The 56,743-nt window shown below is 65.3% G+C and carries 51 protein-coding genes and 2 pseudogenes (1 of these 53 cut by a window edge); 34 read left to right on the top strand and 19 right to left on the bottom strand.

Features of this window, described 5'->3' with window-relative positions; genetic code table 11:
• Positions 1–95 carry the 5' portion of a LysR family transcriptional regulator gene (locus AC3WRI_RS03010; protein WP_011617376.1) on the bottom strand. 841 nt of this gene lie to the left of the window's left edge, so 95 of the gene's 936 nt are visible here — the first part of the coding sequence; it begins with the start codon at positions 93–95; its stop codon lies beyond the left edge, outside the window.
• A 187-nt stretch (positions 96–282) separates the two neighbouring features.
• On the opposite strand from AC3WRI_RS03010, the gene AC3WRI_RS03005 reads away from it, so the two are divergent.
• Positions 283–1,251, top strand: a complete 969-nt coding sequence (locus AC3WRI_RS03005; protein WP_010810155.1) for a 3-hydroxyacyl-CoA dehydrogenase family protein — start codon at positions 283–285, stop codon at positions 1,249–1,251.
• Positions 1,248–2,129 carry a beta-keto acid cleavage family enzyme gene (locus AC3WRI_RS03000; RefSeq protein ID WP_439669169.1) on the top strand — a complete coding sequence of 294 codons (882 nt, stop codon included), beginning with the start codon at positions 1,248–1,250 and terminating at the stop codon, positions 2,127–2,129. Before AC3WRI_RS03005 ends, AC3WRI_RS03000 begins: the two co-directional genes overlap by 4 nt.
• A gap of 22 nt (positions 2,130–2,151) precedes the next feature.
• On the opposite strand, the gene AC3WRI_RS02995 is transcribed toward AC3WRI_RS03000, so the two are convergent.
• Positions 2,152–2,385 (bottom strand): hypothetical protein, encoded by a 234-nt coding sequence (locus AC3WRI_RS02995; RefSeq protein WP_010810153.1) that lies wholly within the window; start codon positions 2,383–2,385, stop codon positions 2,152–2,154.
• A 273-nt stretch (positions 2,386–2,658) separates the two neighbouring features.
• On the opposite strand from AC3WRI_RS02995, the gene AC3WRI_RS02990 reads away from it, so the two are divergent.
• Positions 2,659–2,979: an H-NS family nucleoid-associated regulatory protein gene (locus AC3WRI_RS02990; RefSeq protein ID WP_010810152.1), complete on the top strand. Its 321-nt coding sequence runs from the start codon at positions 2,659–2,661 to the stop codon at positions 2,977–2,979.
• A gap of 113 nt (positions 2,980–3,092) precedes the next feature.
• Here AC3WRI_RS02990 and AC3WRI_RS02985 read toward each other — a convergent pair whose 3' ends face one another.
• Positions 3,093–3,536: a hypothetical protein gene (locus tag AC3WRI_RS02985; RefSeq protein WP_492292555.1), complete on the bottom strand. Its 444-nt coding sequence runs from the start codon at positions 3,534–3,536 to the stop codon at positions 3,093–3,095.
• A 199-nt stretch (positions 3,537–3,735) separates the two neighbouring features.
• Between AC3WRI_RS02985 and AC3WRI_RS02980 the strand changes: the two genes are divergently transcribed.
• From AC3WRI_RS02980 to AC3WRI_RS02965, 4 genes are all read left to right on the top strand, one after another.
• Positions 3,736–4,425, top strand: a complete 690-nt coding sequence (locus tag AC3WRI_RS02980) for a heavy metal response regulator transcription factor (RefSeq protein WP_010810150.1) — start codon at positions 3,736–3,738, stop codon at positions 4,423–4,425.
• Positions 4,422–5,879: a heavy metal sensor histidine kinase gene (locus AC3WRI_RS02975; RefSeq protein ID WP_492292554.1), complete on the top strand. Its 1,458-nt coding sequence runs from the start codon at positions 4,422–4,424 to the stop codon at positions 5,877–5,879. The genes AC3WRI_RS02980 and AC3WRI_RS02975 overlap by 4 nt, the downstream gene beginning before the upstream one ends.
• 102 nt (positions 5,880–5,981) lie before the next feature.
• Entirely contained in the window at positions 5,982–6,392 is a 411-nt protein-coding gene (locus AC3WRI_RS02970) for a VOC family protein (RefSeq protein WP_010810148.1), read from the top strand.
• 104 nt (positions 6,393–6,496) lie between these two features.
• The gene (locus tag AC3WRI_RS02965) at positions 6,497–8,872 is read left to right on the top strand and encodes a heavy metal translocating P-type ATPase (RefSeq protein WP_492292553.1); all 2,376 of its coding nucleotides are present in this window, start codon (positions 6,497–6,499) and stop codon (positions 8,870–8,872) included.
• A gap of 29 nt (positions 8,873–8,901) precedes the next feature.
• Here AC3WRI_RS02965 and AC3WRI_RS02960 read toward each other — a convergent pair whose 3' ends face one another.
• The 7 genes from AC3WRI_RS02960 to AC3WRI_RS02930 are packed head-to-tail and all read right to left on the bottom strand — an operon-like array spanning position 8,902 to position 16,145.
• The gene (locus AC3WRI_RS02960; protein ID WP_011617369.1) at positions 8,902–9,798 is read right to left on the bottom strand and encodes a polysaccharide deacetylase family protein; all 897 of its coding nucleotides are present in this window, start codon (positions 9,796–9,798) and stop codon (positions 8,902–8,904) included.
• A gap of 13 nt (positions 9,799–9,811) precedes the next feature.
• A complete protein-coding gene (locus AC3WRI_RS02955) occupies positions 9,812–10,864 on the bottom strand; it encodes a bifunctional UDP-4-keto-pentose/UDP-xylose synthase (protein ID WP_011617368.1) in 1,053 nt (350 codons plus the stop codon).
• Entirely contained in the window at positions 10,861–11,802 is a 942-nt protein-coding gene (locus tag AC3WRI_RS02950; protein WP_492292582.1) for a formyltransferase, read from the bottom strand. The genes AC3WRI_RS02955 and AC3WRI_RS02950 overlap by 4 nt, the downstream gene beginning before the upstream one ends.
• Positions 11,802–12,791: a glycosyltransferase gene (locus tag AC3WRI_RS02945; RefSeq protein WP_041688130.1), complete on the bottom strand. Its 990-nt coding sequence runs from the start codon at positions 12,789–12,791 to the stop codon at positions 11,802–11,804. The genes AC3WRI_RS02950 and AC3WRI_RS02945 overlap by 1 nt, the downstream gene beginning before the upstream one ends.
• On the bottom strand, positions 12,770–13,942 hold the full coding sequence (locus AC3WRI_RS02940; RefSeq protein ID WP_492292552.1) for a DegT/DnrJ/EryC1/StrS family aminotransferase: 1,173 nt from the start codon (positions 13,940–13,942) through the stop codon (positions 12,770–12,772). The genes AC3WRI_RS02945 and AC3WRI_RS02940 overlap by 22 nt, the downstream gene beginning before the upstream one ends.
• A gap of 55 nt (positions 13,943–13,997) precedes the next feature.
• Positions 13,998–14,369: an EamA family transporter gene (locus tag AC3WRI_RS02935; protein WP_011617364.1), complete on the bottom strand. Its 372-nt coding sequence runs from the start codon at positions 14,367–14,369 to the stop codon at positions 13,998–14,000.
• Between the two features lie 36 nt (positions 14,370–14,405).
• Entirely contained in the window at positions 14,406–16,145 is a 1,740-nt protein-coding gene (locus tag AC3WRI_RS02930; RefSeq protein WP_492292551.1) for a glycosyltransferase family 39 protein, read from the bottom strand.
• Between the two features lie 435 nt (positions 16,146–16,580).
• Here AC3WRI_RS02930 and AC3WRI_RS02925 point away from each other — a divergent pair, with 435 nt between their 5' ends.
• On the top strand, positions 16,581–17,474 hold the full coding sequence (locus AC3WRI_RS02925; protein WP_011617362.1) for a hypothetical protein: 894 nt from the start codon (positions 16,581–16,583) through the stop codon (positions 17,472–17,474).
• A 69-nt stretch (positions 17,475–17,543) separates the two neighbouring features.
• Here the strand turns inward: AC3WRI_RS02925 and AC3WRI_RS02920 are convergent, their stop codons facing one another.
• Complete coding sequence (locus tag AC3WRI_RS02920; RefSeq protein WP_011617361.1) at positions 17,544–17,855, bottom strand: hypothetical protein; 312 nt, start codon at positions 17,853–17,855, stop codon at positions 17,544–17,546.
• 193 nt (positions 17,856–18,048) lie between these two features.
• Positions 18,049–19,003 (bottom strand): annotated as a pseudogene (locus tag AC3WRI_RS02915) (amino acid ABC transporter substrate-binding protein).
• Positions 19,004–19,250: 247 nt separating this feature from the next.
• Between AC3WRI_RS02915 and AC3WRI_RS02910 the strand changes: the two are divergent.
• Positions 19,251–19,331, top strand: a pseudogene (locus tag AC3WRI_RS02910) (hypothetical protein); the annotation flags it as partial.
• Between the two features lie 75 nt (positions 19,332–19,406).
• On the opposite strand, the gene AC3WRI_RS02905 reads toward AC3WRI_RS02910, so the two are convergent.
• Complete coding sequence (locus AC3WRI_RS02905) at positions 19,407–19,928, bottom strand: hypothetical protein (protein ID WP_011617359.1); 522 nt, start codon at positions 19,926–19,928, stop codon at positions 19,407–19,409.
• Between the two features lie 244 nt (positions 19,929–20,172).
• Between AC3WRI_RS02905 and AC3WRI_RS02900 the strand changes: the two genes are divergently transcribed.
• From AC3WRI_RS02900 to fabI, 4 genes are all read left to right on the top strand, one after another.
• Positions 20,173–22,494, top strand: a complete 2,322-nt coding sequence (locus tag AC3WRI_RS02900; RefSeq protein ID WP_492292550.1) for a DUF3141 domain-containing protein — start codon at positions 20,173–20,175, stop codon at positions 22,492–22,494.
• Between the two features lie 65 nt (positions 22,495–22,559).
• Positions 22,560–23,498, top strand: coding sequence for a phosphate acetyltransferase (locus AC3WRI_RS02895; protein ID WP_011617357.1), 939 nt, complete (start codon positions 22,560–22,562; stop codon positions 23,496–23,498).
• Between the two features lie 4 nt (positions 23,499–23,502).
• Positions 23,503–24,693: an acetate/propionate family kinase gene (locus tag AC3WRI_RS02890; RefSeq protein WP_492292549.1), complete on the top strand. Its 1,191-nt coding sequence runs from the start codon at positions 23,503–23,505 to the stop codon at positions 24,691–24,693.
• Positions 24,694–24,769: 76 nt separating this feature from the next.
• Complete coding sequence (gene fabI, locus AC3WRI_RS02885; protein ID WP_011617355.1) at positions 24,770–25,552, top strand: enoyl-ACP reductase FabI; 783 nt, start codon at positions 24,770–24,772, stop codon at positions 25,550–25,552.
• A 240-nt stretch (positions 25,553–25,792) separates the two neighbouring features.
• Here fabI and AC3WRI_RS02880 read toward each other — a convergent pair whose 3' ends face one another.
• Positions 25,793–26,155, bottom strand: coding sequence for a CREC-EF hand family protein (locus AC3WRI_RS02880; RefSeq protein WP_011617354.1), 363 nt, complete (start codon positions 26,153–26,155; stop codon positions 25,793–25,795).
• A gap of 287 nt (positions 26,156–26,442) precedes the next feature.
• On the opposite strand from AC3WRI_RS02880, the gene AC3WRI_RS02875 reads away from it, so the two are divergent.
• The gene (locus AC3WRI_RS02875; protein ID WP_011617353.1) at positions 26,443–26,979 is read left to right on the top strand and encodes a GNAT family N-acetyltransferase; all 537 of its coding nucleotides are present in this window, start codon (positions 26,443–26,445) and stop codon (positions 26,977–26,979) included.
• Between the two features lie 238 nt (positions 26,980–27,217).
• On the top strand, positions 27,218–27,523 hold the full coding sequence (locus AC3WRI_RS02870; RefSeq protein ID WP_492292547.1) for a helix-turn-helix domain-containing protein: 306 nt from the start codon (positions 27,218–27,220) through the stop codon (positions 27,521–27,523).
• Between the two features lie 162 nt (positions 27,524–27,685).
• Here AC3WRI_RS02870 and AC3WRI_RS02865 read toward each other — a convergent pair whose 3' ends face one another.
• The 5 genes from AC3WRI_RS02865 to AC3WRI_RS02845 form a co-directional block, all read right to left on the bottom strand.
• Positions 27,686–28,879 carry an adenylate/guanylate cyclase domain-containing protein gene (locus AC3WRI_RS02865; protein WP_492292545.1) on the bottom strand — a complete coding sequence of 398 codons (1,194 nt, stop codon included), beginning with the start codon at positions 28,877–28,879 and terminating at the stop codon, positions 27,686–27,688.
• A gap of 26 nt (positions 28,880–28,905) precedes the next feature.
• Positions 28,906–30,498 (bottom strand): PAS domain-containing hybrid sensor histidine kinase/response regulator, encoded by a 1,593-nt coding sequence (locus AC3WRI_RS02860; RefSeq protein WP_439669165.1) that lies wholly within the window; start codon positions 30,496–30,498, stop codon positions 28,906–28,908.
• A 172-nt stretch (positions 30,499–30,670) separates the two neighbouring features.
• Positions 30,671–31,987 (bottom strand): peptidoglycan DD-metalloendopeptidase family protein, encoded by a 1,317-nt coding sequence (locus AC3WRI_RS02855; protein ID WP_439669164.1) that lies wholly within the window; start codon positions 31,985–31,987, stop codon positions 30,671–30,673.
• Between the two features lie 59 nt (positions 31,988–32,046).
• A complete protein-coding gene (locus AC3WRI_RS02850; RefSeq protein ID WP_058698867.1) occupies positions 32,047–32,721 on the bottom strand; it encodes a c-type cytochrome in 675 nt (224 codons plus the stop codon).
• On the bottom strand, positions 32,722–34,272 hold the full coding sequence (locus tag AC3WRI_RS02845; protein WP_234788305.1) for a flavin monoamine oxidase family protein: 1,551 nt from the start codon (positions 34,270–34,272) through the stop codon (positions 32,722–32,724).
• A 262-nt stretch (positions 34,273–34,534) separates the two neighbouring features.
• Between AC3WRI_RS02845 and AC3WRI_RS02840 the strand changes: the two genes are divergently transcribed.
• The 19 genes from AC3WRI_RS02840 to AC3WRI_RS02750 all read left to right on the top strand — a co-directional run.
• A complete protein-coding gene (locus tag AC3WRI_RS02840; protein ID WP_058698868.1) occupies positions 34,535–35,368 on the top strand; it encodes a phytanoyl-CoA dioxygenase family protein in 834 nt (277 codons plus the stop codon).
• Between the two features lie 17 nt (positions 35,369–35,385).
• Complete coding sequence (locus AC3WRI_RS02835; RefSeq protein ID WP_041687650.1) at positions 35,386–35,802, top strand: RidA family protein; 417 nt, start codon at positions 35,386–35,388, stop codon at positions 35,800–35,802.
• Positions 35,803–36,238: 436 nt separating this feature from the next.
• Positions 36,239–37,603: a DUF1329 domain-containing protein gene (locus AC3WRI_RS02830; RefSeq protein ID WP_492292544.1), complete on the top strand. Its 1,365-nt coding sequence runs from the start codon at positions 36,239–36,241 to the stop codon at positions 37,601–37,603.
• Positions 37,604–37,633: 30 nt separating this feature from the next.
• Entirely contained in the window at positions 37,634–39,580 is a 1,947-nt protein-coding gene (locus tag AC3WRI_RS02825; RefSeq protein WP_492292542.1) for a DUF1302 domain-containing protein, read from the top strand.
• A complete protein-coding gene (locus AC3WRI_RS02820; protein ID WP_492292540.1) occupies positions 39,580–41,958 on the top strand; it encodes an efflux RND transporter permease subunit in 2,379 nt (792 codons plus the stop codon). The genes AC3WRI_RS02825 and AC3WRI_RS02820 overlap by 1 nt, the downstream gene beginning before the upstream one ends.
• 24 nt (positions 41,959–41,982) lie before the next feature.
• Positions 41,983–42,963 carry a WD40/YVTN/BNR-like repeat-containing protein gene (locus AC3WRI_RS02815; RefSeq protein ID WP_492292538.1) on the top strand — a complete coding sequence of 327 codons (981 nt, stop codon included), beginning with the start codon at positions 41,983–41,985 and terminating at the stop codon, positions 42,961–42,963.
• 91 nt (positions 42,964–43,054) lie between these two features.
• Positions 43,055–44,188 carry a saccharopine dehydrogenase family protein gene (locus AC3WRI_RS02810; RefSeq protein ID WP_492292537.1) on the top strand — a complete coding sequence of 378 codons (1,134 nt, stop codon included), beginning with the start codon at positions 43,055–43,057 and terminating at the stop codon, positions 44,186–44,188.
• Positions 44,189–44,259: 71 nt separating this feature from the next.
• The gene (locus AC3WRI_RS02805; RefSeq protein WP_492292536.1) at positions 44,260–45,816 is read left to right on the top strand and encodes a class I adenylate-forming enzyme family protein; all 1,557 of its coding nucleotides are present in this window, start codon (positions 44,260–44,262) and stop codon (positions 45,814–45,816) included.
• A 23-nt stretch (positions 45,817–45,839) separates the two neighbouring features.
• Positions 45,840–47,081, top strand: a complete 1,242-nt coding sequence (locus AC3WRI_RS02800) for a thiolase family protein (RefSeq protein ID WP_492292535.1) — start codon at positions 45,840–45,842, stop codon at positions 47,079–47,081.
• A gap of 11 nt (positions 47,082–47,092) precedes the next feature.
• Positions 47,093–48,442 (top strand): NAD(P)/FAD-dependent oxidoreductase, encoded by a 1,350-nt coding sequence (locus AC3WRI_RS02795; RefSeq protein WP_058698876.1) that lies wholly within the window; start codon positions 47,093–47,095, stop codon positions 48,440–48,442.
• Positions 48,443–48,623: 181 nt separating this feature from the next.
• A complete protein-coding gene (locus tag AC3WRI_RS02790) occupies positions 48,624–49,295 on the top strand; it encodes a TetR/AcrR family transcriptional regulator (protein ID WP_081050390.1) in 672 nt (223 codons plus the stop codon).
• A 183-nt stretch (positions 49,296–49,478) separates the two neighbouring features.
• On the top strand, positions 49,479–50,768 hold the full coding sequence (locus tag AC3WRI_RS02785; RefSeq protein WP_492292533.1) for an acyl-CoA dehydrogenase family protein: 1,290 nt from the start codon (positions 49,479–49,481) through the stop codon (positions 50,766–50,768).
• 186 nt (positions 50,769–50,954) lie between these two features.
• Positions 50,955–51,224, top strand: coding sequence for a hypothetical protein (locus AC3WRI_RS02780; protein WP_231881388.1), 270 nt, complete (start codon positions 50,955–50,957; stop codon positions 51,222–51,224).
• A 24-nt stretch (positions 51,225–51,248) separates the two neighbouring features.
• Complete coding sequence (locus AC3WRI_RS02775; RefSeq protein ID WP_492292531.1) at positions 51,249–52,724, top strand: flavin monoamine oxidase family protein; 1,476 nt, start codon at positions 51,249–51,251, stop codon at positions 52,722–52,724.
• 9 nt (positions 52,725–52,733) lie between these two features.
• Positions 52,734–53,393 carry a c-type cytochrome gene (locus AC3WRI_RS02770; RefSeq protein ID WP_058698880.1) on the top strand — a complete coding sequence of 220 codons (660 nt, stop codon included), beginning with the start codon at positions 52,734–52,736 and terminating at the stop codon, positions 53,391–53,393.
• Positions 53,394–53,430: 37 nt separating this feature from the next.
• On the top strand, positions 53,431–54,102 hold the full coding sequence (locus AC3WRI_RS02765) for a hypothetical protein (RefSeq protein WP_492292529.1): 672 nt from the start codon (positions 53,431–53,433) through the stop codon (positions 54,100–54,102).
• 13 nt (positions 54,103–54,115) lie between these two features.
• The gene (locus tag AC3WRI_RS02760) at positions 54,116–55,192 is read left to right on the top strand and encodes a phosphotransferase (protein ID WP_492292528.1); all 1,077 of its coding nucleotides are present in this window, start codon (positions 54,116–54,118) and stop codon (positions 55,190–55,192) included.
• A gap of 156 nt (positions 55,193–55,348) precedes the next feature.
• Positions 55,349–56,125 (top strand): SDR family oxidoreductase, encoded by a 777-nt coding sequence (locus AC3WRI_RS02755; RefSeq protein ID WP_051398462.1) that lies wholly within the window; start codon positions 55,349–55,351, stop codon positions 56,123–56,125.
• Positions 56,126–56,234: 109 nt separating this feature from the next.
• The coding region (locus tag AC3WRI_RS02750) for a Rossmann-fold NAD(P)-binding domain-containing protein (RefSeq protein WP_492292526.1) at positions 56,235–56,743 on the top strand (509 nt) is incomplete at its 3' end.

The following is a 56,743-nucleotide window of genomic DNA, read 5'->3' as shown; positions in this document are numbered from 1 at the left end:
GACACGTGCAGCTGGCTGGCGGCCTGGCGGAAGTTGAGCGTGCGGCCAAGCACCAGCGTGGTTTCGATGTCGCGCATCGACAGGTTGATTTTCATCTGCGGCAGCGGGCCGGCGGCGTCCGCCGGCCGAATCACACGATTGATCTGATTTGTGGATCATTCTATCCATAGAATCGACTTCTTCAATCAAAGCAAGTTCTCTACACTGCCGGGATTCGTCGCCCCGCCATCAGGATTTGTAGCGATGGCGAGTGCGCGCCACGTCGCATCCCTGGGAGAACCTATGCCGAACCCGACCGCACCGGTCATCCTGAGCCGCCCCGGCGCCGCGCATGCGGTGGTGGTGGGCGGCGGCACCATGGGCGCCGATGTTGCCGTGGTGCTGACCCGCGCGCTGTGCCGTACCACCGTGGTCGAGCCCGATGCCGGCCGCGCCGGCGCCATGCCCGGGCGCGTGCGCGGCAACCTGGCCGCGATCGGCCGTGAACAAGGCGCGGAGCGCCTGGCGGTGGCCGCGACGCTGGATGCGGTGGACTGGTCCACCGTGGACCTGGTGATCGAGTGCATCCCGGAACAGCTGGACCTGAAGCAGGCACTCTTTGCCGAGCTGGTGCGGCGCGCGCGGCCCGATACGGTGCTGGCCAGCAACAGCTCCAGCTTCCCGATCAGCGCCATCGGCGCGGGACTCGACTCGCGTGCGCGCATGCTCGGCCTGCACTTCTTCATGCCGGCGCACCTGGTGCCGCTGGTGGAAGTGGTGATGGGCGATGACAGCGACGAGGCCTGTGCCGACGCGCTGATCGCCTTCATGCGCCGCTGCGCGATGGTGCCGGTCAAGGTGCGCAAGGACCTGCCGGGCTTTCTTGCCAACCGGCTGCAGCATGCGCTGTCGCGCGAGGCATTCAGCCTGATCGACCGCGGCATTGCCTCGCCCGAGGATGTCGATGCGGCGGTGCGCTTCGGCTTTGGCTTTCGCTTCCTGGCGGCCGGGCCGGTGCTGCAGCGTGACCACGCGGGCATCGACGTGCACGCGGCCGCCGGCGCCACCATGTACCCGACCTTCTGCAACGACGACCATCCGGCGCGCTGCCTGTCCGAGCGCGCCGCCGACGGCCGCCACGGCATGAAGCGCGGCGAAGGCTTCTACCAGTGGACCCCCGAAACCATTGCCGCCGAGCGCGCACGCTATGACAGCCTGCTGCGCGCCGGCCTGGCGCTGATCGCGCCTGAACTGCCCGAGATCGAGCCATGACCCGGACCCCTTCCCAAGCCCCCGTAGCCGCGGCCCGCGTGCCGCTGGCCGATGCGCCGCTGATCGTCACCGTGGCGCCCAACGGCGCCTACAAGCGCGCCAGCGACCATCCGGCGGTGCCGCTGACCGCCGCCGCACTGGCCGCTGAAGCGCGCGCCTGCCTGGATGCCGGCGCGGCCATGATGCACATGCATGTGCGCGATGCCGAAGGCCGCCACTCGCTCGACGTGCAGGCCTACCGCGACGCGCTGGCCGCGGTGAAGCAGGCCGTGGGCGAAGCGTTGCTGGTGCAGGTGACGAGCGAGGCCGCGGGCGTCTACCAGGCCGCGGAGCAGATGGCGATGGTGCGTGAGCTGCGGCCCGAAGCCGTTTCGGTGGGCCTGCGCGAAGTCGCCGTGCCGGACATCCCGGACAGCGAACTGGCGGCGTTCTTCGCCTGGCTGGCGCGTGAGCGCGTGATGACGCAGGTGATCCTGTATGACGTGGCCGATGTGCGGCGCTGGCAGTCGATGCGCGAGCGCGGCATGGTGCCGCCGGGCGCATGGTCGGTGCTGTACGTGCTGGGGCGCTATGCCGCCGGGCAGGTGTCGTCGCCGCACGACCTGCTGCCGTTCCTGCAGGCCGCGGGCGAGTCCGGCGACGCGTTGCCGTGGGCGATCTGCGCCTTCGGCCGCGAAGAGAATGCCTGCGTGACCGCGGCCGCCGCATTTGGCGGCCATGTGCGGGTGGGATTCGAGAACAACCTGCTGCTGCGCGACGGCAGCCGCGCACCCGGCAACCATGCGCTGGTGGCGCAGGCGGTGCAAGGCGGCCTGACGCTGGGCCGGCCGATTGCCGACGCCGCCGATGCGCGCCGCATCTACGGCGAGGTGCGCTGAGGCGCTGCCCGGCCGGCTACCGTCACGCGCCGTCGCTGAAGCTGTCGCGCGGGCCGTTGGGGTTATGCGCGCCGTCGGTAAAGGTGCTGCGCGGGCCCGTTGCGGCGTTCGCACCGTCCGTGAACGCGCTGCGGGTGCCGGTGGCGCTGTGCGCCCCGTCGCTGAACGGATCGGCACTGCGCGGTGCAGCCTGCGCAGTGCCGACCACGGCAGCAATAAGGGCGGTGGCCACAAAGACTTGCCTGAGTGCTTGCATGAGTCGCTTCTCCGTAAGGGTGCCGGCCCGAAATGGGCGGCGGTGAAGCAAGTCTAGACAGCGCGTGCCCACACGAGCATGACCGGCACATGACATTGCTGTCACTCGGCAGCGGACGAGCGCGGCAAGCGCACGGCAATTGGCCGCGCGCCCACGACGGAAACGCAGCAGCGCCGGGCAAAGGCTGTAGAATCACGGCTATCCGACTGGCCTGCGGTTCCATCGCCGGTTTTTCATTGCCCGCGGAAATGCAGCGGGCCTCTCACGAGAGTCATGTCCGAGTCTGATTCAGCCAAACTCGCTGCGGTGGCGTGGATCCGCGAGCAAATGGACCGTCATGCCCTGACGTTCGACGATCTTGTCGCCGCCGGGTGCTTTGATCATGTTGCCATCGACGCCGGGCCTGAGCCGGCGCCTGACGCCGCGCCAGCCGTGGCCCAGCTTATCCCGCAGGCCGCCCCCAAGGCTGCCGCTGCGCGCCCGCTATACCGCAATGCGCTCGGCCAGAGCTGGGACGGGCAGGGCGAGTATCCGGACTGGCTGCAGCGGGCCGTGAACGCCGGGCAGTCGATCGAATTCTTCCGCGTCGAATAAAACGCGCAGGCTAAGACGCGCAGGCGGGACAATCCGCCGCGCCTTGCCGGCGCCAGGGGTATTCCGCAAAACGGAAGGGAAGCGATGCGGGCGCTGTGCCCGCTACGACGCGCTCAGCAGCGTGCGGGCAGCAGGCGTTCCAGCGGCTGGGTGCCGGTGAACACCGCCGGCGTGGCCATTGGTGCCGCGTGCGCCCAATGCACCAGCACCTCCGCAGGCAGTTCGCGCAGCACGCCGGACGCGGCCGATGGCTGCGTCTCCAGCGGCGTGGCGCCGTGGTCGGTCGCCTGCGGCGCATCGGAATCGTGCAGCTGCAGCGGATGGCCGCTGCCGGAAGGCTCGGCCATCACCTGGACCGCGCTGCCGCGGCAGGTGCCCGGGCCGGTGCCGTCCAGTGCCGCTTCCGCCTCCATTTTTGCGGCCGCATGCCGTTCCGGCAGCGACAGCCCGGCTGCCTGTACCGCGCTGCATACCGTGGCCGTTGCCGCTGCAGCGCCGGAGACGGGCAGCGCAAGCATGGCGAGGGACAGCAGCAGGCAATTCGGCAGGCGTTTCATCGGCGGGGGGCGGGCAGAATGGGGGAAAGGGTGGCGCAAACCGGCACGACGCCGGTGATGATCGCGCATTTTACCGGGGTTTTCGCCTGCATTGCCCTGGCATGGCGATGACATTTGTGAAATCTTTGCCCATTGGCGCTCATCCTCGGCTAGCGTTACGCCATGGCGGCGCTGGTGCCGCCCGGAAAGTGATCGAATCATGCGTATCCTGATTGTCGAGGACGAACCCAAGGCGGGCGACTACCTGCACAAGGGCCTGACCGAATCCGGCTTCGTGGTGGACCTGGCGCGCGACGGCGCGGATGGCCTGGCCCATGCGCGCGAGCATCCCTATGACCTGATCGTGCTGGACGTGATGCTGCCCGGCCTGGATGGCTGGCAGGTGCTGCGCGAGCTGCGCCGCGAGCGCGATACCCCGGTGCTGTTCCTGACCGCGCGCGACGAGCTGTCCGACCGCCTCAAGGGGCTGGAGCTCGGCGCCGACGACTATATGGTCAAGCCCTTTGCCTTTGCCGAGCTGGTGCTGCGCATCCGCACCATCCTGCGGCGCGGCCCGCTGCGCGAGAGCGAGTTCATCGAAGTGGCCGACCTGCAGATCGACGCCATCCGCCGCCGCGTGGTGCGCGCCGGCCAGAAGATCGACCTGACCTCCAAGGAGTTCGCACTGCTGTACCTGCTCGCGCGCCGGCGCGGCGAGGTGCTGTCGCGCTCGCTGATCGCCTCGCAGGTGTGGGACGTCAACTTCGACAGCAATACCAATGTGGTCGATGTCTCGATCCGGCGCCTGCGCGCCAAGGTCGACGATCCCTTCCCGCATAAGCTGATCCACACGCGGCGCGGCATGGGCTACGTGCTGGACGACAGCGAGGACCGGGACCAGGACGCATGATGCGGCTGCCGTCTTCGCTTACCACGCGGCTGGCGCTGGCGTACGGGCTGGCCACGGCGGTGATTCTCGCCAGCGTGGCGGCCTACCTGTCCGGGGCGCTGTCGGCGCAGCTGGAGGGGCGCGATGAAAGCGAGCTGGTCGGCGAGGTGCTGCTGGTGCGCCACCTGCTGCGCGAGGTGCGCAGCGAGGCCGAGATACGCGCCGATACCCACCGTTTTGCCGATATTGCGATGGGCCACGAGGGGCTGATCCTGGTGGTGCGCTCACGCCAGGGCGAGCCGCTGGTCACGCTCAATCCGCGCAATGAATCGGTGCCGCCGCTGCGCGTGCTGCCCGCCACCACGCAGCCAGAGAAGAGCATGTTGCAGACCTGGTACCCCAAGAATGGCGTGCCCTCGCGCGGCATTGCGGCGTTGGGCCAGCTGGGGGATTCGGACAAGGCCGTGGAGATCGTGGTGCTGCGCGATGCCGGCTACCGCGTGGCGCTGAGCCGCGACTACCGCCACCAGGTCCTGTGGGCCACCCTGTGCGGCGCTGCCGTGGCGGCGGGCCTGGGCTTCGTGCTGGCGCGGCGCGGGCTGCGGCCGTTGCGGCGCATGGCCGCCGATGCCGCCGCGGTCACCACCAGTCGCCTTGCCACGCGGCTTGACGTGGGCAGCGCGCCGGCCGAGCTGCGCGAGCTGGCGGCGGCCCTCAACGACATGCTGGCGCGGCTGCAGGACAGTTTCTCGCGGCTGTCCGAGTTCTCGGCGGACCTGGCGCATGATTTCCGCACGCCGATCAGCAACCTGATCGGCCAGACCCAGGTCACGCTGGCGCAGAGCCGCGGCGTGGCCGAGTATGAGGCGCTGCTCGAATCCAACCTGGAAGAGTACGAGCGCCTGGCGCGCATGATCGAGAACATGCTGTTCCTGGCGCGCGCCGACCATGCGCAGGTGGCGCTGGGCATCCGCACGCTGGACGCGCGCGAAGAACTGGACAAGATGGCCGAGTACTTCGAGGCCGTGGCCGCCGACCGCGAGGTCGCGCTGACGGTGACCGGTACGGCAATGGTGCAGGCCGACCAGACGCTGCTGCGCCGCGCGGTCACCAACCTGCTCGACAATGCGCTGCGCCATGCGCCGGCGGGCAGCACGGTGCGGCTCGACGTGGAGCGCGCCCCGGCCCCGGTCAGCGGCACGGCCTGCATCCGCGTGACCAATGCCGGGCCGGCGATCCCGCCCGAGACCTTGCCGCATATCTTCGGGCGCTTCTACCGGGCCGATCCGTCGCGCCGCAACTCGGCGGCGTCGACCGGGCTGGGGCTGGCCATCGTCGACACCATCATGCGGCTGCATGGCGGCAGCGTGACGGTGCGCAGCGTTGAAGGCGAAACGATGTTCTCGCTGCAATTTCCCGCCGAGGCATTGGCCACTGCCGCGCCGCCCGCGCCGGCCCCCGCCGCGGTCTCCTGAATCCGGCTGGGCGCTTGCACCGGACCGGCACGCGCGCATAATGGCGCGCGGGCGAACAGCCAATGCCATGCAGCCCGATCGACCATTCACAAGGAGAGCGATATGCAGGTGCAACCCTATCTGGATTTTGGCGGCCGTTTCGATGAGGCCGTGGCCTTCTACGGCAAGGTGCTGGGCGCGCAGGTCACGTTCGCGATGCGCTACAAGGATGCCCCGCCTAGCCCCGGCATGGAGGTTCCCGATGACTGGAAGGACAAGGTGATGCACGCCAATATCCAGTTCGGCGAGAACCAGGTGATGGCGTCCGACGGCCGGCGCGGGGAGCGCCCGGCGTTCAGCGGCTTCAGCCTGTCGGTGGGGGCGGTCAGCAAGGACGAGGGCCAGCGCATCTTCGACGGCCTGAGCGAAGACGGCCAGGTGGTGGTGCCGTACCAGAAGACCTTCTGGGCCGAAGGCTTCGGCATGCTGGTGGACCGCTTCGGCATGTCCTGGATGGTCAACTGCGAGCACTGACGTGCCGCTGCGGCATGGTGCGCAGTCGCTGCCATGCCGCTTGACTCTGTAGTCGCTACAGGGTCTTCAATGTCATCAGGTTAAACCAGCGGGAACAACAAGATATGGCTCGCACGTCACCTGAGGACGCACTCCCTCAAGATCACGCTGCCCACGCGCATGATGGCGCCGCCCACCGGCATGGCGGGCATGATCACGACCATCGCCACGACCACGATCATGACCATCATGGGCATGGCCATGCCGAGGCCCGGCAGGCACCGGCGGCTTCCGCCTGCTGCGGCGGCGGCTGCTCGTCCACGGTTGCGCTGACGCCCGCCGCACCGGTCGACATCCCCGCCGGCGCGCAGACCGCTGCGTGGCGCATCGACGCGATGGACTGCCCGACCGAGGAAACGCTGATCCGCAACAAGCTGGGCGGCATGGCCGGCGTGGCGGCGCTGGAGTTCAACCTGATCCAGCGGGTGCTGACGGTGCATCACACCTTGCCGTCGGCGGAGCCGGTGGCCAGGGCGATCGAGAGCCTGGGCATGCAGCCGGTGCCGCTGAGCACCGAGGCCGCGCAGCAAGTCTTGCCGCAAACCACGGCAAGCAAGCCCTGGTGGCCGCTGGCGCTGGCCGGCGTGGCCGCCTTGGGTGCCGAAGCGGCGGAGTGGCTGGGCCTGGGCTTGCCGTGGCTGCCCGCCGTGCTGGCGCTGGCGGCGGTGGCGCTGGGCGGGCTGACCACCTACCGCAAGGGCTGGATCGCGCTGCGCAATGGCAACCTGAACATCAATGCGCTGATGAGCATTGCCGTCACCGGCGCACTGCTGTTGCGCCAGTGGCCGGAAGCGGCCATGGTGATGGTGCTGTTCGCGCTGGCCGAGCGCATCGAGGCAGCCTCGCTGGACCGGGCGCGCAATGCGATCCGCGGCTTGATGGCGATGGCGCCGGAACAGGCCACGGTGCAGCGCGCCGATGGCAGCTGGGAGACCGTGCCTGCCGCCGGCGTCGCCGTGGGCGCGCTGGTGCGGCTGCGGCCAGGCGAGCGCGTCGCGCTCGACGGCAAGGTCGTGCGCGGCCAGTCGGCGCTGGACCAGGCGCCCATCACCGGCGAAAGCGTGCCGGTCGACAAGGCCGAGGGCGATGCGCTGTTCGCCGGCTCGATCAACCAGTCCGGCGAGCTGGAGTACACCGTGACGGCGCCCGCCAGCGATTCCACGCTGGCCCGCATCATCCACGCGGTCGAGGCTGCGCAGGGCAGCCGTGCGCCCACGCAGCGCTTTGTCGACCAGTTCGCGCGCATCTACACGCCCACGGTGTTCGCGATTGCGCTGGCGGTTGCGGTGGTGCCGCCGCTGGTCATGGGCGGCGCCTGGGTCGACTGGATCTACAAGGCGCTGGTGCTGCTGGTGATCGCCTGCCCCTGCGCGCTGGTAATCTCCACGCCGGTGACCATCGTCAGCGGGCTGGCCGCGGCCGCGCGCCGCGGCATCCTGGTCAAGGGCGGGGTGTACCTGGAGCAGGGCCGGCACCTGGCCTGGGTGGCGCTGGACAAGACCGGCACGATCACGCACGGCAAGCCCGCGCAGACCAACCATGCGCTGCTGGCCGAGGACGCGCCGCAGGCGCGCGCCATTGCCGCCAGCCTGGCGGCGCGCTCGGACCACCCGGTTTCGCGGGCGGTGGCCACGGCGGCCGCGGCCGACGGGATCGGCACGCTGCCGGTGGACGACTTCGAGGCGCTGGCGGGGCGCGGCACGCGCGGCAAGGTGCAGGGCGTGGCGTACTGCCTGGGCAACCATCGCCTGGTGCATGAGATGGGCGCCTGCTCGCCGGCGCTGGAGGCGCGGCTCGAAGCGCTTGAGCGCGAGGGCAAGACCGTGGTGCTGCTGGCGCGCGTCGACGGCCACGGCGCCGCCACGGCGCTGGCGCTGTTCGCGGTGGCGGATACCGTGCGCGACACCAGCCGGCAGGCGATTGCCGAACTGCATGAACTGGGCGTCAGGACGCTGATGCTGTCGGGCGACAATCCACACACGGCGCAAGCCATTGCGGCGCAGGTCGGCATCGATGAGGCGCGCGGCAACCAGTTGCCGCAGGACAAGGCCGACGGCATCGCGGCGCTTGCCGGCGCCGCCCACGCGCGCGGCGGCCGCATCGGCATGGTGGGCGACGGCATTAACGACGCGCCGGCGCTGGCGCGTGCCGATATCGGCTTCGCCATGGGCGCAGCCGGCACCGACACCGCAATCGAGACCGCCGACGTGGCGCTGATGGACGATGACCTGCGCAAGATCCCGGCCTTTGTGCGCCTGTCGCGCCGCACCTCAGGCATCCTCACGCAGAACATCGCGCTGGCGCTCGGCATCAAGGCCGTGTTCCTGGTGCTGACGGTGCTGGGGATGGGGACGATGTGGATGGCGGTGTTCGCCGATATGGGCGCGAGCCTGCTGGTGGTGTTCAACGGGCTGCGCGTGGGGGCGGAGCGGCGCGGCTAGCGCTTGCCGGCAAACGAGAAGTCACGCGGTCAGCCCTGCGGCTGCACGATCAACTCCCCGCTGCGCCCCGGGATCTCTCCCCACGTTACCGGCAACTCCGGCAATCCCTGCCGATTCAGCCCGCGATACCACGTCGCCATCGACACCAGCTCGTGCCCCTGCGCACGCCATCCGGCCAGCAGCCGCTCGAACACCGGCGCCAGCTTGCCGCCTTCCAGCTCGGTATGCAGCGTGAAGACATGGTCGCGCGTGCCTTCGGTCAGCTTCAGCAGCGCGGTGTGGACGTTGTCTTCGGTCAGGTCGTCGGTGCCGATCAGTTCATCCAGCGTGGGCAGCGTGGTCGGCATCTGCACGTGCCGGCAGGGCACGCCGTCGATCGTCGGAACATAAGGCGCGGTGCCGCGTCCATCCGACGCGTACGCCATGCCCCAGTCATCGATCTGGCGGAACGCATCCTCGTTCATCTGCCAGCCGGCTGCGCCGTGCGTGGCCGGCGCTTCGCCGAAGATCTCGGTGTAGCGCGCGAACGCCTGCTGCATCTGCCGGCGCGTCCAGGCAGCATCGCGCTCGCGCACGTTGTCCTGCCAGTAGACGTGGTCCCAGGTGTGGATGCCACACTCATGGCCGGCAGCGCGCGCCGCGCGCATCTCGGCGGCGCCCTTGCGGCCGATGTCCGGCCCCGGCAGCAGCACGCCATACATCAGCGTGCGCAGGCCATAGTTGGACACCACCGAGGTGCGCGACACCTTCTTCAGGAAGCCGGGCCGGAATACGCGCCGCAGCGCCCAGCCGGTATGGTCGGGGCCGAGGCTGAACAGGAAGGTTGCCTGCGCTTGCGCAGCCGCCAGCATCGACAGCAGCTTCGGCACGCCTTCGCGCGTGCCGCGCAGCGTGTCGACGTCGACCTTCAGGGCAATGCGTGCCATTTGCGTTGCGCGCTCAGTTGGCCGAATCGACCAGCGTGCGGGCCTCGACCACCTTGCCGCGGTACGCCTCGAAGATGCGGCGCAGCGCCGCTTCCATGCTGATCCCGGGCTTCCAGCCCAGCTCTTCGATGGTGTTGTCGATCCTGGGCACGCGATGCTGCACGTCCTGGTAGCCCTTGCCGTAGAAGTCGCCCGAGGAGGTCTCGATGATCTGCGTCTTGCGCGCTTCCTCCGCGTATTCCGGATAGTCCGCCGCCATCTTCAGCATCATCTCGGCCAGCTCGCGCACCGAGTGGATATTGCCCGGGTTGCCGATGTTGTAGATCTTGCCGCTGGCCACGCCGTTTGGATTCTCGATGATGCGCATCAGCGCGTCGATGCCGTCGGCGATATCGGCAAAGGCGCGCTGCTGGGCGCCGCCGTCGACCAGCTTGATCGGCTCGCCGCGCACGATATGGCCGAGGAACTGCGTCACCACGCGCGACGAGCCTTCCTTCGATTCGAAGATCGAATCCAGCCCCGCGCCAATCCAGTTGAATGGACGGAACAGGGTGTAGTTCAGGCCTTGCTCCATGCCGTAGGCGTGGATCACGCGGTCCATCAGCTGCTTGGAGCAGGCATAGATCCAGCGCGGCTTGTTGATCGGGCCGTAGACCAGCGGCGAGGCCTCGGGGTCGAACTCTTCATCGCTGCACATACCGTAGACCTCGGAGGTCGACGGGAACACCAGGTGCTTGCCGTACTTGACCGCGGCGCGCACGATCGGCAGGTTGGCCTCGAAGTCCAGCTCGAACACGCGCAGCGGCTGGCGCACGTAGGTGGCCGGGGTGGCGATGGCCACCAGCGGCAGCACCACATCGCACTTGCGGATGTTGTACTCGATCCACTCCTTGTTGATGGTGATGTCACCCTCGAAGAAGTGCATGCGCGGGTGGTCGACGAGGTCGCCGAGGCGGTCCGACGACATGTCCATGCCGTAGACCTCCCACGGCGTGGTTTCCAGGATGCGGCGCGTCAGGTGATGGCCGATGAAGCCGTTGACGCCAAGAATCAGGACCTTTTTCATCGGCTTTCCTCGTTGGATGATTCGGTATGGATAAGTTTGGCGAAGGCTTGCGGCGTGAGTGCCGAGCCATCCTGTGCCAGCAATCGGGTGACCATGACCAGGCCGCCGTCGCCGCACAGGCCGATGATCTGGCCGTCATGCACATGCAGGCCGGGCGCCGTGCCGGCGGGCAGCGCCAGCGCAAGCTCCGGCAGCGGCCGGCGCGCCTGCGCCACAATGAAGCGGTGCCCGGCAAGGTCGGTAAAGGCGCCGGGATAGGGCGGCGCGACGGCGCGCACGAGGTTGTAGACCTCGGCGGCCGGGCGGCTCCAGTCGATGCGGCCGTCTTCCGGCTTGCGCCCGGAGAAGTAGCTGCCCTCGGCCAGCCGGTTGGGGTGTTGCGGCGCGTGCCCGGCGATCATCGCGGGCAGGACGCGCCACAACGTCTGTTCGGCGGCGACGGTGACTTTCTCGAAGACTTCGCCCGCAGTGTCGTCCGGCAGGATCGGCACCGCGGTCTGGTCGACGATATAGCCCGCGTCAGGCCTGGCTTCCATGGCGTGCAGCGTGGCGCCGGTCTCGGTCTCGCCGTGCAGTACCGCCCAGTTCACCGGCACTCGGCCGCGGTACTTGGGCAGCAGCGAGCCGTGCATGTTGAAGGCGCCGCCGGGGGCCAGCGCCAGCACGCCCGCCGGGATCATGGCGCGGTAGTAGAACGAGAAGATGACGTCCGGGTGAGCGTCGCGCACGGCCTGGGCGATCGCGGGATCGGCAGGGTCCTCGCCATAGACGAAGGGGATGCCCAGCTCGGCGGCGGTGTCGGCCACGCGGCGGAACCAGATGTTCTCGTCGGGGCGGTCGCGGTGCGTGATCACCAGCGCGACCTCCACGCCGCGCGCATGCAGCACGCGCAGGCAGCGGTCGCCGACATTGTGGTAGCCGAAGACGACGGCGCGCATCATTGCTCCGCGCCAGCGGCAGCCGGCGTGACACGCCGGTCCGCTTCCAGCACGGCCTTGATGCGGTAGCGCGGGCGGTCCCGCACTTCCTGGTGGATGCGGCCGACGTACTCGCCCAGCAGGCCCACGCCGAACAGCAGGATGCCGATCAGGAAGAAGTTCATTGCGAACAGCGTGAACACACCCTGGACTTCCGAGCCGAGCACGAAGCGCCGCACCAGCAGCACCACGAACAGCACGCCCGAGAGCAGCGACAGGATCGTGCCGATCGCCGAGAACCACTGCAGCGGCACGATCGAAAAGCCGGTCACCAAGTCGAAGTTCAGGCGGATCAGCTGGTACAGCGAATACTTGGATTCGCCTGCGTGGCGCTGTTCGTGACCGACTTCGATTTCGACCGGATTGGAAGCAAAGGTGTAGGCCAGCGCGGGGATGAAGGTATTGACCTCGCGGCAGGCATTGATCGTGTCGACCACATTGCGGTCATAGGCGCGCAGCATGCAGCCCTGGTCCGTCATGCGGATCTTGGTGATGCGCTCGCGCAGCCGGTTCATCGCGCGCGAGGCATAGCGGCGGAACGCGGTGTCGTTGCGCTGGCGGCGGATGGTGCCGACGTAGTCGTGGCCGGCGCGCATGGCTTCGACCAGGCGCGGGATTTCTTCCGGCGGGTTCTGCAGGTCGGCGTCCAGCGTGATCACGATCTTGCCGCGGGTCTGCTCGAAGCCCGCCAGGATCGCCATATGCTGGCCGAAATTGCCGGCGAACAGCACCACCCGGGTCACATCCGGGCGCTTGTGGAACTGCGCCGCCAGCAGCTGCGCCGAGCGGTCGACGCTGCCGTCGTTGATGAAGATGATCTCGTACGACTCGCCAAGGCCATCCAGCGCCGGATAGAGGCGGTCGAACAGGGCTTGCAGCCCGTCTTCTTCGTTGTAGACCGGAATGACGACCGAGACTTCGACCGGGCTCATTTGGAGAGACGTTTGCATGTTTCGCTGAGGATTGCACAGACCCGCTCCACATCGGTGGCTTGCATCGCGGGGAACAGCGGCAGCGTGACGATGCCGCGCCCGATGCGTTCGGCATGCGGCAGCATGCCTTCGCGCCAGCCGAGCGAGCGGTAGTAGGTAAAAAGATGAATGGGCGGGTAGTGCACGCCGGTGCCGATGCCGCGCTCGCGCATGGCCTCCATGACCTGCTGGCGCGCCCGGGCCGGGCCGCCTTGCAGGCGCTCGGTCGGCAGCACCACCTGGAACATGTGCCAGTTGGTGGTGGCATCGTGTGCATCCAGCGCTTGCGGCAGTTCGATGCCCAGCGCCTCCAGGCCACTGTCGGCGGCACAGCGGAAATACGTCTCGGCCAGCTCGGCGCGGCGCGCGGTGATGGCGTCGAGCTTGCCCAGCTGCGCCAGCCCGACCGCGGCGTTGACGTCGGTCAGGTTGAACTTGCCGCCGGGCTCTTCGACATCCATGCCGTCCATGCCGGTGCGGATCACACCCTGCAGCCGCAGGCGCTCGGCGCGCACGGCTTCTTCGGGTGTGTTCATCACCAGGCAGCCGCCTTCGATGGTGGTGATGTTCTTGTTGGCCTGGAAGCTGAAGCTGACCAGGTCGCCAAGGGCGCCGATGCGCTGGCCGCGCCAGCGCGAGTCGATTGCCTGCGCGGCATCCTCGATCACGCGCAGCCCGTGCCTGCTGGCAATGGCGTACAGGCGGTCCATGTCCACCGGCAGCCCCGACAGGTACACCGGCATGATGGCGCGCGTGCGCGGCGTGATCGCGGCCTCGACGGCATCCAGGTCGAGATTGCGCGTGCGCGGGTCGATATCGACGAACACCGGCCGCGCGCCTACTGCCAGCACCACGTTGGCGGTGGCGACCCAGGTGACCGGCGTGGTGATGACCTCATCGCCCGGCCCGATATCGGCAATGCGCAGCGCGATCTCCATCGTGGCCGAGCCATTGGCGAAGGTGCGCACCGGGCGTCCGCCGAACAGGCCTGACAGCGCGGCCTCGAAGGCCTGCATCTTCGGGCCGGAGGTGATCCAGCCCGAGGCCAGCACCTTGCCGACTTCGGCAATGGCGGCGGCGTCGATGTCAGGCCGGACAAAAGGCAGGAACTCAGGGGCGGATGCGGTCATGGCAGGGCGAGGAAGTACGGTCGGTGTCGGAACTGGCGGCGTGCGCGCAGGCGCATCATGAGCGGGCGATCAGGAAGACGCCCGCCAGTATCAGCAGGATGCCGGCCACGCGCAAGGGGCCGATCATCTCGCCGAACAGCCACCAGGCGGCCAGTGCATTGACCACATAGCCGAGCGACAGCATCGGGTAGGCGATCGACACATCCACGCGCGACAGCCCCACGATCCATACCCCCACGCTGACCACGTACAGCGTCAGCCCGGCCAGCACCGGCCATTGGGTCAGCACGCGCAGCGCCGTCACCAGCAGCGTGCCGCGGTCCAGCGTGATCGCGCCGATGGCATTGACGCCGGCCTTGAGCAACAGTTGCGCAGCCGCATTGAGCAGCACGCCGGTCAGGATGAAAGCGAAGGTGGAGAGCGTCATGGCGCTGCGTAGTGCAGGAATTGCAGGAGTTGCAGGTTACTGTCCTGGGGGTTGCGTCTGCGGGCCATTGCCCGGCAGCGCGAAATTGGCGACCGCCACACGGCGGCGGTCACCGGCGATCCTGTGCATCGGCACGCCGCGCGCAGCCAGTGCGTCGTAGGTCGAGGGCAACATGATCGCTACCGCGCGCTTGCCGTCCTGCCAGCGCGCGATAAAGCCATCGATGGTCGGGATCCACTTCTGCGGTTCCTGGCCGATGCCGAATTCCAGCTCATCGGGATGCGCCACCATGATGGTGGTGCGGCGCAGGTAGAACGGCAGCGTGTGGTCGAGCATGCCCACACTGTACAGCGGCATGTCCGGCGTCAGCACGGCATTGATGGCGGGCACCAGGTCCGCGCCGGAACTGGGCCGGCCCATGGCTTCGTGACCGCGCAGCGCCACCGTGGAGCAGATGAACATCGCCAGCGCATAGGCCACCACGCTGGGAAACACCCCACGCGTGCGCAGCAGCCGGCGCGCCAGCAGTGCGCCGCCCAGCATCACCGCGAAGGCGATGCCGGTCCACACTGCGAATTCCCGATAGACCACATTGGGCGTGCTGGGCTTGTCCATCATGCCGACAAACGGGCACGCCAGCAGCCCGACCACGCCCAGGGCAATCATGGCATTGACCTGCCAGCGCCACGTGCGTTCCGTCAACGTGTCCAGCGCCACGCCTGCCAGCAGCGCCAGCGCCGGGAAGATCGGCACGATATAGCCGGGCAGCTTGGAGCCGGACAGGCTGAAAAAGACAAAGATCGCCACGGCCCACAGCGCCGCCAGCAGGGCGGGCTGGAATGGCCGCGGCGAGGTGCCGCGAGCGACGCCGGCGCGCTCGCGCACGGCCTTCCACATTTGCGGAACCAGGCCCAGCCAGGGCAGGAAGCCGGCCAGCAGCAGCGGCACGAAGAACCAGATCGCGCCTTCGCGCTGGTGCACGTTCGAGGTATAGCGTTGCCAGTGCTCGTGGATAAAGAAGAAATGCAGGAATTCCGGATTGCGTTCCGACACCAGCCAGAACCACGGCACCGTCACCACCAGCATGGCGACGATGCCGCCCGGCAGATGCAGGCGGCACCACAAGCGGAAGTCGCGTGTCACCAGCGTGTAGACCACCAGCACCAGCCCCGGCAGCGCCAGCCCGACCAGTCCCTTGACCAGCACCGCCACGCCCATCGCCGCCCAGCAGGCGAGCATCCAGTTGCGGCGTTCGGCGCGGGTGGCATCCGGGTGCTGCGCCAGCAGCATGAAGGCCAGCACGCACGCCATGGCGCCGGCCAGCGTCATGTCCAGCGAGTTGAAGTGGCCGGCGATATTCCACATCGGCGCGGAAACCAGCACCAGCCCCGTCAGCATCGCCACGCGCCGGCCGTACCAGCGTGCCGCGGCCAGCATCGACACGCCCAGCCCCAGGATGCCGGACAGGGCCACGCACAACCGCGCCTGCCAGTCGCCCACGCCAAACAGCGTGTAGGCCAGCGTGGTCACCCACAGGTGGAAGGGCGGCTTCTCGAAATACTTGAGTTCGTGGTAGCGGATCGTGACCCAGTCGCCGGTAGCGAACATTTCGCGGGCAATCTCGGCGTAGCGGCCTTCATCGGAGCGCAGCAGGTGACGCATGTCGAGGGTGCCGAACCAGACCAGCAGGATAAACAGGCTGGCCAGTGCGACCGCACTGGCGGTGGTGGCTCCAACGGACAGCGCGGCAGCCCGCGAGGTCGATGAACTACGCATAGATCTCCTGGAAAAGCGCGACGGATCGATGGTCCTGCGTGGGGCGCGCGGTGACGGGAAGCCATCACAACGCATGGCCTTGCCTGTTGGTGGACACCAGGGAGGCAAGTCGCCCGCGGCTGGCACGCTGGCATGCGCCTCGCACGCCGCTGCCGCCTCGGCACACGCGAGGCGGGCAATGGTAGCACGGTGGGCAGGCCGCCCCCGGCGGGTGCCGGAGACGGCCTGCGGGGCGCCGGATTGCCGCGGGGGAGAGAAAGTGCTGCTCAGGCCGGCTGCTGCCCGCTGCCCGCCGGCCACCGGCTGCCACAGGATCTGCGCGAAAAATTCGAGTTACACATGCAACAAAACGCGATAATTTCAGTGTCCAGGCGGTCGCCTGGCAGGCCGGGCGCAGGGTCAGGGGGCGCCTGGAAACTCTAGACGGGGATTCATGTGAAGAAAAAGGCGCAACGGGACCGGCTGGCAGGCCTGGTGGCGGGCGTGGCCATGGCGCTGGCGCAGCATGCCGGCGCCCAGGGTGCGGCGGCGCTGCCGGGCGCCGGTGCGGCGGTGGCGCAGGCTGCGGCAAGCCAGGCGCAGGCAGCGGCGGCGGCCGTGCTGTGCAGTGCCCCATGGTTCCGCTCCGGCTCGCATGTGCAGATGGAAGGCGACGGCGTGATGCCAATGTCGGTCAGCATGACCCTGCGCGATGTGGTGCGCAGTCCGACCGGCTGCCGCGCGCAACTGGAGATCAATTCCAAGACTGCCCTGTCGGCGCTGATGGGGCCGCCGGTGATTACCACCCAGGTGCATGAAGTGGTGATCGACCGCCGTTCGCCCGGCGGCCAGACCAGCATCGAAAGCCAGCATGCCGTCATCAACGCCCGCGCGCGCTACGCGCGCATGTACGGCGAGGCGGCTTTCCGCGGCATGGGCGTGTTCAACTACGCCGGGCTGGACCTGCGCGAGGGCACCACGCTGGAGGGCGAGACCTTTGAGTCGAGCGTCTCGCTGAAAGTCTACCCGCTGGGATCGGATGAAGTGGTCAGCAACATGCGGGCGCAGCATGCGTCGATCTATATCGGCTCGCGCCACGTCGGCAAGCGGCAGACAATCAATACTGTCCTGGGGCGCAAGGAATGCCTGCCGGTCACCTACGAGAAACGCACCTCGCTGGGGCCGGTGCTGGTTGGCGAAGAAGTGGTACAGGTTGAGCCGACCGTGATGCATGTCACCGACTGGTATTGCCCCGCCGACGCCTTCGTGCTGCGCACCGAAGTGCGCCAGGATGACAAGGTGCAGCGCGTGGATGTCACCGCGCTGGAGCGCGACACGCAAGCGCCATAGGCTTGTGCGCTGGGGCAGGAAGCAAAAAAACCCGCCAAGGCGGGTTTTTTTGCGTCAGGCGCTTGCGGCTCAGCTGGCAGCCGGCGCCGAGGCGGCCTTCTTCTTGCTCTTCTTCTTGGTGGACTTCTTGGCCGGCTTTTGCTCGGCGGCCGGCGCGGAAGCGTCGGTCAGGTCGCTGCGGGTGCTCTTGTTCGCGCCCTGGCTGTACGGGTCGAACTTGTCGCCGGCCTTGGCCCCCTGGCTGTACGGGTCAAACTTCTCACCCGACTTGGCGCCCTGGGAATACGGATCGAACTGCTTCTTGCCGCCGGTCTGTGCCTGCACGGCCAGCGAAGCGGCGCCAAGGCAGAGTGCGATCGCGGTCGCGACGAACTTGTTCATGGTTTCTCCTGAGAAATGCCGCCGTCGGGCGGTCGTGTATGTGGCCTGTCCCTTGCACGGGACGGCTTGGCCCAGTGTCGCCAACATCTCACGTCGCTGTCAACTTGGGGCTTGCCCCGGCGCCACGACCTCATGGAAACCCTGAATTGCGGCCCCAGCCCGATTGAGGTTCGCGACCGCTTGCCCGTTTCGTTTACTCCGTGACCGCGTCCGACGGGTGCTTCCAGGCCGCGCGCACCTCGCCGGACGGCGCCAGCGCCAGGTTGATGCCGCGGCTGCCGATGGGCTGCTGGAACCAGCGCTTCTGCAGCGCCGTGACCTCCGGGCCGGCAAAGGTGTTGGCCAGCGCCTGGTCGACCACGCGCCTGGCCCCCCCGCCGCTTCCATTCCGGATCGGCCTTGGACAGCATCAGCGCATTCTGCTCCACCGACAGCGCCGGGCCCACGATCACGTATTGCGACGGGTCCTTGGCGCGGGCGCGCAGGCCAGCCAGCAGCACATCGTCCATGACGAAGGCCTGGGCACGGCCGGATTCGAGCAGCAGGAACGATTCGCCATGGTCCTTGGCGTAGACGTCGTGGTAGCCGTACTGGGCCTTCATGCGGCGCACGTGGCGGTCGCCGGTCGATCCGGCGCTGGTGACCACGGTCTTGCCGCGCAGGTCGCCGAACGAGCGGATGCCGGAGTCGGCGCGCACCAGCATGCGCACGGTCGACACATAGTGCGAGACGCTGAACGCAACCTGCTTCTGGCGCTCAAGCGAATTGGTGTTGGGCGCGCAGTCCAGATCGACCAGCCCGTTGACCACGGCGGGAATGCGGTTCTGCGGCGTGAGCGGCATCCAGCGCACCTTCAGGTCTTTCAGGCCCAGTTGCTGGCGTGCTGCTTCGGCGGCGCGCAGGCAAAGGTCGACCGCATAGCCGGCCGGCTGGCCCTTGTCATCGGCAAACGAGAATGGCAGCGCCGACTCGCGGTAACCGAGCACGATGGTGCCGGATTCGCGGATCTTGTCGAGCACAGGGCTCTGGGTGCTGGCCAGTGCCGGCGTCAGCGCGGCCGCGGACATGGCGGCGAGGGCGACGGCGGCCAGCGAGCGGCGGGCGCGGAGGAGTCGGGCGGACAGGGCGGGCAGGGTGAAGGCAGGCATGCGGGGGAAACCGGAAAGCGGCCGGCAAAGGCAAAGACGAGAGGGTATACCCTTGGTTAGGGCGGGCGAAGGACATTGTTGTCATAAGCAAATTCCCTGCCCCGAAAGCCTTGCCTGGGCCATCTGGCAATCGTCTATGACTCGGACTCGGCAGTACCGTGCGGCTGGTCGAGAAGGACGGAACACCGGGATCGATCGAAAAATACGAATCGATCGTACGGTACCCAGCGCCTGATCCGTCGACGAGGTTCTGCCGTCGGCGGATTTCGTTGTGCTTTGCTGTCCGCTGAACAGTTCCACGCGAAATCTGATGGATGCACGACGACTCGCGTTGCTTCGGATGGACTCCGGCTCCTTCCGGCCCTTATCGTGGTGTTCTTGTCCAATGCGGCCTGAGGCCGACTTACTTGCTGCCGTCTCGCGTGTCGCCGCCGATCGCATCGACGATGATCATGGTCCGGTCGAGCACGCCGCGTTCGTCAAAGTAGGCACTGAAATGCGCTGGCATGTAGGCGCCCGCATAGAGCCGGTAAGACCAGGCCTCGCGCTTCATCAGCGGGTAGTACTCGATGGGCTCGCGCGGACGGCCAAAGCGCTCGGCAATATCCTGCTTGGTCCAGACCCCCGGGCGTGCCTCGTAGATTTCTTTCTCGGTCAGCATCTGCCGAAAGCTCGTAAGCTTGCCGTTGGCGTCAAAGTCTGCCGCGTAGACTTCGAAGCCGAGCGGCTGTTTCGAATAAATCCACCGAGTGGTGCCATCAGCGAGCTGGTAGGTTTCCGTGGGAGCGCCGAACGTATCGCGCACGGCATGCTGCGGGCCGCCGAGCATGCCCTCTGCGGTTTCCAGGGGCCGGAGAGTGGCACAGGCGCCCAGCACAAGGGCCGCCACTGTGACAGTCACGCAGGCGGGCAGGCGATAACGCATGATCGTTCTCCAGCGGGTCCGCGGTGTGTGCGCCGCGCCAGTTCAGCATAGCGCACGCAGAGTCCAATAGGATATGGTCATTCATCCTGCCGTCCTGGAAAGAAATCCTTCTTATCTCATCGTCCGAAAAGATTCAGTTCTATTGCGACCAAGGTCGACGCTATAGTTCGAAGCGAGATGCACATCGGGGGCTGGGCTACCACGCTTGGCCAACCGTGTCACAAGATTCGCAGCGGAGAACGGCATGGATGCAGCAAAGCAACTGGTGCACGCGCGTGAAGTTGGCCTCAAGACCGGCATGGTGCTGCAAAAGCGCCTGAAGAATGCGCAGGAGGCCTTTAGTGGCCGCGTGCAGCAAGCCGTTGGGGAGCCGGGCGCCGGCCCGATCAACCCGATGGCCGGCATGGATCCGATGAGCAGCTATGCCTATGCCATCGACAGCATGCAGCGTGCCATCCTGTTCTGGGACACGCTCAGGCAACGGGGCAACAACTTTGTCGAAAACACCATGCAGGGGCTCAAGCCGGTCCTGCATTTTGGCTACGAGACCGTTCTGGATGCCCGCCAGTTCGAACGGCCCGTCAACTACGCGCTGTTGAAAATTATCCCGCCCGATGGCGTGACGATCGATGATAGCCGCCGCCCTTACGTCATCATCGATCCGCGTGCCGGCCATGGCCCGGGCATCGGCGGTTTCAAGGACGACTCGCAGGTCGGCGTGGCAATGCGTGCCGGCCATCCTGTGTATTTTGTCATCTTCTTCCGCGATCCCGAGCCGGGACAGACCCTGCTGGACGTGTGCGAGGCCGAGCAACAGTTCATCAAGAGAGTGCGTGAACTGCATCCACACAGCGCCAAGCCAGCCATCATCGGCAATTGCCAAGGCGGCTGGGCTGCGATGATGCTCGGCGCCTCGGACCCGGGCGACACCGGGCCGATCGTGATCAACGGCGCGCCGATGTCGTACTGGAGCGGTGCCTGGAGCGAGGGCGAAGGCGACAACCCGATGCGCTATTCCGGCGGGCTCCTGGGCGGCACGTGGTTGGCGTCGTATACGGCGGATCTCGGCAACGGCAAGTTTGACGGCGCCTGGTTGGTACAAAATTTCGAAAACCTGAATCCGTCCAACAGTCTCTGGGACAAGTACTACAACCTGTACAAGAAGGCCGATACCGAGCCGCCGCGCTTTCTTGAGTTCGAACGCTGGTGGGGTGGCTACTACCTGATGAACCGCGAGGAGATCGAATGGATCACGCGCAACCTGTTCGTCGGCAACAAGCTGTGGGGTGGTGAAGTCAAGAACGCCGGCGGCAAGGCGTTCGATCTGCGCGAGATCCGCTCGCCCATCGTTTTGTTTGCCTCGATGGGCGACAACATCACGCCGCCGCAGCAGGCATTCAACTGGGTGGTGGACATCTACGGCAGTACCGAGGAGATCAAGGCTCGCGGCCAGGTCATTGTCGGCATGATGCACCGGAGCGTCGGCCATCTCGGCATCTTCGTCTCCGGCAAGGTCGCGCAGAAGGAGCACGCACAGATCGTCTCGGTGCTCAAGAGCATCGAACTGCTGGCGCCTGGGCTCTACGGCATGGTCATCCATGAGCGCAAGGGTAGCGATGGCGTGGACTATGAGGTCCAGTTCGAGGAGCACTCGCTCGAGGAAATCGCCAGCAGGCTTAACCGCTTTGAGCGCGCCGACGAGAAGCCGTTCGAGACGGTCGCCAACCTGTCGGACTTCACGCAGCGCGCCTACGAGCTGTTTGCGCAGCCTTACGTCCAGGCGGTGTCCAATGAGATGACAGCACGGGTGCTGCGCGAATTCCATCCGCTACGCATGCAGAACTGGCTGTTCTCGGACCTGAATCCGTGGATGGCATGGTTGAAGCCCGCCGCCGACGCGGTCCGGGCCAGCCGGCAAACGTTGGAACCGGATCATCCGCTGCGGCAGCAAGAGCAGGTGGGCGCGGAAATGCTCAGCGCCGGTTTGGACGCATACCGGGCCGTGCGCGATGCGATGACCGAATACACCTTTTTCAACGTGTACGCCAACCTGTTCCCGTTCCAGCCAAGGAGCGAGCCTACCGCCCGCGCGGGTACCCCGGCGGCGACCGACCCGCATGACCTGCCGGAAGTCAAAGCGGCGCTGGCCGCGGTCGGGCAAGGCGGATACGCCGAGGCCATTGCCCGGCTGGCCTGCCTGCTGAGCCGCAGGGGTGAGCCCCTGCCGCTGTCCAGGCTGGAGCTGCGCAAGGAGCTGGTCACGGACTACGCCGATCTGCTGCCGGAACTTGAGCCGGACGCCTGGCGCGAGATCCGCGGCAGGCAGGAGCTGATCACGCGGTACGCGCCCGAACAGGCGCTCGCGACGCTGCCGGCCTTGCTCAGGTATCAGGCCGACCGCCAGCGGCTGCAGGCGCTGGCGGAGAAGCTGCGTGTCGATGAGCGCCTGCTTGGCGCCAGGCCCACTGTCGAGCAGGCGGCAATGCTGGAGCGGATCCGCACGGCGCTCGGCGCCACGCCGGAACGCGTCCGCGGCGCGGCCGCGCCGCTCACCCGCGCGTCCTAGCGCGCCGCGGCTGGCACACGCCTCGCAGCCGACCGACACCGACGACCCTGACGCAGGAGTAGCCCGTGAACGCCAAGCATGAGAAGTACCAGCGCCTGATTGATTACTGCAAGGCCATGCCGCCTACACCGACCGCGGTGGCGCATCCGTGCGACCAGTCTTCGCTGGAAGGCGCCGTAGAGGCCGCCCGGCTGGGCCTGATCGCGCCGATCCTGGTTGGGCCGCGTTCCCGCATCGAGGACGCCGCGCGCGCGGCCGGCATTGACATCCGCGAGTACCCGATTGTCGATGCCGAGCACAGCCATGCGGCGGCGGCTGCCGCAGTGCAACTGGTGCGCGAAAGCAAGGCAGAGGCTCTGATGAAGGGCAGTCTGCACACCGATGAGCTGATGGGAGCCGTGGTCGCGGGTAACAGCGGCTTGCGCACCGGCCGGCGCATCAGCCACTGCTTCGTGATGGATGTGCCCGGCCACGAGGACGCTCTGATCATCACCGACGCTGCCGTCAATATTGCCCCGACGCTTGCCGAGAAGGCCGGCATCCTGCAGAACGCGATCGACCTGGCCCATGCCTTGCAGGTCAAGGAGGTCCGCGTGGCGATCCTGTCGGCGATGGAGACCGTCAACCCGATGGTTCCGTCCACACTGGATGCCGCCGCGCTGTGCAAGATGGTCGACCGCCACCAGATCACCGGCGCGATCGTCGACGGACCGCTTGCGCTGGACAACGCGATCAACCTGGACGCGGCGCGGATCAAGAAGATCGACTCACCGGTGGCCGGGCGCGCCAATGTCCTGTTGGTGCCTGACCTGGACGCCGGCAACATGCTCGCCAAGAGCCTGACCTTCCTGGCCGGCGCCGACGCCGCAGGCATCGTGCTGGGCGCGCGCGTGCCCATCATCCTGACCAGCCGTGCCGACTCGGTCATGACCCGGCTGGCGTCGTGCGCGGTGGCCGCGCTGGTGGCCAAGGCACGCCGCGAGTCCGGCCAGGTGGCGGGGTGATGCCATGGCCGAACTGATCCTGGTCCTGAATGCGGGTTCGTCGAGCATCAAGTACTGTGCTTACAATACCCATGACGATGCACTGAGGCTGGTGCTGCGCGGGAGCATCGAAGGTCTCTACGCGGCACCGGCATTCCACGCCACCGACGCCGCGGGCGCTGAGGTCGAGACCAGGCGGTGGGATGCCGGTACCACGCTCGGGCACGAGGGTGCCATTGCCTTCCTGGCGGACTTCCTGCGCGGCCATGGGGAAGGGCATACGCTGAGCGCGGTCGGGCACCGGGTGGTGCACGGCGGGGTACGCTTCACCCAGCCGGAAAGGGTGACCGACGCGCTACTGGCAGAGTTGGACTCGCTATGCCCGCTCGCACCCCTGCACCAGCCACACAACCTCAAACCGATCCGCATCCTTGCCGAGAGGCGCCCGGAACTGCCCCAAGTAGTCTGCTTCGACACCGCCTTCCACCGGGCGCAGCCGGAAGTGGCACAGGCATTCGCATTGCCCGCGGAGATCAGCGCGCGCGGCGTCAGGCGCTACGGCTTCCACGGACTGTCCTATGAGTACATCGCCAGTGTCCTCCCGAGCGTTGATGCGGGTGCGGCGGCGGGCCGCACGATCGTGGCCCACCTCGGCAACGGCAGCAGCATGTGTGCGCTGGTGGCGGGGCGCAGCGTGGCCAGCACGATGGGCTTCACTGCGGTGGATGGCCTGCCGATGGGAACTCGCTGCGGCAGCCTCGATCCGGGCGTCATCCTCTACCTGATCAGCGAACTCGGCATGGATGCCCGCGCCATCGAGGACCTGATCTATCGAAAATCCGGTCTGCTTGGCGTCTCCGGCGTGTCGAGCGACATGCGCGCGCTGCTCGCCAGCGACGATGTGCAGGCCCGTTTTGCCGTCGAACTGTACACGTACCGCGTCGCCCGGGAGCTTGGTTCGCTGGCCGCCGCCGCACAGGGGCTGGACGCGCTGGTCTTCACCGCTGGCATCGGCGAGCATGCCGCGCCGATCCGCGAGCGCGTATGCCGGCTGGCGGCATGGCTGGGGGTGAGTGTCGATCCCGCGGCGAACGCCAGCGACGGACCGCGCATCAGCTTAGCCTCGGGCAATGTCCCGGTCTGGGTCATCCCGACCAACGAGGAACTGATGATTGCCAGGCATACCCGGGAGGTCCTGGCGGCACCCGCTCGATGACCACCGCTACAGCCGACCAAGCCAGCGGCATGGTAGCGACCGCTCGCTGGCAACAATGAATCCATGAGAGAGTGACATGACTGCAGCGCAACAACTGCCTATCCTCGCCAACGCCCGCGCACTCGTCTGTGGGATTGCGAACGAGCACTCCATTGCTTACGGGTGCGCCAAGGCCTTCCGCGAACTGGGTGCCGAGGTGGCGATTACCTATGCCAGCGAAAAGGCGCGCCAGTTTGTCGAGCCGGTGGCGCAGGAGCTTGACGCTTCCATCTTCCTCCCCCTGGATGTCACGAGCCAGAAGGAAATGGACGAGTTGTTTGCGCGGATCGGGGAGCAGTGGGGAAAGCTCGATATCCTGGTGCATTCGGTGGCCTGGGCGCCGAAAGACGATCTGCAGGGCGGCCTGCTCAATTGTTCGGCCGAAGGCTTCGCCAAGGCCATGGATGTGTCCTGCCACTCCTTCGTGCGCATGGCCCGGCTGGCAGCGCCCCTGATGGGCGATGGTGGCACGATGTTCACCATGAGCTATCACGGCGCCAACAAGGTGGTGCCGAACTACAACGTCATGGGCCCGGTGAAAGCCGCCCTGGAAGCCGTATCACGCTACCTGGCGTACGAGTTGGGCCCGCGCGGCATTCGCGTGCATGCGATCTCGCCCGGGCCGCTGCAGACCCGCGCTGCGTCCGGGCTTAAGAGCTTCGATTTGATGCTTGCTGACGCTGTGGAACGCGCTCCACTTGGCGAGCTGGTCGATATTATGGATGTGGGATACACCTGCGCCTTCCTGGCCACGCCTTACGCCCGGCGGTTGTCGGGCGAAACGCTGTATGTGGATGGCGGCGTCAATATCATGGCGTGAAACGCAGCGCTCGTTGACATCGTGGGAGGAAAAGGGCGTACGAGGAAACTAAAGTGGGTTGACGGCACAAGGCTCATCCAGCCGGTTCAAGAGGGGATGCATGATGCCTTGCCATGGCATCGAGGTTTGGGAGCCTCGGCTGGCAGCCTCGCTCTCAAGGCCCTCAAGGGGCAAGAGGTACGACTCTATTTCTCCCGCCCCATCATCCCATGAGCAGTACAAGGAATTGCTGCAACTCCTTCAGTTCCAGATCGGATCTTCCTTCTGCATCTGATCCTTGGTCTTCTTCATCCAATAGGAACCGATCTGGCGCTCGGTGACGTGACCCTGTTTTTTTACGTCGATCTTGTCGAAACTTTCGTAGACCTTTGGCATTCCCGCCTGAGCTTCGTCACGAGTCAGCTTGCCGTCATGATTGGAATCGGCAGCCTTGAATCGCTCGGCAATCAGAGCCTTGGCCTGGGCCGTAGTCGGGGGAGCTTTCGGCACCTCGGCTGGCGCCGCTCCCTGTTGGGATCCTTGTGCCGGCTGGGCGGCCGCGCCTATAGAAATCAGTCCCATCAGGACTGCGAAACCAACTGCTGGCAATTTGCGCACGGTCATGTCGCTCTCCTCAGTTCATTATGTGTGTTTGGACCTTTGGCACGGAAACGACTTCCATTCGAGCTTCTGTGAGTCTTGGCTCACCCAGCATTCTAGGCGCTCGTAGCGGAGACCGGGGGGCAAATTGATTCCGGTCGGACTGGCGCGACAATACGGCTCGATGGCGGCGATGTCGTGCGTAATCGTCTATGTTCGATATCGGGAAAACTGCGCCGGATCAGCTATTATCAAATGCTGCGGGGGAGTGATTCAACGAGCTCGCTTTCATTCCTTACGACTCCGTTGCCATGCAAGCCAAGTCTGACGTGACAAACTTCGTCCCGTACAACGTGCCCCTGTGCGACGGACGGGAAGTGCTGGTGCGGGAGATTACCGAAGACGACAAGGTCGGCCTGTTAGCGGCATTTAACAGACTTTCTGCCGATGCGCGTTACGCCAGATTCATGGCTGCCATGCAACAGCTGCCGGAAGCGATGCTCGAGCAAGCGACGCATCCGTCGGCTGAGCGCGAGTTTGCGCTGGTAGCGCTTGCCACGGAAAACAAGGTGTCGTCTATTGTGGGTGGCGCACGCTACGCCGCCGCGCCGGGTAGCGATACCTGCGAGTTTGCGGTGACTGTCGCCGATGACTGGCATCGACTCGGCCTGGCCAGCCGACTGCTGGGCACACTGATCGACATCGCTCGGAGCCGCGGCTATCGATGCATGGAAGGCTATGTTTTGTCGTCGAATACCGCCATGCGGCGACTGGCTAAACGTTTTGGATTTGCCGATTTAGCGTGTCCAGACGATGCCACGCTGCGCGTGGTGACGCTTGCGCTTTAAGGCAGCGAGAGTAGTGCCAGGTGCAAGCGTCTTGCTGCGATGTCTTCCGTTTGACGTGATCTATATGAACGCGTGCCCTTTGCGCTAGCTCCTCGCGTGCTCGGTTAGACAGGAATCGCGCCTGGAAGAGCTTTGGACTGGGACGCAAGTACGATTACTCCGCGTGGGACGATCAGCCAAATATATGTCCCATTTTGTCAAATGAAGGTGAGTGCCACTTAGTGGAATCCGGTGCCCTATGCAGCCAGTTCCGCCGGTTGGGGCACGTCGCCCCGTTGCTCAAGGCCTGGGAATAAACTTGCGCACGCTGCAACGCCAGCTCGAAAGCGCCGGAGAGGTCTTCTCCGACAGGGTCAATGGCGTAAGGCGCGATCTCGTCATCCACTACATGGACAACGGAAGCCTCTCGCTGGGACGCATTGCCGAGCCGCTCGGGTACTCCGCTTATGGCTCGTTTTTCCGTTGGTTCACTGCGCAGTTCGGGATGACGCCGACGCGGTGGCGCGACACTAAACCTGCAGACCGGGGAAGGCGCGGCAAATAGCCGCAATGGGACGCCCGGGTTTCCTCTGGCAGGTCCTGCTGTTCTTCCGCTACGGAGGAGCTGGAAGCGGCGGGGGCGCTTCGATCCGCCGTCCCCTCCGCCACCGCCGCCCCCCGCATCTGGCAGTCTGGTCTCACCTTTTCTACCAAGGGAACGATCCCTCTAATCCGTGTCGAGCGACGAGCAGTCCCTTCCTGCTACAAGCCATGTATGTAGCTCACCGATGCCCTTTACATCAATTGGTCCTCGCGCTTCCAACACAAATGGCTTGCCCAGCTTTTGCCGGGTGGCTTCCGTGACCTGCACACAGCCGGATATACCGTGGGACTCCATCCGGCTCGCAATATTGACCGTTTCGCCCCACAGGTCATAGATGAATTTTCGCCTGCCGATCACGCCGGCGATGACCGCGCCGCTGTGAATGCCAACCCGCAACTGCAGGCCGTAGCCGCTTCGCGCATTGAACCGACTCAGGGACTCCATCATGTCCAGTGCCATATGAGCAGCCCGGACGGCGTGGTCTGCCGCAGGGGCGGGCAGACCGGCAGCGGCCATATACGCGTCGCCGATCGTCTTGATCTTTTCGAGCCCGCGGTTGTCGGCGATATTGTCAAAGTCAGCAAATATCTCGTTGAGTACCGCCACCAGTCTCTCGGGGCTCAGGCCGGGAGAAAAGCGGGTGAACTGCACGAGGTCGGCGAACAACACCGAGACCGCCTCGAACCTGTCGGCGATGACTTCCGGCGGGCTGGCGGCGATGAGATCGGAACGCAGCTTCAGTCGCTCGGCGATGGGAGACGGCAGTACATTGAGGAGCAGCCGCTCGGTGACCTGTTGCTCGCAAACAAGCTTCTCGTAAAGGCGCCTGAGCTCATCGCTCTGGCGAACGATTGTCTCCCGGCTCGCTTCCAGTTCCTGCACCTTGCGCTCGAGTTCCTTGCCGTACTGCAAGGACTCACTGTGCAGCAGGCGCACCTCCAGCATGTTCCGCACCCGCATCAGTACCTCGCCGAGATCGAATGGCTTGCTGACAAAGTCCTTCGCGCCAGCCTGCAGTGCGCGCAGTTTGTGGTCGGGTTGGGCGGTGACAACGATCACCGGAAGGTAGCTGTCCGGCTGGACGACCTTGAGGTCCTCCATGACCTCGAACCCGTCCATGCCAGGCATCTGGAGATCCAGCACGATCAGGTCGTAGTGGTTCTTGCCGTGTAGCTCGGAAACCATGAGCGGATCGGTGGTTGATTCGACACTGGTATATCCGGCCGCGCGCAGCATCCTTTCAAGCAGCAGGACATTGGCCTCCAGATCGTCAACGATCAGGATTTTTGCGGCCAGGATGTCCGATGGGTGGATCATGGCAAGCCAGTTCGCGGGACTCGGTGCTAGCCCTGCGCAATCGATCGTCGCGGTTGCTCCAGTGCGGCGTTCAGTGCATCCATGAATTCGTGGATCCTGATTGGCTTGGTCAGGTACCGGAAAAATCCTGCCTTCATGCCCCGCTCGATGTCGCGTGGCATGGCATTGGCACTGAGCGCGATAACCGGAATATGCATTGTCATCGGGTCTTCGCGCAGGCGTCCCAGTGCTTCGATGCCATTGATGTCCGGCAGATGGATATCCATCACGATCGCATCTGGCAGGGAAGTGCGCGCGAGCTCGACTCCGAGAATCCCGGTGGCCGCCGACAACAACTGCACGTCTGCCCGCCGGGCGAGGAGTTGCTCCAGGAGCTTGAGGTTGGCGGGGTTGTCTTCCACGTACAGCAAGGTGTGCATCGTGGACGAGGCTTCGATTGGCGACCGGACAGGTGCGGTGACCTCCGCGCTCTCGCCAGCCATTGCGGGAGGCGCGGCAGCAGGCAGTTCGACCCGGAACATGCTGCCCACGCCAGGCGTGCTTTCGGCGTCGATGGTTCCACCCATCAACTCGGCCAGCCGCTTGGCCACCACGAGACCGATGCCGGTGCCTTCCACGGGGCCTGCCTCGTGCCCCAGCCGATTGAACGGCTGGAATAGCTGGGCCAGCCGTTCCGGTGTCAACCCTGCGCCGGTGTCGCGCACGCTGACGCATACGCGATGCTCCGTCGTCGTCACCTGCACATCGACTGATCCCTGGTCCCGGTTGTACTTGATGGCATTGGAAAGCAGGTTGAGCAAGATCTGCTTCAGGCGGGTTCGGTCGGCACGGACGAAGCAGGGGGCTTCACCTGCGGGAAAACGCATGCGGACCGCGCGTTTCAGTGCCTGCTGCTCAAGCATTGCGTGGCACTCGCGCAGGGTGTCGATGACTGATACGGGCTCGGGGGACAGCGACGCGTGACCGGCTTCTATCCTGGCCAGGTCAAGAACTTCGTTGATGAGCTCAAGCAAATGCCAGCCCGCTTTCAGGATATGGTCGATGCTGGCCTGCTGCGACGCAGTCGGAGGCGGAGACTCGGAGGCCATCAGTTGCGCAAAGCCCAGGATGGCGTTCAGCGGATTGCGCAACTCATGGCTCATGCTCGACAGGAACTCCGACTTCGCATGGTTGGCGACCTCGGCAGAGGCCTGGGCCTGCTTCAGCGCTTCGATGTCGGTGCTGGATGCAAGCCACTTTACGATGTTGCCGTCAGCGTCCTTCAATGGTGACCCGCGTTCGAGGTGCCATCGGTAGGCGCCATCGGATGCCCGTTTCAGGCGATATTCGATTTCGTACTCGCAGCCTCTCGCCACTGCGTCTGCCCAGTGACCGATATTGCGCGCGAAGTCCTCGGGGTGGACGGCCGATTTCCAGGCGCCGGAGCGGGTTTGCTCAAGACTGAGGCCGGTATAGCTCGTCCACCGTCGGTTGCAGTAATCGATCCGGCCATCCGCATCGGCGGTCATGATCATGTGAGGGATGCCGTCGGCGAGCAGCCTGAAGTGCGGCTCGCCCTGCCTGAAGTCGAGGGCGGAAGGACGATCCTTTCCCGATCCGTCATGAGGCTGCCTGCGCATGATTTGCCCCCGCAGTCGGCGGTCTGGCGCCTGCGCGCAAGAGGCGATGGCAGGTCGGCCGGAATCCGCGTCATGAAGGAAAGCATACTCGCAGCCACTGCCGGTGCAAACCGGCATGCGCGGGGAAGTCCCCGGTCAACTCGCGAGTCGACAGTGCGCCACTTGGGGCGGCTCAGCCGAGGCTGGATGCCACTTCAATGCCGCGCAGAACACAGATACGGCTCAACATGTCGCTGGCATGGCTCAGGAAGCCCTGGCGTGCGCGTCCGGACAGCGTGACGGGTTTCATCAGCAAGACGCTTAGCGGGTTCTGCGGCACGTCGTTGAAGCGAAGCTCGTAGTGCAGATGCGGTCCGGTCGCCCAGCCGGTCTGTCCGACATACGCGATCAGTTGCCCCTGCGTGATGCGCTGGCCGGGCTGGATGCCAGCGAAGCCGGACAGGTGCGCATAGTACGTCGAGTAGCCGTCAGGATGCTTGAGGATGACGATGTTGCCGTAGCCCGTCTGCTGGCCGACAAAGTTAACAGTCCCGTCCGCTGTGGCGAAGACCCGGGTTCCTGTCGGGGCGGCAAAGTCGACACCCTTGTGCTTGATCCATTGGTGGTGCACCGGGTGGTTGCGCCAGCCGAAGCCAGACGACAAGCGCGAGAACTCGACCGGCGAGCGGAGAAACGGGCGCGCCATGCCCCGTCCGTCGAAGGTGTAGTAGGCACCGGAGTTGCTGCCATCTGCGCCGTCATACCACAGGGCCTGGTAGAGCTGGGCGCGGTTGACGAGTTCGACGGCCACGACGCGACCGTTGCGCACCAGTGCACCGTCACGGAAGCCCGCCTCATAGACAATGCGGAAGCGATCGCCCTGGACGATGTCGTGCTGGAAATCGACCACGCCCGAGAAGATCGAGATCATCTGCCGGACGATGTCGTCGGGCACCTTCGCGGCATCCATCGTCCTGAAGAACCCATTCGCGGTGATGGTGCCGGAACGCATCTCGTAACGCAGTTCGTTCCTGACCGCCTGCAAGTTCGCCTTGAAGGCGGGCTTCTGTAAGTCGCCAGCCCGCCGGATCAGCAGTTCGCGCGAGGCGGTGGAATTGCCGGCAACGAGGGCGCGCAGCGAGACCAGCAGCTTGTCCTGGTCGACCTCCGCCTGGACGACCTGGTCCGGCTGGAGGTTGAAAAGGGTGCGCGCCGCCGGATCCCTGGAAATGAACTGCTGTGCGTCGGGATCTTCCACGCCGAGCCGTCTGAGCAACGTGGCGATCGTGTCGCCGCGTCGCATGGGCTCCTCGTGGATGTAAGTTGCACCGGCATCCGCCAGCTTTTCGAGCTGGTCGCGCACGTCGGGCAGTTGCAGGGCTTCCAGCCGGCGTGGCGCACCAGGGTCATGGTGGGCGCTGCGCGGCGCCACGCCCATGGCTGCCGCCATGCAAAGCATGAGGACAGCCGCCAAGCCGGCTGGCAGCCAGGACGGTGTGTATCGGCGCATTCCCCGTCTCCTGTCTGACCCGCGCATCTTGCCGACTACCCTTGCTGCCCCGTCGGGCCCTATCGGGCGCCGATCTCCCGGCGCTCAGGCGACATCCTGGCCAGGTAGCGGGCCACTGCCGGGATGTCTTCGTTCGACAAGGCGGCGGCAATGCTGTCCATGGCGCCGGACGCGTCATGGCGTTTGCCGCTCTTGAACGCGGCAAGCTGTTGCCCAAGGTAGCTCTCGCCCTGGCCGGCGAGGCGTGGTGCCAGGTCCTTTCCGGTCAACCCTTCGGCATGGCAGGCCTGGCAACTGCGCGCCTGGACCACAGCCTTGCCGCGCGCCTCGAGCGCGGCGCTGGCCGTGACATCCGGGCTACCTGTGGGCGCCTGCTTTGCGTAATAGGCTGCCAGCAACCCGATCTGCTCATCCGTCAGGTTCCTGGCGAGCGGCCCCATGGTCGGGCTGTCGCGCTGCCCGCTGGCGAAGGCGCGCAACTGCACCTCGATAAATGCCGCCGGCTGGCCGGCCAGGGCAGGGTACTCGGCATTGCGGGACTCACCGCGCGGGCCATGGCAGGCGAAGCAGGTCTCCGGGAATTGCGGCCAGCGTCCACCATCGGTCTGGCTGGCCACGGCCTGGTTATCCAGTGCCGTCCCGAACCGGTGATAGTCCACGAGGTCGGGAACGATGAAGGCGGCCACCGCCACCACGGCCGCAGCCGCCACGAGAACAAGGCGCTTGTATTTCATTCATGCCTCCCGAACGGGGTATGCCAGGGCGCCCAGCACTTGCAGGGCGGCGCGGTGGCCGGAACGCACGGCACCATCCATGGCGCCGGCCCAGATGTCGGCCGTCTCGGTGCCAGACCAGATCAGCCGCCCTGTCGGCGGATGCAGGTACTGGCCCAGCTTCGTCCAGAAGCCCGCCGGCATCGGGTTGATGCAACTCATCGACCAGTTATCGACCTTGCCCCAGTCGAGGTCGTGGTATTGCGTCGGCTTCAACGCCTTGTCCCCGAACGCCTGGGCATAGATGGCCGAGAGGATGCGTTCGGCAGCCTTGGGCTCGGCGGGCAGGAAGCCAGGCTTGACGAATGCGCTGATCACGCCGACCGAGCCGTCTGGCGGCGAGTTGTCGACCGACCAGATCAGCGGGCCGTCCAGCGGCACAACCTGCCCGTTGAATCCCTTGTCGCGCCAGAAGGGCCGTGCATAGACATGCGCCGTCTTGCGCATGGGCGCGTGCGCCGGCCAGAACCGATGCAATTGCGCGCGTCCGGCGGGCAGCGGCGGGTCGAAGACGACCTGCTGGCATAGTGCCGGATTCAGTGCGGCGATCACGTGGCGCGCCCGTACCACGCCCTGGTCGGTGTGCAATTCGACAATGTCGCGATTCCAGCCAACGATCTTGCGTACCGGGCAGGACAGCCGCACCTTGTGGCCAAGTTCGCGTGCCATCCGGATGCTGAGGATCTGCGCGCCGCCGACGAAGCGCGTCTCCTGGGCGCCGCCCTTGATCCTCTCAAGTGTGTCGTAGTCGCTGTTAGCGCTGTTGATCACCGACAGGTAGTGCAACAGTCCCAGTTGCGCCGGTTGCGCGCCGAGCGACAGGGTTGCGGCCAGGCTGAAGGAGAATTTTTCCTCGTTGCTCAAGTCTTGCCGTGCCAGCCAGTCGCCGAGCGACAGCTTGTCTAGTTCCGCCGCGTTTGCCGCTGTCCAGGGGGCGCCGCTGGGTACGCGGCGCGCCAGCTCGCTGAGTTTTGCGGCGACCTTTCCCTGGGCGCCGACGCCGCCCTGGAGATCCTGCGCCACGCGCACGTCGCCGGCCAGGAACACGGTCTTGCCCTGGTAATAGGTTTCGAAGGTGTCGACGCCGAGCTCGCGCGCCAGGTCAGCAATGGCGGTCTGGCCGGGCCCGATCCACTGCCCGCCGGCTTCCGAGACCACGCTGTTGCCAAGGTCATGGTTGTAGGTGCGGCCGCCGACACGGCTACGTGCCTCCAGGACGACGAACGTGTCACATCCGCCGCGTTTCAGGTCGCGTGCGGCGGTCAGGCCCGCCAGGCCGGCACCGATGATCGCGACATCGAGCACGTCGCGCCCCGCAGATGCGGCGCCGGCGCCCTTCACCCGCGGCGCTGCACTCGCTGTGCGTGGTGTGCCTGCCAGCAGCGTTGCAGCGCTAGCCGCCGCAGCCGCGCCGAGGAGGCGGCGTCGGGTCAGTGCGACTGTGTCGCGGTTCACGATGTCTGCCGGTGCGGCATCGACTTCCAGCGCATCTTCACGTGTCTTCGCGTGCATTGTTAGGACAAAAGTTAAATGATTGGCATGCTCGCGGCAAATATAGGTCAACAACACAAACAAGTCAAAATTATGAGTCACGAGCCCAAGCTGATTCCTGCGTAGGCGAGGAGAGTCCATGTGGGATAGGGAATACCCGCCCTTTTACTTCTGACTTATCTTTGTCATCATGACCTAACGTTGGTAGGTTGTTCTACAAACGAGGCGACCGGAAGCGCACGTGACCGGGCGCCGGGCTTAATGAAGAATCAGGAGAGCATCCATGGATGAATCCAAGCGCAGGGCCTTCGATGAGGACGGTGCCGTCCTCATCGAAGGCTGTCTCAACGCGGAACAGTTAGCCATGTGCAGGCAGGTCTTTGACTGGGGCATCGAGAACCCGGGGCCCAACGCTCATAGCCTGTTTGACGGCTCCGTGCAACGGTCGCACGTCGATAACGCCAATCCATTCGCAAAGGGGCGGCTGGATGAGCTGGTCGCCTCGCTCCCGTTCGGCCAGCTGTTCGCCGATCTCTGGGGCTCTAAACATGTCTGGTACTTTGCGGAAGAGTTGTTCCTCAAGCAGGGAGGCCGGGCCGGGCGCTCGCCCTGGCACCAGGACACCTCCTACCTGCCCTGGGGGGGAAAGCACTTCGCCAACGCGTGGATCAGCTTCGAGGCGGTCCCAAAGCGTAATGCGCTGGAGATCGTCAGGGGCTCATACCTGGGTACGCGCCACGACGGCAGCACCTTTCAGAACCCCGACGACCCGACCGAGCCGTTGCACGGCGGTGGGGTCTGGCCGCGGCTGCCTGACATCGAGGCCGAACGCCGCATCGATCCCAATGCCTACGACATCCTCTCCTGGGCTACGCAGCCGGGAGATGTTCTGCTGCTGCACCCGGGTTCGCTGCACGGCGGGGGTGCTGTCGACGCCGATTTCCCGGACCGCCATACGCTGGTCTTGCGCTTCTTCGGCGACGACGCGGTCTTCAGTCCGTTGCCGGACCACAGCGATTCGGGCTTCACGCCGGCGGGTGTGCTGTACGTCGAGGAGCTGGCATCGCTGAAGGCCGGTGATCCCTTCCGTGCGCCATGCTTCCGCCAACTCATCTGATAAACGATACCGACATCATGACAACCACGACGATGAAACGGCAGCCGGTCATTCCGCCCGGCACCCAGCCGCTCTACGACGCCTACCATTTCGCCCCCGCAACCCGCGTGGGCGACACCATCTGGGTGTCGGGCCAGGTTGGGCTAGACGCAGCGATGAAGCCCGGCGAGGGCATGGAGGCACAGGCTCGGCTGGCCTTTGCATCCCTGAAAGCGGTCCTCGAAGCGGCAGGCGCAAGCCTGGAGGATGTTGTCGAGCTGACGACCTATCACACCAACCTGCGGCAGGAAATCGAGGCCTTCACGAAGGTCAAGGACGAATACCTGCCTAGCCGTTATCCGTCCTGGACTGCGGTGGGGGTGACAGAACTGGCGCTTCCCGAGTTGTGCATCGAGATTCAGGCGGTGGCGGTAGCTGGCAGCGGCGGCGCCTGAGCCTGGTTGTCCTGCGCGCGCCTCGAGCGCAGTCGAAGTCCGTGGATCACGGTTTCCAGAGCTGGGCAGGCGGGCCTGCACTGCCGGGACGGTCAACACCTGTGCCCGGCCGTGCGGCCTTGAGGACCTGTGTATCTCCAGCACAGCCTCGGGCGGCATGGGGCATCGCCGGATCACTACGGCGGTCTGACTGACAGCGTTGGCTTGCGGCTTCCGGTGCCACCCCAGCAGCCGCGAGCCGTGCCTCGTGCCATTGGTTCGCCGCTGCGCACGGTACCGGGTGCGTTTGCGAGCATCGCAGCCAAACGCGCAGGGAATACCCTAGCTCTTTTTTTCTTTTGTTCTTTGTCACTGTTACCTAAGTTTGGTAACGTGTTCTACCAAAAAAACGACACGAAGCGAGGCACTTCGCTGTCATGCCAGACAGGAGACTCAGATGAGATACAAGACGTTGTTCCTCAGCGTGACCCTTGCGTTCGGCGGAGCGGCCTATGCCGCGGCCTCCGAGCAGGACGTGGGCCGCCTCGGCAAGGACCTCACTCCGGTAGGTGCCGAACGGGCTGGTAACAAGGACGGGTCGATTCCGGAGTGGACCGGCGGCGACATGAAGGCACCGGGTGGCTGGAAGCCCGGCACGGCGCGCCCCGACCCGTACGCGAATGACAAGCGCGTGCTTTCGATCGACGCGTCCAATGTCGACAAATACAAGGACAAGCTTGCCCCCGGACAGATCGAAATGGTGAAGACGATCCCGGGCTATCGGATGGACGTCTATCCGACCCACCGTTCCTGCGGTTTCCCCAACTTCTTCTACGAGCGGACGAAGAAGAACGCAACGACGGCGAAGCTTGGCGCCAACGGCCAGGACCTCGCCGAGGCGATCGGCGCCGCCGTGCCGTTCCCGATTCCGCAGAACGGCGCCGAAGCCATGTGGAACCACAAGCTGCACTGGAAAGGAGAGGGATTCCAGATGAGCTATGCGGGCTACATCCCGCCGAAGGGCACCGACAGCATTGGGGAGCCGCTTGGCCAGCAGGAATGGCAGATGTCGCCGATGTGGTCGCCGTCGAACAAGGGCGTCGACGACGCCCGCGGCATCGAGAGCCTGTACCTCAACACGTTTACCAGCCCGCCCTCGATCGCGGGGGATGCGACCCTGACGCAGTACAAGTTCTCCGAGGCTAACGACGTCTGGCTGTACTTCGCGAGCCAGCGCCGCGTGCGCCGGGCGCCGACGTACCAGTACGACGCTCCGCAGCTCAACACCGAGAACCTGCTGACCGTCGACCAGTACATGCAGTTCAACGGCCCACTAGACCGCTACGACTGGAAGCTGGCCGGCAAGAAGGAGATGTACGTGCCCTACAACACGTACCGGGTCAACTCTTCGGCGAACAAGGTCGACGAAGTCGTCAAGCCGAAGTTCCTCAGCCGCGATCTCACGCGCTATGAGCTGCACCGGATGTGGGTGGTGGAGGCCACGCTCAAGCAAGGCATGCGGCATACCTTCCCCAAGCGCGTGTTCTACATCGACGAGGACACGTGGACGATCCTGGTGGAGGACATGTACGACGCGCAGGGCAAGGTCTGGCGCACCACCGAGATGGGTCCCTACATGGCCTGGGAAGTGCCGGCCTGCGTCTGGGCGGCCAATACCAGCTATGACCACCAGACCCGCCGCGCCGTGCTCGACCGCGTCGTCGCCGGCCACAAGGAGCCTGACTGGCTCGCCGCCAGGGAAGGGCGCCTGAAGGAGAAGACCTTCGAGCCGGACGGCCTGCGCCGGTTCACCACACGATAAGCCAAAAAAGAGAACCACGGGGAGACAGGCATGAAACTGCGTGATGTTGCAGCAGCGGCGGCGCAAGCCGCCGCGGGGAAGCGAATGGAACGGAAGCTGGCCCGCTCGGTGATCGTAGGCCTGCTGGCAATGGCGGATGCCGGCTCGGCTTACGCCGCACAGTGGACGCTCGACAACGGCTGGGCGGTGGCCTTCGACTCGACGGTCTCGTTTGGCGCGGCGATGCGAACGTCGAAGACGAACTGCAGCTTTGTCGGCAACGACAACGGCGGCTGTGTCGGCGACGCGCCAACGCCGCTGCAGAAAAGCAACCCGTCTGTCTTCTCGTCGAACCTGGACACGCTGCGCCTGAACCAGGACGACGGCAACCTCAACTACAAGCGCTGGCAGCCGGTCTCGGCCAATGCGCAGTGGACCAGCGACCTCTATGTCAAGGGCACCAACGGGTGGAGCGGGCTGGTGCGCGGCGTCGTCAACTATGACTTTGCGACCGCCCACACCAGACGAACCGATCTCGACTCGGATGCGCGGAACTTCGCCACCAGCGACCCGCGTCTGCTCGACGCCTACATCACCAAGGAATTCGACGTCGGCGACCAGCAGGCGCGTGTCCGGGTCGGCAACCAGGTGCTGAACTGGGGTGAAAACCTCTACATCCCGGGCGGTATCAACGCGATCAACGCGATCTACCTGCCGTCCGCGCACCAGCCGGGAACGCCGCTTAAAAATCTGTTCATACCCGCGCCCATGGTCTCTGCGAGCACTTCACTCGGCAAGGACCTCGGCCTGGAGGCCTTCTACCAGTGGAAGTGGAACAGCTTCAAGTTCGACGCGCCCGGGACCTTCTTTTCGACCAGCGACTTCCTCGGCAAGGGCGGACGAGGCTTCTATATCCCGACTTCAGCCGTCAACGGCGCGCTGGCTGCGTCAGGGCTGGACCCGCTTCCCAACGGCACGATCGGCGACACGGGGACCCGGATCCTCGGCATCAATCCCGCGACCGGGATGCCCTACAACCGCCGCCTGAGCACCGGGGAGCTGGCGAACCCCAATACCAACCCGGTCGGGCCCCTGGTCGGCACCGGCACCTTCATCCCGCGCGGCCCGGACAACAAGCCGGACAACAATGGGCAAGGGGGGATGGCGCTGCGCTACAAGTTTCCCGACAGCGGCAACGAACTCGGCCTCTATTACTACCACTACAGCGAGAAGGTGCCGTTCGTGAGCTACCAGGTGGTCAACACGACGAGCAACCCGTTCGGCTGGCAGGCGTCGCTCGACTACGGCAAGAACCGCGACCTGTTCGGCCTCTCGTACAACTTCCAGGTTGGCGAATGGGCGATCGGCACCGAGTTGTCATACCGTCCGCGGGACAGCGTCGCCATCGATCCGACCACGGTCATCGATCCGGCCAACCCCTACTACTGCAACGCGCTGGCCGATTTTTCGGTCAAGCCGGTCGGAAGCAGTTGCCGCGGAGCGATCGACACGCAGCACTATCAGCTCCACCTGACCGGCATCCACATCATGTCGCCTTCGGGCTCGTTTGGCTGGCTGCTGCGCGCGTTGGGCGCGTCCGAAGGCACGATCACCGCGGAAGGTGCGCTGGCGTACTACCCGAAGCTCAGGCTCAACGCCGGGATACCGTATGCGGTCACCGCCGACTACACGCTGCCCACCAAGCTGTCGGCGGGGATGGTGCTGGCAGCCTCGGTGACCTACCCCAACATCTTCGGCACGCGGGCGTCGCTGTCGCCGGACATCGCCGTCATGCAAGGCATCGGAGGCTATTCGGCCACGGCGCTGCCCGGCTTCATCCGCGGCGCGGGCGCCGCGGTGATCGGCGCGACCCTCGACTTCAAGACGAAGCCGGAGACAAAGATGCGCCTCGACTACACGCACAACTGGGGCGGTAGCGGCAGCAACCTGCTGCGCGACCGCGATTTTGTCTCCCTCAGCATGACCACGTCCTTCTGATGCTTTCACGCCTGATAACCCGTCTGGAAGCGGCCCTGTTCGGGCACCGCCTTCCTTTCCTGCTCGCACTGGCAGGATTCACCGCCTTGATGGGCGTGCTCGGCGCGAAGCTGCACCTCGAAGCCGGCTTCGAGAAGCAGCTGCCGCAAGGCCACGAGTACATCAAGACCTTCGAGCAGTTCCGTGACAAGCTCTTCGGCGCCAACCGGCTGACCATTGCCGTGCATGCCCGCCAGGGCGATGTCTGGAATGCGGCGACGCTTACCCAGGTCCTCAAGGTGACGGAGGCCGTCACCTATCTTCCGGGCGTGGATCGCACCAGCGTGACGTCGCTGTGGACACCGAATGTCTTCTTCACCGAGATCACCGAGGACGGCTTCCGGGCAGAGGCGGTGGCAGGCGGGGATATCGTGCCGGAAAAGCTCTCCGCCGATGTCATCGACAAGATGCGTCAGCGCACCATGGCCGGCGGCCATTTCGGGACCCTGGTCGCACGCGACCAGTCCAGCGCGCTGATCACCGCCGAACTGGCCGACGTCGATCCCCGTACGGGCAAGAAGCTCGACTATATCCAGTTCAACCGCCTGCTCGAGGAACAGATCCGACGACCGTTCGAGAACGACCAGGTCGAGATCGAGATCATCGGCTTCGCCAAGCAGATCGGCGACATTGCCGACCGCGGAGCGGACGTGACGCGCTTCTTCGGCATCGCCTTCCTGCTCACCGGGCTGGCGGTCTACTGGTACTGCCGGTCGGTGCGCCTGACCCTGCTGCCGCTCGGCTGCTCGCTTGTGTCCCTGGTCTGGCAGTTCGGCACGCTGCACCTGCTGGGCTATGGGCTTGACCCGCTCGCCATCCTGGTGCCGTTCCTGGTGTTCGCGATCGGTGTCTCACACGGTATCCAGCAGATCAACTTTATCGTCCGCGAGGTCGCCCAGGGTACCGACTCCGCCATTGCAGCCCGGCGCAGCTTCACCGGCCTGCTGATTCCTGGATCGCTGGCGCTGATCACCGCGCTGGTGAGCTTCGTCACACTTACTCTCATCCCGATCCCGATGATCCGAGAACTGGCGATCACCGCGGCCATCGGCGTGGGCTACAAGATCGTCACCAACCTGATGATGTTGCCGGTGGCGGCGTCGTACTTCCGGTTCACGCCGGAGTTCGCGAAACGGGCGCTGGCGCGGCGCGAGAGTCATAGCGGATGGCTGGGGGCGGTGGCCCGGATCGCCCAGCCGCGGAACGCACTGATCGTGACCATCGCCGGCGCAGTGGTTTTCGGCCTTGCGTTCTGGCAGAGCCAGGACAGGCACGTGGGCAGTCTCCAGGCCGGGGCGCCGGAATTGCGCGCGGATTCCCGCTACAACCTGGACGTCGCCGCGATCGTCAGCCGCTTCGACGTCGGCCTGGACTGGCTCACCGTGGTGTTCGAGGCCACGCCCGATCGCCATGGCGAGGTTTGCTCCCGCGCCGACGAGTTCCTGTTCGTCGACGACTTCGCCTGGCGCATGGGCAGCGTGCCCGGCGTGGTGTCCACCGATTCGCTGGCCGCCCAGCTCAAACTCTACAACGCCGGCATGAACGAAGGCAGTCCGAAGATGGCCACCGTGACGCGGGACCCCCGCGGGCTCGGCTCGCAGTTCCAGGGCGTGAACAACCGCATCGCCGGGCTTTCGTCGAGCGACTGCCGAGTACAAGGCGTCAACCTTTATCTGCCCGATCACCGCGCCACGACGATCAAGACCGTGGTGGCGGCGGTCAAGCAGTTCCGCGAGTCCAACCGGCTTGATGGCGTCACGGTCAGGCTGGCAAGCGGCAATGCTGGCGTCCAGGCAGCCACGAATGAAGTGCTGGAGGCCAGCGAGCTGCCGATGATGCTGTACGTCTACGCAGCCATCCTCATTCTGGTCTTCCTTGTGTATCGGGACTGGCGGGCGATGGTTGCGTGCTGCCTGCCGCTGACCGTGGCCACGTGGATTGGCTACTGGTTCATGAAGGAGCTTGAGATCGGCCTGACCGTAGCGACGCTGCCGGTGATGGTGCTCGCGGTCGGCATCGGCGTGGACTACGCCTTCTACATCTACAACCGTCTGCAGGTACAACTGGCAAACGGTCTTGCGTTTACCGACGCGCTTGCGGTCGCGCTGAAGGAGACAGGGCTGGCGACCGTATTCACGGCCATTACGCTCTCGGTCGGTGTGGCGACCTGGATGTTCTCGAGCCTTAAATTCCAGGCCGACATGGGGGCTCTGCTGACCTTCATGTTCCTCGTCAACATGGTCATGGCCATCACCCTCCTGCCCGCGTTCGCGGCGGTGCTGGAGAAGTTCTTTCCCCGGCGCGGCCCAGTGCGCATGCCGGAAATCCTGAAGCACTGAGACGCAAGTAGGCGTCAATCTCCCATGAACCTGCACCGATTTTTACCTGTTGTCGCGATCGCCTTGGGCGTGGTGTGCCCGTCGCGGGCGGTGGAGACCGCTGCCGCAGCTCCGTGGCCGACCCTGGAGCCGGCCCGGCAGGTGTCCAATGCGGTCGCCGCACCGCTGCTGGCGTCTGCGCGTGCCGGCAACCGCGTGGTCGCCGTCGGCGACCACGGCGTCATCCTCCTTTCTGATGACGGCATCAAGTTCCGGCAGGCAAGGATGGTGCCGGTCCGCTCCCTGCTGACTTCCGTTCAGTTCATCGATGCGCGGCGCGGCTATGCGGCGGGGCACGATGGCGTTGTGCTTGGCACACAGGATGGCGGCGAGACGTGGAGGCTCTTGCGTGCCGAGCGGGGCGCAGAGCAGCCGATCCTTTCGCTCTACTTCGACAGTCCGGAGCACGGCATCGCCGTAGGGCTGTACGGCTGGGCTATCGAAACCCGCGATGCCGGCCGGACCTGGTCCGAGATCAAGGTGGAGGCGGGCGAAAACGCGGACCGTCACCTGCTGCACATGTTCGGATCCGGCCGCGGATCGCTCTTCATCGCTGGCGAAGGCGGCACCATCTTCCGCTCCGCCGACAGGGGCAAGTCGTGGCAGGCGTCGACCACTGGCGACAACGGCTCGCTGTGGTACGGGCATTCACTTCCCGACGGCTCTCTTCTGGTCTGCGGCATGCGAGGACACCTGTATCGCAGCAGCGACGACGGTAAGACGTGGCAGCGCGTGGACTCGCATACCACCCAATCGCTGACCGGGATCGCGGAGCTTGCTGACGGCCGCATTGTCATCGTCGGCATGGCCGGGACCGTACTCGACAGCAAGGACGGCGGCAAGACGTTTTCGGTTACGCAGCGCGCAGGGCAGGAGTCCCTGACTGCAGTGCTAGCGAACGGTTCGCGGCCGCTGCTGATGTCAATGGCGGGTCCGTTGCAGGACGACGGCCCGGACCGGCGCTAGGCACCCACAAGTATCGTCCAGTCGTCCCGTCAGAGGCGGCATTCCTTCCAACCCAATCACTTGTCAGACACAACTCTCAAGGAGACAAACCATGGCAAAGCACCCCGTCGTCGTCTATGGCGCAAGCGGCTACACCGGCATGTTGATCATGGACTGGCTGATCGACCAGGACATCCCTTTCACGGCGGTGGCGCGCAACGCAGCCCGGGCGAAGGAAATGATGGCGCAGCGCGTCGTGCGCCTGGAATCGGCAAACTATGAGCTGATCGAGGCGGACCACGACGTCGACACCCTGGTCAATGCCTTCCGGGGCGCGAAGGTGGTGTGCAACACCGTCGGCCCATTCTCCACGGTCGGGCTCGTTGGCGTCGAAGCGGCGCTCAAGGCGGGATGCCATTACCTCGACACCACGGGTGAGCAGCCGCACATCCGCCGGGCGCGCGATCAATTCGGCGACCTGTACCGGCAGGCCGGGCTGCTGCTGTCGCCGTCCAATGCCTACATGTACACGTTCGCCGAGATTGCCGCGGAGCTGGCGCTGGAGACACCCGGCGTCGACGCGCTGGAAACCGCGACGTTGGCGCGCGGCCCGCGTAGCGGCGGTGCCGGCGTGAGCGTGGGTTCGACCGCGACGATCTTTGAAGGCTATCGCCACGAGGCTTGCTACCTGTGGGAGAAGAAGCTGGTGCCATATGCGGCGGATGCGTCGTTCAATGTGGTCGATCCTGCCCTCATGCAACCGGTGTTCTGTCTGCCGTGGGGCGGTACGTCGCTGCCGGTCTACTTCGAACACGATCCGCGCGTACGCAGCTGCATCTCCAGTGTCGGTTTTTACGACAACAACGCGATGCAGACAGTGCATGCGCTGGGCAAGAAGTGGGAAGCAGAGTACAAGCACCTGCCCCGCGAGCAGCAGGACGCGGTGCTGAAGCAGATCGTTGATTCGACCACGCCGGCCATGCCGCCAAGGGAACGCACTACGCTGCAGCGCACCGTCGATTTCGCAATCGGCCGCGGTCAGGTCGCTTCGGTGCGGGCGACCGTGCACGGGACCACGCCATACATCGCCACCGGGGCGATCCAGACGGCAGGCGTCATCAAGCTGCTCGACGGCGACACCGCAAAGGTCGGCTTCGCCTCCGGCTCGAAGGCCTTCGGGCACCGCTACCTGCTCGGCTTCCTCGAGCAGCGCGGGCTGGCTCGGGCGACGGTTTCGCATCTGTAATTGCCGTGCCGCCCCGGCCTGCTCTTCAGGTCGGGGAATAAATGCGTTCACAGATTCATAGGACTACTTGAATGGCAATCATTGATTATTTTGACCGCGGGTTGCGCATCAATCCCCATGGCATTGCCTATATCCAGGGCGAGCGCAGCTACTCGTTCCGGGAGATTGGCGAGCTTTCCTGCCGCATCGCCAACGGGTTGCTGGCGGAAGGCTTCGGCAGGGAAACCAAGGGAGCGGTCTGGGCAGATAACGACGTGACTGCCTGGAGTTGTGCGCTGGGGCTATGGCGAGCGGGGATGGCGTACATCCCCGTCAACGGGCGCAACGCGCCGGAGGAGAACCAGTTCATTCTTGACGCATTCGACTGCGAAGTGCTGTTCTTCCAGGAAGCGTTCGCATCGGTAATCGAGACGCTGCGTCCCAGACTGCCGAAGGTCAGGCTCTGGGTGTGTATCGATGCCGCGCTGCCGTGGGCGCCGTCGCTGTCTACGTGGAGCGAGGGCCAGGCCTCGAGCGCGCCGCTCATCGATTACGATATGGACGATGTCGTGACCCTTTCGGCAACGGGCGGGACGACCGGAGCACCCAAGGGCGTGATGAACACGAACCGGGCTTACCAGACGTACTTCGCGCAGTTCATGATGGCGTTCCCCTATCAGGGGGACGAGCGCCCGGTGAATCTCGCCGCCGCGCCGATGACGCATACCGCCGGGATGCTGTCGCTGCCTTGCACTGCGCGCGGCGGTACGGTGGTCGTGCTGCCGAAGCCGGACCCTGCAGCCTTGATCGGCGCGATCGCGAAGCACCGGGTCACGGAGTTCTTCCTGCCGCCGACGGTGATCTACCGGCTGCTGGACATCCCCGGGATCGGGAAACAGGATTTCTCATCGCTCAAGTGCTTCCTTTACGGCGCCGCGCCCATGTCGGTGGAGAAGCTCAAGCGCGCGATCGAAGTGTTTGGCCCGGTCATGGCCGGCGGCTACGGCCAGACAGAAGCCCCGGCTTCGATCTCCTACCTGACGCCGGCCGAGCATTTTTCCGGCGGCGAGCTGGCGTCCGACGAACGGCTCTCCTCGGTCGGCCGCCCCAACCCGCTGATCCGCGTGGAGATCATGGGCGAGCACGGCGAGGTTCTGCCGCAAGGCGAGACCGGCGAGATCTGCGTGCGCGGCGACCTCGTCATGAAGGGCTACTACAAGGCGCCCGACAAGACTGCGGAGACGATCGTCGACGGCTGGCTGCATACCGGCGACATCGGCCACCTCGATGCGGAGGGCTACCTCCATATCACCGACCGCAAGAAGGACATGATCATCAGCGGCGGCTTCAACGTCTATCCGAGTGAAATCGAGCAGGTGATCTGGTCCCATCCGGCTGTGCAGGACTGCGCGGTGATCGGCGTGCCGGACGAGAAGTGGGGCGAGGCGGTGAAAGCCGTGGTGGAACTCAACGCGGGCTACGAGGTAAGCGCCGACGAACTCGTTGCCCTTTGCAAGCAGAAGCTCGGCTCGGTCAAAGCGCCGAAGAGCGTGGAATTCGTCACCGCACTGCCGCGAAGCCCGGTCGGGAAGGTGTTGAAGAAGGATCTGAGAGAACAGTACTGGCAAGGCCAGCAACGCAAGATCTGAACGAGGCACCCAGGAAAGAAGACATGAGCAACATTTACATCGCCGGCATAGCGATGACCATCTTCGGCCGGCATTTCGACCTGAGCATCGAGGGACTCGCCGGTGCCGCGCTACGGGGGGCCTTGCAGGACGCCGGCTGTAGTGCCGATGCCATCGGTGCGGCCTTCTACGCCGGCATCACCAATGGCCAGCTTCAGGGGCAGTTGTCGATCCCTGGCCAGGTCGTATTCAGCAAGATCGGTATCGAAGGCATCCCGGTGTTCAACGTCGAAAATGCCTGCGCGTCCGGCAGTACGGCGGTGCACCTTGCAGTACAGCACCTCAGGGCAGGCAGCTGCGACGTCGCGCTGGCACTTGGCGCGGAGAAAATGAACGTCGCTGACAAGGCGAAGTCGTTCGCCTTGTTCGTGGCGGGATGGGACGTATCCCGCGTCGAGGAAAACTTCGCGACGCTGGCGAAGCTGGGGGAAGGCATCGAGCCGCCGCCGGGATCGGAATCCGACCGGCCTTATAGCCGCTTCATGAAGATCTATGCCGCCCTGTGCCGGTATCACATGAAAACCTACGGCACGACGCAGCGCCAGATTGCGGCTGTGTCCGCAAAGAATCATGGTCATTCGGTGCACAACCCGCATTCGCAGTTCCGCCAGGCGTTTACGGTCGAAGAGGTGCTCGCCGCGCCGCCGATCACGTATCCGATCACGCTGCCGATGTGCGCGCCGGTCTCGGACGGTGCAGCGGCGGCAATCCTCTGCACGGAAGAAGGACTGCGGCGCATCGGCGCCGATCGCAGCCGTTGCATCCGGATCGCGGCGAGCGTGATCCGCAGCTTTTCGCATCGGCGCATCGACGAGCCGGAGAAGAACATCGGCCGCCTCGCCGCGCTTCAGGCTTATGAGCAGGCCGGCCTGGGCCCGGAGGATATCGACGTGGCCGAGGTGCACGATGCCTCGGCGATGGGCGAGATCATCCAGGCCGAAAACCTGGGACTGGTGCCGCTGGGGGAGGGTGGGCCGGCTGCGGAGCGCGGGGAATTTACACTCGGCGGGCGCATTCCGATCAATACATCTGGCGGCCTCGAATCCAAGGGACATCCACTGGGTGCGACAGGTATTGGCCAGCTCTACGAACTGGTCACGCAACTGCGTGGAGAAGCCGGTGCGCGACAGGTATGCGGCGCACGTCACGCGATTCAGGAGAACGGTGGCGGCTTGCAGGGCGTCGAAGAGGCGGCGCTCGCAATTCATATTCTGAGCAAGGAGTAAGGGTGGCAGATATGGATGGGTTCAACTGGCAAGGAGGACAGGCGTATCGGCCACTCGGAGGCTGGGTGGAGCGGCCAGATGACGTGCAGCCGCAACTCGACGGCGACGTCAGCGCGGATGTAGTCGTTGCCGGGGGCGGCTTTGCCGGACTGTCCACCGCGCTGGAGCTTGCCGCGCGCGGGGCAAAGGTGATCGTCCTCGAGCGCGAGTTCGCCGGGTTCGGTGCGAGCGGGCGCAACGCGGGCTATCTTGCGGGGGGGCAGGGGTTGGAGTACGACCTGTTTCTCAAGCGCGTGGGACACCAGCAGGCCAGGGAAATCGTGCGCTTCTACGATGAAGGCGTCGACTACGTGGAGCGCAAGCTTGCAGAGTACGCGATCGACTGCGACTACAACGCCTCGGGCATCATCCGCGCGGGCGTCCATCCGTCCCAGGAAAGGAAGCTGCGCAAGAGCATGCGTACCGGCGTGCAACTCGGATCCCCCGGGGAATTTCTTGACTACGCCGCGATGCGGGCACGGGGCATCCCGCCGGCGTTCCTGTTCGGATGTCATGTCCCTCGCGGCGGTACGCTCGATCCCGGCAAGTATGTTCTGGGGCTGCGGCGTGCGGCGCTGCGCGCGGGCGTGAAGCTCTATGAGAACACGCCGGTGCTGTCCTGGGACGAAGGTCCCACCGTCCGGGTGCGGACCGCGAAGGGCAGCGCGAGCGCGCCGTTCCTGGTGCTTGCAACCAACGCCTATACGCCGCAACTTGGCCTGCTGCGGAACAAGGTAATGCCGCTGCGGGTGTCGGCAATCGAGACCGAGCCGTTGTCCTCGGCGCAACTGGCGTCGCTTGGCTGGCCACGGCGCGAAGGCATCGTGACGTCGCACTGGACCATGGAAAGCCATCGGCTGACGGCGCGCAATACGCTTGTTCTGACGACGAAGCGGTTGCGCTACATCTATGGTGCGCAGACACCGAACGTGCCGGACGAAGCGTCCTACCGTGCCCTGGCCAGGGCGCTGCATGAGCGGTTCCCCATGCTGGGAGACGTCGCCATCCGCTCATGCTGGAGCGGGTACATCAGCCTTGCCTACGATGCGCTGCCCGTGGTCGGCGAGGCGGGTGCTGACCGCAACATCCTTTATACCGCCGGGTGTTCCGGGCATGGCGTAGGTACCCAGTCGTTGATGGGACTGCTGCTGGCCGAACGGATTCGTGGCGCGGAGCATCCGCTACTCTCGGCGTTGCACCACAGGACGCCGTCGACGCTGCCCGAACCGCTGCAATGGTGCGCCGTCAATTCCGCGCTGGGCGTGGCCAACATGATGGACGAGCGGGTGAACCGCAAGGCACGCTACGCAGCGCGGTCGTAGGCCTCGCCGATCATTGCCGTCGCAGCCAGGACAAAGGAGGTAAGCCCCCGCCGAAGCGACCCGGGCGCCACGCGCGTCGACGGGCGTCAGATATAATGATGCCCGCCCAGCCTACCGCTGGCGCGATTCCTTACAAAGGGCTGAAAAGCCCTGAATCAAGGCAGACAGGATGACAGTGCCCATGGAGCAGCGCACCCCCAGGAAGCGGCGTGCATCGAGCGCAGCCGCCACAGGAGCCGACCCCGACAGCTTGCGAGCCCAGGGCTTGCGCACGCGCAATGCCATCGTTCGCGTTGCCAGAAAGCTGTTGCTCGAGGGCGGCAGCCTGGAATTCTCGCTGCGTGCCGTCGCCCTCGGCGCCGGGATTAGCATCAGCAATCTCCAGTACTACTTTCCCACCCGGCAGGCCGTCCTGCGGGCGATCATGGCGCCGATTATCGACGGCTATCTCGAAGACCTGAAGCGCGCGCTGGACAGCCGCGTCACGCCGCGCGAGTCGCTCAACGCACTGCTGGATAAGGCGCTCAGCGACGCGAGGAATGTCAAGGACTCGGCGCTGTGGTGGCACTTCGTTTCGCTGGCATCGACCGATCCCGAGTGCGCGCGGATGTTCGAGGAGTGGTATGACACGCTGACGCGCGGCATTGCGGAACTGGTGCGGGCGATCAATCCGGAACTGAAAACGGCAGACAGCCTGCACGCTGCCTCGTTGCTGATTGCGCTGGCCGACGGACTGGCGCTGCAGGTCGGCGCGGGGCGTCGCAAGCGTGACTCGCGCGGGCTCGATGCGGCATATCGGACCGCTGTCGAGCAGATCATATTCAAGGAGCGGTCAACCGAAATGGCCGGCTAGCGGCGACAAAGCAACGCTACTGCGTGCCAACGCCAGGAGACAGGGAATACCCTGTCTTTTTTTCGCTTGTATGTTTGTCAACATGACCTATGTTTGTTATTGTGTTCTAACACGATGGGCGGTGGGCGTGCCGTATCTGCGGCAAGCCGCCACGCATGCTTCCATGACAGGAGGAGACTCAGAATGATTCGATTGCACAAGACCGCGGCGTTGCCGGTAGTTGGCCTGACCGGATTCGAGACGCCGCTGAGCGAAGAGGAAAACGCGATCCAGCAGACGGTTCATCGCTTTGCGCGCGATGTGCTGCGGCCGATCGGCAGGGAGCTTGACCGCATGGCGCCCGAGGACGTCATCGCTGCGGGTTCTCCGTACTGGACGGCGATGATGGAGAGCGCGAAGCTCGGGCTCGATCCGCAACTCATCGCGCAGTTCCCGCCGGAGGTCGCGGTGCGCATCGAGTCGCTGATCGGCGAAGAGCTGGGCTGGGGGGATTCGGGTCTGGCCGTTTCGCTCGGCGCTGCGACCATGCCGCTGACGATGGCGCAGTCGCTCGGCAATCAGGAACTGATCGAGATGTGCACTGGAAAGATCGGTTGCTGGATGAATACGCAGCCTGACCGTGGCTCCGATGCCGCGATCCTCTACCGCGAAGAGCTGAGCGCAGGCGGAAAGCAGCCGGTTGGCAACGTGACCGCCAGGGTCGGTGCCGACGAGATCGTCATCAACGGGCAGAGCTCGGCATGGGTGTCGAACGGGTCGGTGGCACAGGTGGCGCTCGCCTACATGGCGGCGGACTATGGCGACGGGTTCCACGGGACGGATGAGCACGGCGCGTTTACCAACGGCATCGGCCTGATCCTGCCGCTCGACCTGCCTGGCATTTCGCGCGGCAAACCGCTGGACAAGATCGGCCAGCGTGCGTTGCCCCAGGGCGAGATCTATTTTGACAACGTCAGGGTGCCCAGGCGCTTCGCCATCGCGCTGAAGGACGAGTACCTCGGCAACCTGGCTTCTACATGGTCGTTCGCAGGTACTCACATGTGCCAGGTCTTTGTCGGTGCGGCCCGCGCCGCGTTCGAACTTGCGCTTGCCTATTGCCATGAGCGCAAGCAGGGCGGGGCGCTGCTGCTGGAACACCAGATGACCCAGTTGCGCGTGGGCGAGATGCTGCGCCGACTCGAGATGGCACGTGCCATCGCCCGCCGCAGCCTGGCGTTCGCGCGACTGTCTCCGCAGAGTCACCCGTATGCGACCGCGCAGGCCAAGGTCAGCGTAACCGAGGAGGCCATGAAGATCACGCACGAGGCATTTCAACTCTTCGGCGGCAACGGCACGACGCGCGAGTTCCCGATCGAGAAGTTGTTCCGCGACGCGCGCTCGGCGCTGATCGAGGACGGCGAGAACTACGTGCTCACGTCGCGGCTGGGCGTGCTGGCCGGGCGCCTCCACCAGAATGGGTGGACGCGGGAGTAGGCGCCTGGTCAAGCGCGGGATACCGGCCGTCGCTGCAGGCGGCTGGAGCGCGCCAGACCAATCAGCCATTTGCATGGGACAGCCACGATGACGTCAAGCTCCTGCTCGACCACGACCGCCTTCGGGCATCAGCCTGGCTCCAGTGAGCTGCTCCACTTCATCCGGGCATCGGTGGCAAGGATTCGAATGGACGCCGCGGACGGCGCCGCCATCGAGCGCCGCTTATCGAGCCTTCTGCGGCACGCGCTCGCGACAGGCTCGCCATTCGATATCGCCCTCGTATTGGGGAGCGCGGCCGAACTCATGCTGTTCCCGGAGCAGGAAGTGCTGGAGCAGTGTACAGCCGCAGTCCAACAGGTCGATCAACAGGCGCTGCGTGGGCTCGTCTGGGCTGTCCGGCACAGAAGCATGAGAAGCGGGAAGAGCGTTCGCAGGTTCGCGCTCGACCCGCAATGAGATGACAGGAAACAGCGAAGCACTATGGGCAAGATTTCGTCCTCGGACACTTCAGTCAACACGCAGCGAAGGCAATTGCTGAAAATGGCCGGCGCCTCCACGGCGGCAGGAACCATCGGCTTGAGCCCGGGGCCGGCCAAGGCGGCCAAGGCCGGTACGCCCGAAGACGTCCTCGACGTCGCCATCATCGGCGCGGGCCTGGCGGGCCTGACCGCGGCGAGGGACCTGCGCCAGGCAGGCTGCGAGTCCTTTGTCGTGCTGGAAGCGCGCAATCGCGTGGGCGGGCGGACGCTTAACTACGATGTGGGTTCGGGACAGGTGTCCGAAGTCGGGGGACAGTGGATCGGCCCCGGCCAGACGGCGGTGGCCGATCTGGCGCGCGAACTCGATGTGGGCACGTTTCCCAGCTACTACAAGGGGAACACGGTCATCCTCGGCGGTGACGGTCGTCTGGAGGTCGACCTGAAGGGCACATTCGGCAGCGACGAGGCGATCGGTGGCAGGCTCAGCGTGCTTTCGCGCGACGTGCCGTCGGGCGCGCCGTGGAAATCACCGAAGGTCGTGGAACTGGACAAGCTGTCGGTTGGCGACTGGCTGGCGAAGCAGAACATCAAGCCCGAGGACCGAACGGGGTGGAATGCGAGCATCGCGCTTTCCGGCGGCGTGATGCCGGCAAAAATGGGGATGCTCCATTTCTTGTCAATGATCAATTCGGCCGCCTGCGACTATATGCAGCTGGACAGCATCAAGCACAGCGCCCAGGAAACGCGATTTGCCGGTGGTTCGCAGATCCTCTGCGTCAGGATGGCGCAGGCATTGGGGAAGAGGGTGCGCCTGTCGAGCCCCGTCCGGCGCATCTCGAACTGGGACCGCGAGGTCGTCACGCTGCACACGGACCAGGGCGAAGTGCGCGCGCGCCAGGTCATCATGGCCCTGAGTCCACCCTTGTGCCAGCAGTTGCAGTTCGATCCGCCGCTGCCGCAGAAGCGAGCAGCGCTGCAGCGCGCCTGGCCCGCCCATTCGCCGGCGCGGAAGACGGCAATGGTCTATTCCCGCCCGTTCTGGCGCGACAAGGGATTGAACGGACATATCTTCCAGGTCGACGGGCCCATTCTGTGGGCCTTCGACAACTCGCCGCCGGGGGGCGAGATCGGCGTCATCAACGCCTTCATCTCGAACGCGTCGGTTCCTTCGGATCACAAGGCGGCGCAGAGGTTCCTGTCAGAGATCTATGCGCAGGCATTCGGCAGCGAAGCCTTGGCGCCGGTTTCATACCACGATCACGACTGGGGCCGTGCCGATCCCTGGACGATCACCTGTGTCTCCGCCATTCCGCCGGGTTTCTGGAGCACTCACGGCGAGGCATTGCGGCCGCCCTGCGGCAAGCTGATCTGGTCGGGCACCGAGACGGCCGAGATCTGGGCCGGCTACATGGACGGCGCCGTGCGCTCTGGCCATCAGGCCGCCCTCCAGGTTCTCAATGCCTTGCGTCGCGCCTAGGAGACGGAAATGAAGAAACGCATATGGTTGGGCGTTCCCGCTATCGCCGCCGCCGGGCTGCTCGCCTGGTTCGGCCACGACCTCCTGGGGATCTATTGCCTCGACCGCTATATCACGGCCTCGGCTGCCGCCTATGACGCCGATGGCGGCCCGTGGCCACGCGTGACCGACGCCTGCATCGGCTGCCACGGCGCCAGGGGCAATTCGCTGCACCAGGGCTATCCGAGCCTCGCGGGCCAGCCGGCACCGTACGTGGCGGCCCAGCTTCACAAGTTCGCCAGCGGGGAGCGGCCCAATCCGATCATGGGTCCGTTGGCCAAGACCATGAGTGAGGCAGAGATCAACGATCTTGCCGGCCACTTCGCCAGGCAGCCGGCCGGCGCCAACCGTTACTTCACGCCCGATGCCGGATTGCTGGAGAAGGGCAGGCGGCTGGTGGCCGCGGGAAACTGCGCCGCGTGCCACGGCAGCCAGCTGATGGGGCACGACCAGTTCCCGCGCCTCGCGGGCCAGGGCTACGAGTATCTGCTGGCGCAGTTTGATGCGTTTGCCACCGGCACGCGCGGCGAACCGACCGGGATGATGAAAAGCGTGGCCGCGGCGGCGTCGCCGGAGGACCGCAAGGCGATGGCCACCTACCTCGCCAGCCTGGCGCCGCGAAAGCCGTGAACAATCCAATCCTGCCAATCGAGCCTTGGGAGTCGTGATGGACCGCAATCTCTATCTTCTCTGTTTTGCCATGTTCGTCCTCGTGATGACGTCATTGATCCACGGCCTGAAGTTCCTCAGGCAGCGCAACTACCTGCTTGGCTTCGAATGGCTGGTCGTGACCTTCTCCGCATCGAATTTCCTGCTTTTCGCCTTGGGCGGCGTGCAGTTTTCGTATGGCATCTCATACTTTTGCGATGCGTTCTCCCGGGGCTTCGGCATCCCGGTGGTTGCCTTGACCGGGCTGATGTCCGTTACGCATCGCTACAAGCCGTCCATCCTGATGGATGTCGTGTTCTTCGCGGGAGCGATCGCAGGGACCGTCGTGCTGTTGTCGGTCGACGCGCTGGCGCAGCCGAGGCCGTATTTCTATGTGGTGATGTGGTCGGTATTTTCGGTATACCTGGCCTGGTTTACCTGGAAGCTGCTCAGCGCCGGAGAAAGCTGGCACGCATTTGGCGTGTTCATGGTCCTGCTGACCGCGCAAGCCATTGCCTGCATCTATGATTTCCACACGATCCCCGGCGACGACGAGCAACACCTGATCTTCTTTTCGCTCGCTTGCCTGACGTGGTCGTTCATGTGTGTGGAGCTGTACTACGCGTACTGCGCACTGGATCGCGCGGAAAAGGATGCGGGGTCGCTGGCTCCCATGCCGGCGCTTCGATGAACGGGGCGACCGGATGAGCAATGCTTCTTCAGCGTTCGCCGGCACGCCGCCGGCACAGGAGACACTGGGCTTTGACCTGGGCGGACTCGAAGCCTGGATGGCGCGCCATGTGGAAGGCTTTGCCGGCCCGCTGACCGTTGAGCGGTTCAGCGGCGGCCAGTCCAATCCAACGTACAAGCTCGTCACGCCGCGCCAAACTTACGTTATGCGCGCCAAGCCGGCGCCGAAGGCAAAGCTGCTGCCGTCGGCGCATGCGATCGAGCGCGAGTTTCGTGTGACGGCGGCGCTTGCCGACACCGAAGTGCCCGTGGCCAGGATGTATGCCCTATGCGAGGACGAAGCAGTCATCGGTCGTGCCTTCTACATCATGGAATTCGTCAATGGCCGCGTGCTATGGGATCCCGCGCTGCCTGGCATGAGCAATAGCGAACGTACGGCGATCTACGATGAGATGAATCGCGTGATCGCGGCGTTGCATCGCGTGGACTACAAGGCCATCGGCCTTGCGGACTACGGTAAGCCCGGCAATTATTTCTTTCGCCAGATCGAACGATGGAGCAGGCAGTACAGGCTGTCCGAAACCGAATCGATCCCGGCGATGGATGCGCTGATTGCGTCGCTGCCCGACCGAATCCCGGAGGAAGCGGAGGAGCAGGTCTGCATCGTGCACGGGGACTACCGGCTCGACAACCTCATGTTCCATCCGACCGAGCCCCGCGTACTTTCGCTGCTCGACTGGGAGCTGTCGACGCTGGGTCATCCGATGGCCGATTTCAGTTATCACTGCATGAGCTGGCACATTTCACCGGGCCCGCTGCGAGGCATGGGAGGTGTCGACCGGGCCAACCTGGGCATCCCGGACGAAGCGCTTTACCGCCACGCGTATGAGCAGCGCACCGGGCGCAGGATCGGCGGGAACTGGAACTTCTATCTCGCGTTCAGCATGTTCCGAACCGCAGGCATCCTGCAGGGGATCATGAAGCGGGTGGTGGATGGCACGGCGTCATCGGCGCAGGCGCTCGAAGCGGGAAAGCTCGCCCGACCCATGGCCGCGATGGCCTGGAAATACCTGCAGAAGCAGGCGCGATGACCAGCATCCATGGGGCCGCAGCCGCGGCTTCGTCGAGTCAATCAGACCAACGCGATCACGAATTCCTGTTCTACGCCAGAAGCGGGAAACGCTACTGCGCCTGGGACGACCTGCGTTGACTCCGGTACTGACACCATTTCTCTACATCGCCCAATCATGACGAATTCCAACTCTCCCCTCGCTCAGCCCCGGTTTGCCGAGTCCCTCGATTTCACCGGCAAGACCGTGCTGGTCGTGGGGGGCTCCAGCGGCATAGGCAATGGCATCGCGCAGGCATTCCGGCAACTCGGTGCAGAGGTTCACGCCTGGGGCACGCGTGCCCGGGCGTCCGACTATCGCTTCGACGAAGGCTCAGATCTTTCCGGCCTGCACTACGCGCAAGTGGATGTTTCCGACCAGGCGGCCGTCAACGCCGTGCGGCCCGCCTTCGAACGCCTGGACGTGCTGGTGCTGGCGCAAGGTACGATCCAGTACAAGCGGGCCGAGTTCGAGATGGTCACCTTTGACCAGGTGCTGCACGTCAATCTGTCCAGCGTGATGGCCTGCGCGGTCAAGTTCCGGCCGATGCTCCATGAGAGCCGGGGGTCGCTGATTACGCTGAGCTCGATCGCGGGCTTCCGGTCCGTGCGGGGAAACCCGGCTTACGCCGCATCCAAGTCCGGCGTGGTGGGCTTGACCCGTACGCTGGGTGAAGCGTGGGCGGCCGAAGGTATCCGCGTCAACGGCATCGCCCCTGGCCTGGTGGACACAAAACTCACCAAGGTGACCACGGCGTCGCCCGCTCGGCTCGATGCAACGCTGTCGCGCGTGCCCATCGGCCGCATGGGCTTGCCGCACGAGATAGCCGGGGCAGCCATCTTCCTGGCCTCTCCCCTGGCTTCCTATATGGTTGGCGAGACCCTTCTCGTCGACGGCGGCCTGACGCTCGCCTGACGTCGGGCGCCGCGGAGTCATCATTAACTGATTGGTGTTTTGTCCTGCTAATGAAACGACCTGGAGTTTCGCCATCTGGCGGGCTTCCGGTGCAAGGGGATCTATCGATATGCAAATTGGTATTCCGCTGGAAACACTGCGAGGCGAGACTCGCGTCGCCGCCACCCCGGAGACAGTCAAGAAGTACGTCGCCCAGGGCCACAAGGTGGTCATGCAGGCCGGCGCCGGCGTAAGCGCCAGCCAGCCCGACGGCGCGTATGAGGCGGTCGGCGCCACCATCGGCACCGCCGCCGAAGCCCTGGGCGCCCAGCTGGTGCTCAAGGTGCGCGCACCGGACGCCGCCGAACTGGCGCAGATGAAGCCGGGCGCCGTGCTGATCGGCATGCTCAATCCCTTCGACGCCGAGAACAACGCGCGCATGTCCGCCGCGAACATCACCGCCTTTGCCCTCGAAGCCGCGCCGCGCACCACGCGCGCGCAGAGCATGGACGTGCTGTCATCGCAGGCCAACATCGCCGGCTACAAGGCCGTGCTGGTGGCCGCGCACCACTACCAGCGCTTCATGCCGATGCTGATGACCGCCGCCGGCACCGTCAAGGCCGCGCGCGTGCTGATCCT

This window comes from Cupriavidus sp. FW305-27, from assembly GCF_058787995.1.
This window is presented reverse-complemented; position numbering and strand designations above follow the sequence as displayed.

Coding starts and splice junctions, on each gene's coding strand:
- AC3WRI_RS03005 (WP_010810155.1), top strand. CDS start 283: ATGCCGAACCCGACCGCACCGGTCATCCTGAGCCGCCCCGGCGCCGCG.
- AC3WRI_RS03000 (WP_439669169.1), top strand. CDS start 1,248: ATGACCCGGACCCCTTCCCAAGCCCCCGTAGCCGCGGCCCGCGTGCCG.
- AC3WRI_RS02995 (WP_010810153.1), bottom strand. CDS start 2,385: ATGCAAGCACTCAGGCAAGTCTTTGTGGCCACCGCCCTTATTGCTGCC.
- AC3WRI_RS02990 (WP_010810152.1), top strand. CDS start 2,659: ATGTCCGAGTCTGATTCAGCCAAACTCGCTGCGGTGGCGTGGATCCGC.
- AC3WRI_RS02985 (WP_492292555.1), bottom strand. CDS start 3,536: ATGAAACGCCTGCCGAATTGCCTGCTGCTGTCCCTCGCCATGCTTGCG.
- AC3WRI_RS02980 (WP_010810150.1), top strand. CDS start 3,736: ATGCGTATCCTGATTGTCGAGGACGAACCCAAGGCGGGCGACTACCTG.
- AC3WRI_RS02975 (WP_492292554.1), top strand. CDS start 4,422: ATGATGCGGCTGCCGTCTTCGCTTACCACGCGGCTGGCGCTGGCGTAC.
- AC3WRI_RS02970 (WP_010810148.1), top strand. CDS start 5,982: ATGCAGGTGCAACCCTATCTGGATTTTGGCGGCCGTTTCGATGAGGCC.
- AC3WRI_RS02965 (WP_492292553.1), top strand. CDS start 6,497: ATGGCTCGCACGTCACCTGAGGACGCACTCCCTCAAGATCACGCTGCC.
- AC3WRI_RS02960 (WP_011617369.1), bottom strand. CDS start 9,798: ATGGCACGCATTGCCCTGAAGGTCGACGTCGACACGCTGCGCGGCACG.
- AC3WRI_RS02955 (WP_011617368.1), bottom strand. CDS start 10,864: ATGAAAAAGGTCCTGATTCTTGGCGTCAACGGCTTCATCGGCCATCAC.
- AC3WRI_RS02950 (WP_492292582.1), bottom strand. CDS start 11,802: ATGCGCGCCGTCGTCTTCGGCTACCACAATGTCGGCGACCGCTGCCTG.
- AC3WRI_RS02945 (WP_041688130.1), bottom strand. CDS start 12,791: ATGCAAACGTCTCTCCAAATGAGCCCGGTCGAAGTCTCGGTCGTCATT.
- AC3WRI_RS02940 (WP_492292552.1), bottom strand. CDS start 13,942: ATGACCGCATCCGCCCCTGAGTTCCTGCCTTTTGTCCGGCCTGACATC.
- AC3WRI_RS02935 (WP_011617364.1), bottom strand. CDS start 14,369: ATGACGCTCTCCACCTTCGCTTTCATCCTGACCGGCGTGCTGCTCAAT.
- AC3WRI_RS02930 (WP_492292551.1), bottom strand. CDS start 16,145: ATGCGTAGTTCATCGACCTCGCGGGCTGCCGCGCTGTCCGTTGGAGCC.
- AC3WRI_RS02920 (WP_011617361.1), bottom strand. CDS start 17,855: ATGAACAAGTTCGTCGCGACCGCGATCGCACTCTGCCTTGGCGCCGCT.
- AC3WRI_RS02905 (WP_011617359.1), bottom strand. CDS start 19,928: ATGCGTTATCGCCTGCCCGCCTGCGTGACTGTCACAGTGGCGGCCCTT.
- AC3WRI_RS02900 (WP_492292550.1), top strand. CDS start 20,173: ATGGATGCAGCAAAGCAACTGGTGCACGCGCGTGAAGTTGGCCTCAAG.
- AC3WRI_RS02890 (WP_492292549.1), top strand. CDS start 23,503: ATGGCCGAACTGATCCTGGTCCTGAATGCGGGTTCGTCGAGCATCAAG.
- fabI (WP_011617355.1), top strand. CDS start 24,770: ATGACTGCAGCGCAACAACTGCCTATCCTCGCCAACGCCCGCGCACTC.
- AC3WRI_RS02880 (WP_011617354.1), bottom strand. CDS start 26,155: ATGACCGTGCGCAAATTGCCAGCAGTTGGTTTCGCAGTCCTGATGGGA.
- AC3WRI_RS02875 (WP_011617353.1), top strand. CDS start 26,443: ATGCAAGCCAAGTCTGACGTGACAAACTTCGTCCCGTACAACGTGCCC.
- AC3WRI_RS02870 (WP_492292547.1), top strand. CDS start 27,218: ATGCAGCCAGTTCCGCCGGTTGGGGCACGTCGCCCCGTTGCTCAAGGC.
- AC3WRI_RS02865 (WP_492292545.1), bottom strand. CDS start 28,879: ATGATCCACCCATCGGACATCCTGGCCGCAAAAATCCTGATCGTTGAC.
- AC3WRI_RS02860 (WP_439669165.1), bottom strand. CDS start 30,498: ATGCGCAGGCAGCCTCATGACGGATCGGGAAAGGATCGTCCTTCCGCC.
- AC3WRI_RS02855 (WP_439669164.1), bottom strand. CDS start 31,987: ATGCGCCGATACACACCGTCCTGGCTGCCAGCCGGCTTGGCGGCTGTC.
- AC3WRI_RS02850 (WP_058698867.1), bottom strand. CDS start 32,721: ATGAAATACAAGCGCCTTGTTCTCGTGGCGGCTGCGGCCGTGGTGGCG.
- AC3WRI_RS02845 (WP_234788305.1), bottom strand. CDS start 34,272: ATGCACGCGAAGACACGTGAAGATGCGCTGGAAGTCGATGCCGCACCG.
- AC3WRI_RS02840 (WP_058698868.1), top strand. CDS start 34,535: ATGGATGAATCCAAGCGCAGGGCCTTCGATGAGGACGGTGCCGTCCTC.
- AC3WRI_RS02835 (WP_041687650.1), top strand. CDS start 35,386: ATGACAACCACGACGATGAAACGGCAGCCGGTCATTCCGCCCGGCACC.
- AC3WRI_RS02830 (WP_492292544.1), top strand. CDS start 36,239: ATGAGATACAAGACGTTGTTCCTCAGCGTGACCCTTGCGTTCGGCGGA.
- AC3WRI_RS02825 (WP_492292542.1), top strand. CDS start 37,634: ATGAAACTGCGTGATGTTGCAGCAGCGGCGGCGCAAGCCGCCGCGGGG.
- AC3WRI_RS02820 (WP_492292540.1), top strand. CDS start 39,580: ATGCTTTCACGCCTGATAACCCGTCTGGAAGCGGCCCTGTTCGGGCAC.
- AC3WRI_RS02815 (WP_492292538.1), top strand. CDS start 41,983: ATGAACCTGCACCGATTTTTACCTGTTGTCGCGATCGCCTTGGGCGTG.
- AC3WRI_RS02810 (WP_492292537.1), top strand. CDS start 43,055: ATGGCAAAGCACCCCGTCGTCGTCTATGGCGCAAGCGGCTACACCGGC.
- AC3WRI_RS02805 (WP_492292536.1), top strand. CDS start 44,260: ATGGCAATCATTGATTATTTTGACCGCGGGTTGCGCATCAATCCCCAT.
- AC3WRI_RS02800 (WP_492292535.1), top strand. CDS start 45,840: ATGAGCAACATTTACATCGCCGGCATAGCGATGACCATCTTCGGCCGG.
- AC3WRI_RS02795 (WP_058698876.1), top strand. CDS start 47,093: ATGGATGGGTTCAACTGGCAAGGAGGACAGGCGTATCGGCCACTCGGA.
- AC3WRI_RS02790 (WP_081050390.1), top strand. CDS start 48,624: ATGGAGCAGCGCACCCCCAGGAAGCGGCGTGCATCGAGCGCAGCCGCC.
- AC3WRI_RS02785 (WP_492292533.1), top strand. CDS start 49,479: ATGATTCGATTGCACAAGACCGCGGCGTTGCCGGTAGTTGGCCTGACC.
- AC3WRI_RS02780 (WP_231881388.1), top strand. CDS start 50,955: ATGGACGCCGCGGACGGCGCCGCCATCGAGCGCCGCTTATCGAGCCTT.
- AC3WRI_RS02775 (WP_492292531.1), top strand. CDS start 51,249: ATGGGCAAGATTTCGTCCTCGGACACTTCAGTCAACACGCAGCGAAGG.
- AC3WRI_RS02770 (WP_058698880.1), top strand. CDS start 52,734: ATGAAGAAACGCATATGGTTGGGCGTTCCCGCTATCGCCGCCGCCGGG.
- AC3WRI_RS02765 (WP_492292529.1), top strand. CDS start 53,431: ATGGACCGCAATCTCTATCTTCTCTGTTTTGCCATGTTCGTCCTCGTG.
- AC3WRI_RS02760 (WP_492292528.1), top strand. CDS start 54,116: ATGAGCAATGCTTCTTCAGCGTTCGCCGGCACGCCGCCGGCACAGGAG.
- AC3WRI_RS02755 (WP_051398462.1), top strand. CDS start 55,349: ATGACGAATTCCAACTCTCCCCTCGCTCAGCCCCGGTTTGCCGAGTCC.